49 protein-coding genes (1 of these 49 running past the window's edge) are annotated in these 57,671 nt (G+C 46.0%); 25 read left to right on the forward strand and 24 right to left on the reverse strand.

From position 1 onward, the window contains the following. Positions 1–34 precede the first annotated feature (34 nt). The 3 genes from IS446_RS11310 to IS446_RS11320 form a co-directional block, all read right to left on the reverse strand. Entirely contained in the window at positions 35–919 is an 885-nt protein-coding gene (locus IS446_RS11310; RefSeq protein WP_317192146.1) for an IS3 family transposase, read from the reverse strand. Then, positions 916–1,272: a transposase gene (locus tag IS446_RS11315; protein WP_203057171.1), complete on the reverse strand. Its 357-nt coding sequence runs from the start codon at positions 1,270–1,272 to the stop codon at positions 916–918. The genes IS446_RS11310 and IS446_RS11315 overlap by 4 nt, the downstream gene beginning before the upstream one ends. Positions 1,273–1,639: 367 nt before the next feature. Further along, positions 1,640–2,140, reverse strand: a complete 501-nt coding sequence (locus IS446_RS11320) for a nicotinate-nucleotide adenylyltransferase (protein WP_203060780.1) — start codon at positions 2,138–2,140, stop codon at positions 1,640–1,642. A 260-nt stretch (positions 2,141–2,400) separates the two neighbouring features. Between IS446_RS11320 and IS446_RS11325 the strand changes: the two genes are divergently transcribed. The 15 genes from IS446_RS11325 to IS446_RS11395 all read left to right on the forward strand — a co-directional run bounded on the left by IS446_RS11325 (position 2,401) and on the right by IS446_RS11395 (position 21,325). After that, positions 2,401–2,820, forward strand: coding sequence for a PaaI family thioesterase (locus IS446_RS11325; protein ID WP_203060782.1), 420 nt, complete (start codon positions 2,401–2,403; stop codon positions 2,818–2,820). 5 nt (positions 2,821–2,825) lie between these two features. Then, positions 2,826–3,881, forward strand: a complete 1,056-nt coding sequence (locus tag IS446_RS11330; protein WP_203060784.1) for a chorismate-binding protein — start codon at positions 2,826–2,828, stop codon at positions 3,879–3,881. Between the two features lie 464 nt (positions 3,882–4,345). After that, a complete protein-coding gene (gene menD, locus IS446_RS11335; RefSeq protein ID WP_203060786.1) occupies positions 4,346–6,127 on the forward strand; it encodes a 2-succinyl-5-enolpyruvyl-6-hydroxy-3-cyclohexene-1-carboxylate synthase in 1,782 nt (593 codons plus the stop codon). A 203-nt stretch (positions 6,128–6,330) separates the two neighbouring features. Then, the gene (locus tag IS446_RS11340; RefSeq protein ID WP_203060788.1) at positions 6,331–7,161 is read left to right on the forward strand and encodes a CvfB family protein; all 831 of its coding nucleotides are present in this window, start codon (positions 6,331–6,333) and stop codon (positions 7,159–7,161) included. Positions 7,162–7,215: 54 nt separating this feature from the next. Continuing rightward, positions 7,216–8,067: a 1,4-dihydroxy-2-naphthoyl-CoA synthase gene (locus IS446_RS11345; protein WP_203060790.1), complete on the forward strand. Its 852-nt coding sequence runs from the start codon at positions 7,216–7,218 to the stop codon at positions 8,065–8,067. A 25-nt stretch (positions 8,068–8,092) separates the two neighbouring features. Beyond that, a complete protein-coding gene (locus IS446_RS11350; RefSeq protein WP_203060792.1) occupies positions 8,093–8,710 on the forward strand; it encodes a hypothetical protein in 618 nt (205 codons plus the stop codon). Then, complete coding sequence (menA, locus tag IS446_RS11355; protein ID WP_203060794.1) at positions 8,703–9,617, forward strand: 1,4-dihydroxy-2-naphthoate octaprenyltransferase; 915 nt, start codon at positions 8,703–8,705, stop codon at positions 9,615–9,617. The genes IS446_RS11350 and menA overlap by 8 nt, the downstream gene beginning before the upstream one ends. A 27-nt stretch (positions 9,618–9,644) precedes the next feature. Continuing rightward, complete coding sequence (locus IS446_RS11360) at positions 9,645–10,391, forward strand: LytR/AlgR family response regulator transcription factor (protein WP_203060796.1); 747 nt, start codon at positions 9,645–9,647, stop codon at positions 10,389–10,391. Between the two features lie 417 nt (positions 10,392–10,808). Next, the gene (locus IS446_RS11365; RefSeq protein WP_203060798.1) at positions 10,809–10,958 is read left to right on the forward strand and encodes a hypothetical protein; all 150 of its coding nucleotides are present in this window, start codon (positions 10,809–10,811) and stop codon (positions 10,956–10,958) included. Between the two features lie 2,247 nt (positions 10,959–13,205). Then, positions 13,206–15,167: a sensor histidine kinase gene (locus IS446_RS11370; protein WP_203060800.1), complete on the forward strand. Its 1,962-nt coding sequence runs from the start codon at positions 13,206–13,208 to the stop codon at positions 15,165–15,167. A gap of 44 nt (positions 15,168–15,211) precedes the next feature. After that, a complete protein-coding gene (locus tag IS446_RS11375; RefSeq protein WP_203060802.1) occupies positions 15,212–15,889 on the forward strand; it encodes a metal-dependent hydrolase in 678 nt (225 codons plus the stop codon). Next, positions 15,890–16,942, forward strand: coding sequence for an o-succinylbenzoate synthase (locus IS446_RS11380; protein ID WP_203060804.1), 1,053 nt, complete (start codon positions 15,890–15,892; stop codon positions 16,940–16,942). A 169-nt stretch (positions 16,943–17,111) separates the two neighbouring features. Further along, the gene (locus IS446_RS11385) at positions 17,112–18,035 is read left to right on the forward strand and encodes a CPBP family intramembrane glutamic endopeptidase (protein WP_203060806.1); all 924 of its coding nucleotides are present in this window, start codon (positions 17,112–17,114) and stop codon (positions 18,033–18,035) included. Positions 18,036–18,085: 50 nt separating this feature from the next. Beyond that, complete coding sequence (locus tag IS446_RS11390; RefSeq protein WP_203060808.1) at positions 18,086–19,195, forward strand: AMP-binding protein; 1,110 nt, start codon at positions 18,086–18,088, stop codon at positions 19,193–19,195. Between the two features lie 789 nt (positions 19,196–19,984). Next, complete coding sequence (locus IS446_RS11395; protein ID WP_203060809.1) at positions 19,985–21,325, forward strand: M24 family metallopeptidase; 1,341 nt, start codon at positions 19,985–19,987, stop codon at positions 21,323–21,325. A gap of 695 nt (positions 21,326–22,020) precedes the next feature. Here IS446_RS11395 and IS446_RS11400 read toward each other — a convergent pair. From IS446_RS11400 to IS446_RS11405, 3 genes are all read right to left on the reverse strand, one after another. Next, a complete protein-coding gene (locus tag IS446_RS11400; RefSeq protein WP_235996485.1) occupies positions 22,021–23,094 on the reverse strand; it encodes an IS256 family transposase in 1,074 nt (357 codons plus the stop codon). A 20-nt stretch (positions 23,095–23,114) separates the two neighbouring features. After that, positions 23,115–23,237 carry a hypothetical protein gene (locus IS446_RS15525; RefSeq protein ID WP_262896247.1) on the reverse strand — a complete coding sequence of 41 codons (123 nt, stop codon included), beginning with the start codon at positions 23,235–23,237 and terminating at the stop codon, positions 23,115–23,117. A 245-nt stretch (positions 23,238–23,482) separates the two neighbouring features. Then, positions 23,483–25,111, reverse strand: a complete 1,629-nt coding sequence (locus IS446_RS11405; protein WP_203060811.1) for an acyl-CoA carboxylase subunit beta — start codon at positions 25,109–25,111, stop codon at positions 23,483–23,485. A 206-nt stretch (positions 25,112–25,317) separates the two neighbouring features. Between IS446_RS11405 and IS446_RS11410 the strand changes: the two genes are divergently transcribed. Then, the gene (locus tag IS446_RS11410) at positions 25,318–25,494 is read left to right on the forward strand and encodes a CAL67264 family membrane protein (protein WP_203060813.1); all 177 of its coding nucleotides are present in this window, start codon (positions 25,318–25,320) and stop codon (positions 25,492–25,494) included. A 30-nt stretch (positions 25,495–25,524) separates the two neighbouring features. Beyond that, positions 25,525–27,219 (forward strand): energy-dependent translational throttle protein EttA, encoded by a 1,695-nt coding sequence (gene ettA / locus IS446_RS11415; protein ID WP_203060815.1) that lies wholly within the window; start codon positions 25,525–25,527, stop codon positions 27,217–27,219. 553 nt (positions 27,220–27,772) lie between these two features. Here ettA and IS446_RS11420 read toward each other — a convergent pair. The 3 genes from IS446_RS11420 to IS446_RS11430 all read right to left on the reverse strand — a co-directional run bounded on the left by IS446_RS11420 (position 27,773) and on the right by IS446_RS11430 (position 30,007). Then, positions 27,773–28,513 carry an MBL fold metallo-hydrolase gene (locus IS446_RS11420; RefSeq protein ID WP_203060817.1) on the reverse strand — a complete coding sequence of 247 codons (741 nt, stop codon included), beginning with the start codon at positions 28,511–28,513 and terminating at the stop codon, positions 27,773–27,775. A gap of 88 nt (positions 28,514–28,601) precedes the next feature. Further along, positions 28,602–28,751, reverse strand: a complete 150-nt coding sequence (locus tag IS446_RS11425; RefSeq protein ID WP_203060819.1) for a hypothetical protein — start codon at positions 28,749–28,751, stop codon at positions 28,602–28,604. A gap of 281 nt (positions 28,752–29,032) precedes the next feature. Next, the gene (locus IS446_RS11430) at positions 29,033–30,007 is read right to left on the reverse strand and encodes a formimidoylglutamase (RefSeq protein WP_235996486.1); all 975 of its coding nucleotides are present in this window, start codon (positions 30,005–30,007) and stop codon (positions 29,033–29,035) included. A 167-nt stretch (positions 30,008–30,174) separates the two neighbouring features. On the opposite strand from IS446_RS11430, the gene IS446_RS11435 reads away from it, so the two are divergent. Next, positions 30,175–31,083: a hypothetical protein gene (locus IS446_RS11435; RefSeq protein WP_203060823.1), complete on the forward strand. Its 909-nt coding sequence runs from the start codon at positions 30,175–30,177 to the stop codon at positions 31,081–31,083. Positions 31,084–31,425: 342 nt separating this feature from the next. On the opposite strand, the gene IS446_RS11440 is transcribed toward IS446_RS11435, so the two are convergent. The 9 genes from IS446_RS11440 to IS446_RS11480 all read right to left on the reverse strand — a co-directional run bounded on the left by IS446_RS11440 (position 31,426) and on the right by IS446_RS11480 (position 41,420). Continuing rightward, positions 31,426–32,283 carry a pirin family protein gene (locus tag IS446_RS11440; RefSeq protein ID WP_203060825.1) on the reverse strand — a complete coding sequence of 286 codons (858 nt, stop codon included), beginning with the start codon at positions 32,281–32,283 and terminating at the stop codon, positions 31,426–31,428. Positions 32,284–32,535: 252 nt separating this feature from the next. Further along, positions 32,536–33,366 carry a shikimate dehydrogenase family protein gene (locus tag IS446_RS11445; protein WP_203060827.1) on the reverse strand — a complete coding sequence of 277 codons (831 nt, stop codon included), beginning with the start codon at positions 33,364–33,366 and terminating at the stop codon, positions 32,536–32,538. A gap of 253 nt (positions 33,367–33,619) precedes the next feature. Beyond that, positions 33,620–34,525 (reverse strand): tRNA (adenosine(37)-N6)-dimethylallyltransferase MiaA, encoded by a 906-nt coding sequence (miaA, locus tag IS446_RS11450; protein ID WP_203060829.1) that lies wholly within the window; start codon positions 34,523–34,525, stop codon positions 33,620–33,622. Then, entirely contained in the window at positions 34,518–35,357 is an 840-nt protein-coding gene (locus tag IS446_RS11455) for an ion transporter (RefSeq protein ID WP_203060831.1), read from the reverse strand. The genes miaA and IS446_RS11455 overlap by 8 nt, the downstream gene beginning before the upstream one ends. Continuing rightward, positions 35,344–37,347, reverse strand: a complete 2,004-nt coding sequence (locus tag IS446_RS11460) for a DUF3857 domain-containing protein (RefSeq protein ID WP_203060833.1) — start codon at positions 37,345–37,347, stop codon at positions 35,344–35,346. Before IS446_RS11460 ends, IS446_RS11455 begins: the two co-directional genes overlap by 14 nt. A 70-nt stretch (positions 37,348–37,417) precedes the next feature. Further along, a complete protein-coding gene (locus IS446_RS11465) occupies positions 37,418–38,779 on the reverse strand; it encodes an exonuclease domain-containing protein (protein WP_203060835.1) in 1,362 nt (453 codons plus the stop codon). 10 nt (positions 38,780–38,789) lie between these two features. Continuing rightward, positions 38,790–39,467 carry a YggS family pyridoxal phosphate-dependent enzyme gene (locus tag IS446_RS11470; RefSeq protein ID WP_203060837.1) on the reverse strand — a complete coding sequence of 226 codons (678 nt, stop codon included), beginning with the start codon at positions 39,465–39,467 and terminating at the stop codon, positions 38,790–38,792. 56 nt (positions 39,468–39,523) lie between these two features. Next, positions 39,524–40,411, reverse strand: coding sequence for a 3-hydroxyacyl-CoA dehydrogenase family protein (locus tag IS446_RS11475; protein ID WP_203060839.1), 888 nt, complete (start codon positions 40,409–40,411; stop codon positions 39,524–39,526). Between the two features lie 37 nt (positions 40,412–40,448). Beyond that, positions 40,449–41,420 carry a Gfo/Idh/MocA family protein gene (locus tag IS446_RS11480; protein WP_203060841.1) on the reverse strand — a complete coding sequence of 324 codons (972 nt, stop codon included), beginning with the start codon at positions 41,418–41,420 and terminating at the stop codon, positions 40,449–40,451. Positions 41,421–41,567: 147 nt separating this feature from the next. Between IS446_RS11480 and IS446_RS11485 the strand changes: the two genes are divergently transcribed. After that, positions 41,568–42,209, forward strand: coding sequence for a protein-L-isoaspartate(D-aspartate) O-methyltransferase (locus IS446_RS11485; RefSeq protein ID WP_203060843.1), 642 nt, complete (start codon positions 41,568–41,570; stop codon positions 42,207–42,209). A gap of 21 nt (positions 42,210–42,230) precedes the next feature. Here the strand turns inward: IS446_RS11485 and smpB are convergent, their stop codons facing one another. Beyond that, positions 42,231–42,689: an SsrA-binding protein SmpB gene (smpB, locus tag IS446_RS11490; RefSeq protein ID WP_203060845.1), complete on the reverse strand. Its 459-nt coding sequence runs from the start codon at positions 42,687–42,689 to the stop codon at positions 42,231–42,233. Positions 42,690–42,807: 118 nt separating this feature from the next. On the opposite strand from smpB, the gene IS446_RS11495 reads away from it, so the two are divergent. Beyond that, positions 42,808–43,548: a DUF6503 family protein gene (locus IS446_RS11495; protein WP_203060848.1), complete on the forward strand. Its 741-nt coding sequence runs from the start codon at positions 42,808–42,810 to the stop codon at positions 43,546–43,548. On the opposite strand, the gene IS446_RS11500 is transcribed toward IS446_RS11495, so the two are convergent. Beyond that, the gene (locus tag IS446_RS11500; RefSeq protein WP_203060850.1) at positions 43,517–44,074 is read right to left on the reverse strand and encodes a SixA phosphatase family protein; all 558 of its coding nucleotides are present in this window, start codon (positions 44,072–44,074) and stop codon (positions 43,517–43,519) included. The genes IS446_RS11495 and IS446_RS11500 overlap by 32 nt on opposite strands. A gap of 238 nt (positions 44,075–44,312) precedes the next feature. Between IS446_RS11500 and IS446_RS11505 the strand changes: the two genes are divergently transcribed. Beyond that, positions 44,313–46,463, forward strand: coding sequence for a T9SS type B sorting domain-containing protein (locus IS446_RS11505; RefSeq protein WP_203060852.1), 2,151 nt, complete (start codon positions 44,313–44,315; stop codon positions 46,461–46,463). Positions 46,464–46,481: 18 nt separating this feature from the next. Further along, positions 46,482–48,173, forward strand: a complete 1,692-nt coding sequence (locus IS446_RS11510) for a PorP/SprF family type IX secretion system membrane protein (protein ID WP_203060854.1) — start codon at positions 46,482–46,484, stop codon at positions 48,171–48,173. A gap of 55 nt (positions 48,174–48,228) precedes the next feature. Here IS446_RS11510 and hutI read toward each other — a convergent pair whose 3' ends face one another. Further along, positions 48,229–49,473, reverse strand: a complete 1,245-nt coding sequence (gene hutI / locus IS446_RS11515; RefSeq protein ID WP_203060856.1) for an imidazolonepropionase — start codon at positions 49,471–49,473, stop codon at positions 48,229–48,231. Positions 49,474–49,556: 83 nt separating this feature from the next. Here hutI and pta point away from each other — a divergent pair, with 83 nt between their 5' ends. Beyond that, positions 49,557–51,650, forward strand: a complete 2,094-nt coding sequence (gene pta, locus IS446_RS11520) for a phosphate acetyltransferase (protein WP_203060858.1) — start codon at positions 49,557–49,559, stop codon at positions 51,648–51,650. Positions 51,651–51,680: 30 nt separating this feature from the next. Continuing rightward, entirely contained in the window at positions 51,681–52,868 is a 1,188-nt protein-coding gene (locus IS446_RS11525) for an acetate/propionate family kinase (RefSeq protein WP_203060860.1), read from the forward strand. Between the two features lie 192 nt (positions 52,869–53,060). Here the strand turns inward: IS446_RS11525 and IS446_RS11530 are convergent, their stop codons facing one another. Together IS446_RS11530 and fumC are read right to left on the reverse strand one after the other, a co-directional pair. Further along, a complete protein-coding gene (locus IS446_RS11530; RefSeq protein WP_203060862.1) occupies positions 53,061–53,375 on the reverse strand; it encodes a hypothetical protein in 315 nt (104 codons plus the stop codon). A gap of 76 nt (positions 53,376–53,451) precedes the next feature. Further along, positions 53,452–54,852, reverse strand: a complete 1,401-nt coding sequence (fumC, locus tag IS446_RS11535) for a class II fumarate hydratase (RefSeq protein ID WP_203060864.1) — start codon at positions 54,850–54,852, stop codon at positions 53,452–53,454. A 265-nt stretch (positions 54,853–55,117) separates the two neighbouring features. Between fumC and IS446_RS11540 the strand changes: the two genes are divergently transcribed. Next, complete coding sequence (locus IS446_RS11540; RefSeq protein WP_203060866.1) at positions 55,118–55,291, forward strand: hypothetical protein; 174 nt, start codon at positions 55,118–55,120, stop codon at positions 55,289–55,291. 109 nt (positions 55,292–55,400) lie between these two features. Here the strand turns inward: IS446_RS11540 and IS446_RS11545 are convergent, their stop codons facing one another. Further along, positions 55,401–57,671, reverse strand: partial view of a TonB-dependent receptor domain-containing protein gene (locus IS446_RS11545; protein ID WP_203060868.1) — the 3' portion only. It continues 231 nt past the right edge of the window; the window shows 2,271 of its 2,502 coding nt (coding positions 232–2,502); its start codon lies off the right edge, out of view; it ends in the stop codon at positions 55,401–55,403.

The following is a 57,671-nucleotide window of genomic DNA, read 5'->3' on the forward strand; positions in this document are numbered from 1 at the left end:
TGAGCATGCCTGAATAAGGTTGCCCTATTTCGGGTTAATATTTTATCTCTAATGTTTCCCTTTGCTTTACAGATAAGCTTTTAAGGTGTTTTTCAAATTCCATAGGTTTCATGTTTTTTAATGAACCATGGGGGCGCTCATAATTGTAAAGATAGATCCATTTATCCATTAATGAACGTGCCTGGGTTAAACTGATATTGATGTTATCAAAGTTGATGTACTCGTTCTTTAAGACACCATTTAAAGATTCTGCATGAGCATTCTCCCAGGCTTTTCCTCCCATACTCGGATTAATCTTAAAGATGTCATATAGCCTTCTCATTTCCTTACTTCCATACTGTGAGCCTCGATCAGAATGAAAAACAAGTTGCTTTCGCTCGTTTTCACTTAAACCTTTTAAAGCATCTTTCAAGCTGGGAAGCACCGTTTCTTCCGTCTCCATGGTCTTGGACAAGGACCAGCCTTTGATCACTTTTGAATACACATCCTGGATCAATGTCAGATAGTAAAACTGTTTATATCCTACCGGGATATAAGTGATATCGCTTACCCAGAGCTGATGTCTGTCGTTCAGCATCTTTCCCGATAACAGATTTTCATATCGATATCCTCCAGCATAGGTCGTACGGCGATAACTGCGTTTTCTGGGCACCCTGAAGCCTTCATTAAGCAACAATGCTTCCACACGATCTCTACCCATTCCCTTGGGGCGGATCTCATCGTAGAGCTTTCTACAGCCCATTTTAGTGTGATCCTTTCGAAGCTCCGAAGCCATTGCTATGACATACCGTTTGGTAGCCTCCTGAGCTTTTGAACGGGCTAACCGCTTATAAAATGCCTGTTTGGTGATCCCTATCATAGCATACAGATCGTTCATCTTGTAGCTATGCGACGATTTGTCCTCACGAAAACGCGCTATGACCGTCGTTTGGACTTTTTTTCAATATCCACTCCTAGTTCAGAAGAGGCCACATCAACCACCTGCTCCAGGTAGTCGATCCGCATTTGTTTTTGCCCTAAAGCACGCTCCAACTCCGCTATGCGCTGCTGAAGCTCTTTGTTCTTTTGAGAAATACTCTTCTTTTCCACCACGACTCGGGTTTGATTTTTATAAAGATCGGAATATTTCCGTAACCATTTATAAATGGCCGCAGGGCTTACCTGATAAATCCTGGACACTTGACTTACGCCTACTTTTCCAGATTCAATTTGCTTGACCAGATCCAATTTCAGATCCAGATCAAAAGTCCTCTTAGTTGCTACTTTTTTCATCGTTTAAAAAGGTTGTGAAAAAAGGCAACCTATATCAGGCGGAGTCAGTAATAGGTGTAGAGGTGAAGAGGTAACAAGGGTAACAAGGGTAACAAGGGTAAAGCCCTTCTTCGCTAAAGCTACGAAGGGAAAAGTAGTAAAGGAAGATGCCTTTTTTCCCTATGGTGTAAAAGCAGTCATTTAAGGGACCGTTTTTCTTCCCCTCCCAGGGGAAGGTGGTCACGCCTTGGGCTTGAGCGGAAGAGGTTCTCGAAGTAATTTACAGTCCTGGAGGTAGTGATCTGGCCAAAAAAATCCCCGGAGCGGTGTCCGGGGGATTTCAATTAACAAGGCGGATGTTCATAAACCCCTGTTAGTAAAAATAAACTTACATAAAATTTCCGTCAGCGTCAACTTTTACTTTGAGAACCTGGTCACCATTCTTCAGGGTGATCTTATACCCCTTGTGGTTGACACCTTTTTTGTTGTGATAGGTTACCCTAAAAGAATTGTCGGCCATTATCCAGTTGGGGAAACGCTCTACAACGGCGTCTCGAACCGCATCAGGTAATTTTGTGTTGTCAAATCGTTCGATCGTACGAATAATGTTTCCTTCACCATCGTAGGCAGCTACGATCTTCCCTTCGGGAATGTAAAAGGATACGGTGTACGTTGCGTAAGAATCATCGTAAATATCAGAATGCATCAGGTCGTAATTGGCTACCTTTTGCTCCAGTAGTTTTACCGGAACAGCAGCTTCCTGGTTGTCTACTGCTGTAAGATATTTGTAATTCGCCGGAGTTACCACCACCTCAGACAGCTCTATGTCTTGCGCCATTAATGGTGCAGTGATGCCCAGAATCAAGAAAACTAGCAAGAACTTTTTCATTGTGGTACGTTTTATTGGTTAATACGTATAAAAGGTATCAAAATAAAGGGGTATAAACGCTGACCGTCATCACTAATCAATACTGTGTTAACGATTTATGATTTGTTTAATCGGGGCTTACTGTAATTTTTAAAGGAGATTTCGGTATTTGTTTTAGCGAAATATTCGCATGTATGATCATGACATCACTAAGAATTCTGCTAAGGGAAATCATCGTAACCCTATGATTTGTATTTTTACCTTCAAATAGCATATACCCTATGACCAAAGAAGCGCTCCTCGAGCAATGTAACAGCATCTGCAAAAATACCCTGATGGAAACCCTGGAGATCACCTATACCGATATAGGTGACGATTTTCTAACGGCACGTATGCCGGTATCGCCCAAAGTGCATCAGCCTGATGGCGTACTCCACGGTGGTGCTACCGTAGCCCTGGCCGAAAGTGTGGGTAGTGCCGCTTCTATTATTTTTCTCGATGCCGCTAAGGTCATGGTGCGAGGGGTGGAGATCGCTGCCAACCACGTGCGCTCCGTACGTTCCGGATACGTATATGCCACGGCCCGTTTTTTACATAAGGGGAGAACCACCCAATTATGGGATATTAAGGTAACCGATGAGGAAGGAAACCTGGTTTCTGCCTGTAAGCTAACGACCATCTCCCTGCCTAAAAAAGCCTAAGCCCCATGGATGTCGATGCGCTCTTACATATCCTTCACAGATCCCTGGAGGATGCCACTCCCTTTGTGGCGTTCTGTTATCCCGGGGAACGGGAGCTTCAGGTGTTTCAGCAGGATTCTGAAGAATTGATCACGTGGAAACAAGGGATGGAAAGCGGATTCGTATTTGCACCCTTTTCCGGAGATGCGCCTAAGGTGATCATTCCTCCCCATAGCATTTATAAGGTGGTACTATCGGAGGAAGGGGATAAGCAGAAGGGAAGTGCAGCCCCCGTGCCTCAGGAAGACCTTTTGGACAGAGCTAAACATATATCCCTCGTAGCCAGAGCGCTGGAGGAATTGACCTCTAAAACCATGGAAAAGGTGGTGCTCTCAAGGAAGATCAGTTTGGAAAGAAAGCAGAGCCATACCCTGGAGGTGTTCATGCGATTGCTGTATACCTATCCCGATGCTTTTCGTTATCTGTGGTATCATCCTCAAGTGGGCATGTGGATGGGCGCTACGCCTGAGACCTTATTACAGGTAAATGGTAGCACCCTGCATACCATGTCCCTTGCCGGTACACAACCCTTTAATGGAACCACTGAGGTTTCATGGGGGGCTAAGGAGCAGGAAGAGCAGGCTATGGTGACCCGTTCCATCTTGAAAAGCATTGATGCCTATACGGTCTCGTCCAAAGCCGGAACTACGACCACGGTAAAGGCCGGACGCTTATTGCATTTGCTTACCCCCATAACAGCCCAACTTCGCGAAGGGAGGATTCCATTAGACGATATCATTGCCGTATTGCATCCCACCCCGGCAGTATGCGGACTCCCGAAGGAAAGGGCCCGGGAGTTCATTCTGGATCATGAAGGATATGACCGCGGCTATTATACAGGCTACCTGGGGCCTGTGGACTATCGGGATGAAACACGACTTTTTGTGAATCTGCGCTGTATGGAGATCACCCCCGATCATTACCATATTTACGTTGGTGGAGGTATTACAGCCGACTCCAACCCGGAGGCCGAATGGGAGGAAACCGTAAATAAGAGTAAGACCATGATGGCGGTGCTTTAACCGGGGAGCCGGGAAGTAGGGAAGTAGGGAAGTAGGGAAGTAGGGAAGTAGGGAAGTAGGGAAGTAGGGAAATCGGGAAATGGGGAAATGGGGAAATGGGGAAATGGGGAAATGGATCTCAAGTTTATACCTCCGTTTATCCTACGGCTTGCGAATTCTTTAGGCGCTTGTTGGCATTGCTTCAGTCTTTGAGTAAATTTGTGGAGAAGGTAAAGAGGTAAAGCCCTCCTTCGCTGAAGCTCCGGAGGGTGAAGGGGTAAAGAGTAAAGAGTAAAGAGTAAAGAGTAAAGAGTAAAGACTGTTGTTATAGTTCTAATTCACCACTCACCATTTATAATCTATCATCTATAATTTATAATCAATAATTTATAATCAATAATTCACCATTCATAATTCACCACTCACCATTTATAATCTATCATCTATAATTTATAATCAATAATTCACCATTCATAATTTCCTAAATGATATACCCTGAAATTCCGCTTGCACAAACCATCGTTACGCTCTGTAAGGCCAAAGGGATCCGGCATATTGTGATCTCCCCGGGGAGTAGGAATGCACCGCTCACTATTGGCTTCACCTCCGACGACTATTTTTCTACCTACAGTATTGTCGATGAGCGCAGCGCTGCCTTTTTTGCCATGGGGATGGCCATGCAGCAAAAAGCGCCGGTGGCTGTGGTGTGTACTTCGGGTTCTGCATTACTTAATTATTATCCGGCGGTTTCTGAGGCGTTTTACAGTGATATCCCTTTGCTGGTGATCTCTGCCGACAGGCCTTCGTATCGTATCGATATTGGGGACGGACAAACCATTAGGCAGGACTATATCTTTGACCGACATATTCTTTATTCTGCCAATCTGAAACAAGACATCAGAAAAGATGCGAATCCGCTGCTACGGGACCAGGATACCCTTCCCACAGGCATGCATCAGGCTACAGACGATCTCGATCTCGAAAGACAGCAGGAGATACAGCGCTATAACGAAGCAGAGCTCAACAAGGCGTTGAATACGGCCCTTACCGGTCAGGGTCCTGTGCATATCAATGCACCTTTTGAGGAACCACTGTACAATAAAGTAAACACCCTGAGCGTAAGTCCGCAAGTGATCGAGGCCCAACCTAAAGCGCATACTTTTGAAGAAAACCTCAAAGCTCTGGCGGAGGTGTGGAATACTGCTAACCGAAAGATCGTTATGGTTGGGGTGTTGCCTCCGGGGTCGTTGGAACAGGAGCTCCTGAATAAACTCGTTGAGGATGATTCGGTCGTATTACTTACAGAAACAACAGCTAACCTGCATCATGACCGGGCATTTCCTTTTATCGATAAGCTCATCGCCCCCCTGGAGAAGCGCGAGGATAGCGCCTTGCTCTGGGAGAAATTACAACCTGAGGTACTGTTGACCTTTGGGGGGATGGTGGTCTCGAAAAAGGTGAAGGCGTTCTTACGAAAATATCAGCCCAAGCACCATTGGCATATCGATGCGAAAAAGGCCTACGATACGTACTTCTGCCTGAAGCACCATGTGCAAACTGATATATCCACATTTCTGAAGCAATTCCTGCCGCAGGTTCATACGGTGGCCAGTGATTACTTTCCGTTCTGGGAGGGTATTCGCGAAGATCGTACCGAAGGACATAAGGCGTATATGAAGCAAATGGTGTTCAGCGACTTTAAGGTTTATGAGCAGGTGCTCAAGCAGGTGCCTTCAGGATACAATCTGCAGCTTAGCAACAGTTCGACCATTCGCTATGCACAACTCTTCCGTCTCGTTCCATCCCTAAAGGTTTTCTGTAACCGCGGCACCAGCGGTATCGACGGAAGCACCAGTACAGCAGTTGGAGCAGCACTACATGATGCACATCCAACACTCATGGTAACCGGAGACCTGAGCTTTTTCTACGATTCGAACGCCCTGTGGAATAATTACCTGCGTAAGGACTTCCGTATTATCGTAGTGAACAATGGGGGAGGAGGGATCTTCCGCATTCTTCCCGGGGATAAGAACTCGGAACGTTTTTCCAAATACTTCGAAACTACCCATAACCTTAACGCTAAAGGGATCTGTGAGACTTTCGGACTCGAATATTACCACGCTTCTTCTGAAGATGAAGTAGCCGCACAACTCGCATATTTCTATAATCCGTCCAATGCCCCGAAACTTCTCGAGATCTTTACCCCGTCAACGGTGAATGATGAGGTGCTGCTGGGGTATTTCAGGTTTTTAGCCGATAAAGGGTAGACCGGTAGACAGGTAGACCGGTAGACAGGTAGGCCGGTAGACGGGTAATTGGTAAGGATAGATTTTAAATTCTCCACAACTAACAATTAAGAACTAACAACTAACAACTCCCTTCTCTCATAACCTCATAACCTCATAACCTCATAACCTCATAACCTCATAACCTCATAATATTATCCCCCTTTTTTAACTACTTTTGCCTTATGATAAAACTAGGAGATTACAATACCCTGAATATTCTGCGGCATACTTCGGTGGGCCTGTTTTTGGGTGATGAAGATGGTAATGAGATCCTCTTACCCAACAAATACGTTCCCGAGCATTACGAGATCGCCGATTCTATTAACGTATTCTGCTACCTCGATCACGAGGAGCGTCCGGTGGCTGTAACCATCAAACCCAAGATCACGATCAATAGTTTCGCCCTTCTCAAGGTGGCCGATGTTACCGAATACGGTGCATTTTTAGATTGGGGTATGGAAAAGCATCTCTTTGTGCCTTTTAAAGAGCAAGCCAGAAAGATGGAGCCGGGTAAGTGGTATATGGTCTATATGTACGAAGACCCTAAGACCGGACGCCTCGTTGCCAGCAGCAAGACCGATCGTTTTCTGGATAACAGCCAGATGACCCTCGAGCGTTTTGATGAGGTCGAACTCATGGTGTATCGCTATACCGACCTCGGTACCGAGATGATCGTTAACGGCAAATACAAGGGTCTCGTATATAAAGATGAGATCTATAAGAAACTACACCTGGGCGAACGTCTTACCGGGGTAGTGAAAAAGGTGAGAGACGATAAGAAGCTGGATATCTCCCTGGAGAAGATCGGATTCAAGAACCTCGAGCCTAGTGCCGAAAAGGTACTGGAGGTACTCGAGGAGCATCACGGTTTCCTCAACCTTCACGATAAAAGCGACCCGGAGCTCATCAAGGAAAAACTTGGGATGAGTAAAAAGAGCTATAAGAAAGCCATAGGGGTGCTCTATAAGCAAAAACGTATACGTATCGAAGAAGACGGGATCTACAGCCTGTAGGCTCCCTGTTCTTATTTGAAAGAATATTTTTAAATTGACAAACAAAATTTGACCATGAGCCAGATACCAACTCCGGAATGGAAAACTGTAAAAGAATACGAAGATATTACCTATAAGAAGAGCGGTGGGGTTGCCCGTATCGCTTTTAACCGTCCGAATGTGCGCAATGCCTTTCGCCCAAAGACCGTAGGGGAGCTTTTTGAAGCGTTTCTCGATGCGCGCGAAGACACCTCTATCGGCGTGGTGTTGCTTTCTGCTGAAGGCCCTTCGACCAAAGACGGTGTGTACTCTTTCTGTAGTGGAGGCGATCAGAATGCCCGCGGCCATCAGGGGTATGTAGACGATGATGGTATGCCAAGACTGAACATCCTCGAAGTGCAACGCCTGATGCGTTTTATGCCTAAGGTGGTTATTGCCGTAGTTCCTGGATGGGCTGTTGGTGGTGGTCACAGTCTTCACGTAACCTGCGATCTGACCCTCGCCAGTAAGGAGCACGCGATCTTTAAGCAAACCGATGCCGATGTTACCAGTTTCGACGGTGGTTATGGTTCGGCTTACCTCGCCAAGATGGTAGGGCAGAAGCGCGCCCGTGAGATCTTCTTCCTCGGTAGAAATTATTCGGCTCAGGAGGCCTATGAAATGGGAATGGTCAATGCCGTGGTACCACATGATGACCTGGAGCAAACAGCTTATGAGTGGGCGCAGGAGATCCTCGCGAAATCGCCAACATCTATCAAGATGCTTAAATTCGCCTTTAACCTTACCGACGATGGGATGGTAGGGCAACAGGTGTTTGCAGGTGAGGCTACACGACTTGCCTATATGACCGAGGAGGCCAAAGAAGGAAGAAATGCCTTCCTGGAGAAGCGCAAACCGGACTTTAAGCACATTAAGTGGATCCCGTAATTTTTTGTACCCCTAAGATCATACCATGCCCTTTGTTGAAGAGAAGCATTTAATTGATATTCATCGGCATTTGGAGGAGAAGGAGCTATCAGAGCAGCGACTAGCCGAGGAAGTAAAAAGACAACGCGAATTGAATAAAACATACAGGCAGCGTACCACACGCCTTGCCTGGTGTCTTGCACTGTTAATTCTTATCCTCGCTGCAAGTCTCAGCCTGTTTATAACCAAGCCGGGAGTTTTTTATAATGAAACGCATTTCCAGGCCGAGAACAAGGTGATCCTGGAGCAACAACAATGGGTGCAACTACAAGAAGCCCTGGATGGACGGTCTGAGGAAGTGAACCGATTGAAGCATACCTTGGAGTCTTTAGATTACCGCGCCCTGGACGATGAGGTGGTCTATACCGTGCAGGTAGCAGCACTGGTTAAAGAGAGGGTGCCCTTGGTGTCGGAAGAGCTCATGAACCTGAATATTTACAAGGATCTGCCCTATACCAAATACACCATGGGGAGGTTTACAGATGTTAAAGATGCCCGGCAACTGCGAAAGGCCTTGATCGATCTCGGATTTAAAAACGCCTTCGTGGTGTCTTACAAAAAAGATAAACGGCTTAAAATTATTGATCCCCTTGCTTATGAGTAACGTAAAGGCCTATATCGATGCCGCCCGCCTGCGTACATTGCCGTTATCGGTTTCGGGTATCATAGCCGGTACTGCTATGGCCACTGCCGAAGGTGCTTTTCGATGGCCTGTTTTTTTATGGGCGATCGTGACGACCATCGGACTGCAGGTGCTTTCTAATTTTGCCAATGATTACGGCGATGGTGTTAAGGGAACCGATAATGAGGAAAGGGTTGGGCCTCAACGCGCCTTACAAAGCGGAGCGATAAGTGCCCGCGCTATGAAACGAACGGTGGTGATCACTGCTTTGTTAACCCTTATAGCTGCCCTCATCCTTATTTATACATCCTTTGGTCAGGATCAGTTCTTCTACGCCTTGTTCTTTTTTGTGCTGGGGGTGGCGGCCGTAGCTGCTGCGATCAAATACACCGTTGGTTCGTCGGCCTATGGGTATCGCGGACTCGGAGATGTGTTCGTGTTCGTGTTCTTCGGACTCGTAAGTGTGGTGGGGAGTTATTTTCTGTATGAACAACGCCTGGCATGGGATGTTTGGTTACCCGCAGTGACCATCGGACTCCTAAGCGTTGGGGTGCTAAATCTCAATAATATTCGCGACCGGAAAAGTGACGAACGGTCTGGTAAGAATACCCTGGTGGTAAAGCTCGGTTCGAAGCGGGCAAGGAGGTATCATAATTTGCTGGTGATCGTTGCCATTCTGGCCTCACTCATATACCTAATCGTTAATTTTTCGAGCCCCTGGAACCTCCTTCTGACGTTTTCATACCTTCCGTTGGGGTTACACCTTAAGCGTTTCAATGGAATTAAGGAGGATGAGGCCGTAGATCCGGAGCTTAAGAAGTTGGCTGTAAGTACTTTCCTGTTTTCTTTGTTGTTTTTTATTAGTTTTAATATTTTTTTACTACTTTAAAAGCCCAAACTAACACACACAACTATCTTGGATCAACTCATCAAAATTCTGATTGTTGAAGACAATGTGATCATCGCAGATGATATGCAATCTATGCTCGAAGAGATCGGCTACAACATTGTCGCGAACGTTGTTGATTACGAAAGTGCCGTGGAAGCCCTGGAGAATAACGACGTTGACCTCGCCTTGCTTGATATTATGCTTGCAACGGAAAAGACCGGTATCGATATCGGTAAGTACATCAGAGAAAACAAGAACATTCCGTTTATTTTTGTGACCTCCAATTCGGACAAAGCTACCGTGGAGAATGCAAAATCGGTTAAGCCTAATGGTTACCTGGTAAAGCCTTTCGAGCAGCAAGACCTCTTTACTTCCATAGAGATCGCCTTATGTAATTTTAATGACCAGGCGGCAGCGGCCCCTGCAGCAGAAAAGGAAAAAGGAGGCGAGAGCAATACCATTTTGCGAAATTCGATCTTCGTGAAGAAGAATCAGCATTACCATCGTATAGCTTTTGACGATATTCATTACGTGAAAGCAGATAACGTATATCTGGAAGTGCATACAAAAGACAAGAGCTACCTGGTACGCTCTGCCATGAAAGATTATATCGAAAAATTGCCTTCTCATCAGTTCTTCAGAGCTCATAAATCGTATATCGTTAACCTGGAACACATCCAGGCCATCAATACCAGAGATATCGTGATCAATGGGGAAACCATTCCGATCTCAAAAGATTTTAGAGATTTCGTATTGTCAAATATGAACTCCTAAAAATAGTTTTTAATGTAAATTGAAAGAGAGCCTCGGTTATGCCGGGGCTTTTTTATGGATGAAGCCCTTCTTCGCTAAAGCTACGGAGCGTAAAGAGGTAAAGAGGTGAAGAGGTGAAGAGGTGAAGAGTTAACAGGGGTGACAAAGGTAACAAGTAACAGGTAATACGTAATACGTAATAAGGCTTACAGCCTACTACCTACTACCTACTGCTTATAGCCTACCAGTCTTGCGCGCTTCAAACAACAACAAACCTTCATTAAACCACAGAACCGGTATTGGTGGCAACATATGTTTTAGAGATAGGTTATCCTGATCTATATTAGCAGTGTTGAAAAAATACTACTGAACACAGCGCCCCAAAATATGTTTTCAGTAAACACATTCCCAGATCAACGCTAAGGCTTACCTACGCCAATGGATTTACGAAAAAAGAGTTTCAGTTTAGACTGGAGCTCTTTTTTATTTAATGGGAATGCTGCCAATGGGAGGGAAGACCTGTTCTCCCTGGTATGCCACGCCGATAGTGGGTTAGGGGATGATCCCGGTGCTCTGGTTTACCATTAGCCATATATGTTTTTAAAGGTGTATTTGAGGTCGTTAAGGGCTACTTTGTCGATCGCCACAGTATTCTTTGCCTTGACCACATGAACCAGCCGACTCTCAACATAAGTTTTCAATAGCGCATGTACTCTTTTAGATTAGCGCCGTTGTTAATTCAGAGCTGATATGACATCTTCGGATGCTTATTGGCAGATCCTGCCCGGATCAAATCTAATTTAGCCTTTGCTAAATTCCATGTTCAAATAAAAAGAGTTTCGGCCATGCCGGAACTTTTTTTGTTTTAAATATTCCCCACATCCCCACATCCCCACATCCCCACATCCCCACATCCCCATTTCCCCACATCCCCACATCCCCACATCCCCATTTTCTCATCTCCCCACCTCCCCATTTCCCCACATCCCCATTTCCCCACATCCCCACATCCCCACTTACATCACCAAAACAGTCCTTAACCACAAAACTTCATTCGGTGGCAACATATATTTGAACAGGAACCATTGTGTTGGTATATTAGCAATGTTATTAAATGATTACTGATACAGTGCCCCAAATAATGTTTCAGTAAAGCTTACTCAAATCATGCCCTACTTAACTTCTGCTTTATGCAGTTAAGAAAAAAAAGAGCCCCAAGCCCAAAGGGGCTTTTTTTTTGGCCGCACTATATTTGGCATGCAAGTGAAGCCGACGCTATCCAGGGTACTCTCAATGGGAATTTAGGATAGAGGCTCTTCATTAGATCTCCATTTCTCGCTTCTCCATTCCCTATTTCCATATTTCCCTATTTCCCTATTTCCCTATTTCCCTATTCACCATTCCCGCTCGCTTCTCACATCTCCCTTCCCGCATCCCTAGAACCCATTTTTATCTCTTCTCTTTATTCTTTTCTCTTTTCTCTTTTCATCTAACAACATGAAATCCAGCCTAAACCACAACAGTCCAATGTCTTACAACATATGTTTTAATTGATTGATTATCAGTTTTATATTAGTACTGTTGTTAATTTGAAACTGATATCAGCGCCCCAAAATTGTTATCAGTAAATCATTCCCGGATCTGCCGGAACATTTAACCTACATAATGGATTTACAAGAAAGAGCTTTAGCGTTGCTGGGGCTCTTTTTTTTTTGGTAAAGGGGTAAAGCCCTTCTTCGCTAAAGCTACGGAGTGTGAAAGGGTAAAGCACTCCTACGCTAAGCTTCGAAGGGTAAAGCTTCGTAACCCCGTAACTTCGTGACCCCGTAACCCCGTAACCCCGAAACTTCGTAACCCCGTAACCCCGTAACTTCGTAACCCCGTAACCCCGTAACCCCGTAACCCCGTAACCCCGTCACCCCGTAACCCCGTCACCCCGTAACCCCGTAACCCCGTAACCCCGTAACTTCGTAACCGTATAACCCCATAACCCCAACACCTCAAATCACTTAGGTAACCCTACAGTTAGTTTTTCAAACTGCAAACAACGTCGCTTTTGCTTTTGACAACGCTTCCGCTTATGCTCGCAACATAAAGTTTGGAGCAAGCCTAAGTGTCTATATATTAGCCCTGTTAACAATTTTAGTTATTGACACAGCGCCCCAAAGATTGTGATCATTAACAAACCCAAGTCGACCCGTTCGATAACCTACAGAAATGTTTTTTGAAAAAGATCGTCCCGGTGCCCCCCGGGACTTTTTTTTGCCCTTCTCCCATCCACTTACGCGCTTCCATATCATTAATGACAGCAGCCTGTTCGTAGCTATACGATAGGGGGGAGGTACACCCTCGGAAACAACCTTGATATTGCGCTTCTTGAAACTTATTTAGGTTTCACCACAAAATTCCGCACCTTCGCAACATAGATTTCTGAGACTTACCGATCTGACATATATTAGCAGTGTTGATATTTAAGAGTTGATCATCATATAACAATCTTGTTTCATAATGATGCTCCTGAACGAGTTTTAAGAAGCCCCTTAAAACTCGTTTTTTTTTGCCTGATCCCTACCTTGGCTACCTTCTTTATTTCATTCCAGATCAGCTCTTTCTCCCTTTTTTCAAGAAGCCCTCAGGCAGCCCTGCAAACAGCACCTTTCATCGGGTCTGTAATTCACCACAGCTTTGGTTCGTTATACAACAAAAGTTTATTCATCGAAATGGAAAGGATTAAGTTTACACTGCTGTAAAATTGCCCTATATTGGTACAGCGCACCCCAAACCCGGATCCTGAAGCTATTTGCCTCTGGAGCCTTTTTACTGAAGATTATAGCATTGAGGAACCTGACCTACCATACGACACCTTTTTTGCTCATCCTGGCCCTGATCTTAAGCATCGGACAGCCATCTGAGGCAAACGCACAATCCCAAGACGCCTATTCTGCTTTTATGGCCCTGGAGACTGCCGAGGAGCGTTTTGATCTATTCTTTACGAAGCAACAGAAATACACCGGTGTTTCTGCTTATCGCTGGAAAGAGAACATCGAGACGATCATTAAGCGTATCAATATTGCCGAAGACCCGATTTCCAGACCCTATTACGAAACCATGCTTTGCCAGATCTATGAGGATATTGGCAGTTACGAGAAAGGGGCTTATCTCGCCGATAAACTTTTGGCCGATGAGGCGAACCTGGATCTGAAAGTAAAACGGCAACTCCTTAAAGTGGCCGATCGTATCTATTCTGAAATGCAATTGTTCCAGAAACAATTGGAAGTACGTAAAGCCCAGGAACGACTTGGAGAGAAGGTGGAACTCTACACGGTTTATGCCGACCTTGGATTGTACAGACAGGCACTTATAGACTACGAGATACGCAACCCAAAACAGGAGGTTATGAAAGCCGGCGTGATCCGGTTGGCGAGGTATTACAAGGATCGAGCCGATTTTAAAAGGCTTGACGGACGCTTAACCCTTACCGCAGTCAAAGAATACGAAGAAGCCCTATCGCTTATTGAGGAGTATATCAATACCCAGGGGGTAAACGATCCTGAAGAATTTCAGGAGGCTCTTTTCTTAAGAGGACAGATCCTCGGTGGAATAGGCCGTTGCCTGCTGGTGCAAGGGAGGCATCTTGAAGCTATTCCTTACCTCGAGCAAGGGGTGAGTAGTGGCAAGCGTTTTGAAAAAGGAAAGTATCCCTATCATGCTGTTGGATACTGGACCGACCTGGCAGAAAGCTACCTCAAAGTAGATCGTCTTGAAATGTCGAAGCTCTATTTGGATAGTGTTGCTCAAGCCGGACCGCTGGCACCATCAACCAAGATACGTTACTACCATCTTAAGGCCGATCATTTCCTGGAGGCTGGAGATGTGAAGAATGCGGCCACGTACCTTGCGAAATACTCCAAGGGAAGCGATTCTTTAGAGAAATCGGTCATGGGTAAGCAATTGCTCGGACAGTTCGTGGCCTTCGATATCGACCAGCAAACCAAAAGGGTGCTTGAAAAGCAACGCATGGACCTGGAGCGCAATGAAAACGAGCTTATCGAACGGGATAAGATCATTTACCTGAGCATTGTCGCCTTGTTGTTTAGTCTACTTTGTGTTGTGGCCCTTATCGTAGCCTATATGAAGAGTGTTAAGAACAAGAGGCTTATCGAAGATCAGAAACAGATCATTGAATCTTCACTGGTAGAGAAAGATTCCCTGCTGAAAGAGATCCACCACCGCGTAAAGAACAACCTGCAGATGGTTTCGAGTTTGATGAGTCTTCAGTCCAAGAACACCCGTAGCCAAGCCGCTATTAATGCCCTTAAGGAAGGGCAGAGCAGGGTGCGTGCCATGGCGCTGATCCACCAGAAACTATATCAAAACGACGACCTGTCGGTGATCTGGATGCAGGAGTATATCGAATCGCTTATTGCCAGTATACAGTCGGTTTTCAAAAAAGAAGGCTATGATATCACTATTCATATCGATGCCGAAAAGACCGAGCTGGACGTAGATCGCGCGATACCTATCGGACTCATCCTCAATGAGCTGGTGTCTAACTCCTATAAATACGCCTTCGCTGAGAATAAAAAGGGTAATATCAACATCACCCTTCATAAGGATGGGGAGCATTACAAGTTCGAATACCGCGACGATGGTAAGGGACTTCCGGCTGACTTCGAGCAAACCTCTAAAGGCTCTATGGGCTTGCGTTTGATCAAGCGTCTGGCCAATCAGCTGCGTTCAGAACTGGCTATCGATACACAGGCTAAAGGAGCACACTTCTGGTTTAATTTTGGTTAAAAATTTTACTACTTTTAACCTGAACCAATTTAAATCACCTCTTTATGAAGATCACCTTCTACGGGCATGCTGCCCTGGGGATCGAGATCAACGGCACCTCGCTGGTTGTTGATCCGTTCATTACACCCAATGAAAAGAGCGCAGCAATAGATGTCGATGCCATAAAAGCCGATTATATTTTGCTCACCCATGCCCATCAGGATCATATCTTTGATGTAGAACGTATCGCAAAGAATACCGGAGCAGTAGTGGTTTCTAATTATGAGATCGCAACTTGGTACGGAAATAAAGGCCTGGAGGCGCACCCTATGAATCACGGTGGATCCTGGGAGTTTGATTTTGGTAAGATAAAATATGTAAATGCCATACATACCTCTTCTTTTCCTGATGGTAGCTATGGCGGACAGCCCGGCGGATTTGTTATCGAAGGGGAGCATCGTAATATCTATATAGCCGGAGACACCGCGCTGACCATGGATATGAAACTTATTCCGATGCAAACCAAACTCGATCTTGCGATATTGCCTATTGGCGATAACTTTACCATGGGGATCGATGATGCCATTATCGCCTCAGACTTTGTAGCATGTGATAAGGTGTTGGGATATCATTACGATACCTTCGGGTATATCGAGATCGACCACGAAAAGGCGAAACGAAAATTCTTCGAGAAGGGAAAAGACCTGATGTTGCTGGAGATAGGTGAAAGTATTGAATTGTAGATGAAAGCAAACTACTTTAGGTACGACCTGAACTTTAAACGACCCAGCGGGACTTCCCGGGGGATACTCACCACCAAAGAAACCTGGTTTATCACCCTCGAATCAGAAGGTAATAAAGGGATAGGCGAATGCGGAATTCTGCGTAGTCTTAGTATTGATGACAGGCCGGACTATGAAGGGAAACTAGCCTGGTTATGTGACAATATTCATTTGGATGAAGCGGAAATAAGAGCAGCGCTCAAAGCTTTTCCTTCCATCGTTTTCGGCTGGGAACAGGCTCTACGTTCACTTCGGTCTGATGATATGTTCACCCTTTTTCCTTCAGCCTTTACCCAAGGTGAACAGTCCATAAATATTAACGGCCTCATTTGGATGGGGGAAGAGGCTTTTATGGCGGAACAGATCGCAGCCAAGCTCGATCAGGGATTTGATTGCATAAAGATGAAGATCGGAGCTATAGACTTCGATAAAGAGGTTAAGCTCTTAAAAGGCATACGCGAGCGTTTCCCTGCAGATACCATCGAACTCAGGGTGGATGCCAATGGTGCCTTCAGTCCTGAAGAAGCATTGCAAAAGCTGGAAATTCTAAGTAAACTGGACCTTCATTCTATCGAACAGCCTATTAAGGCCGGACAGGGAGAAGCCATGGCGGCACTCTGCAAAAACACGCCCTTACCCATTGCGCTTGATGAAGAATTGATAGGGGTTTTTGATAAGGCAGATCGCCTGGAACTTCTCGAGAACATAAGACCGCAGTATATTATTTTGAAACCTAGTTTGATAGGCGGATATGCCGATACGACCCAATGGATCGACCTGGCCGGGGAGGTCAATGCCGGATGGTGGATCACCAGTGCCCTCGAAAGTAATATCGGCCTCAATGCCATAGCTCAGTATACGTTTATGCAACACAATCCGATGCCCCAGGGACTGGGAACCGGCGGCTTGTACACCAATAATGTGAAAGCTCCACTGAAGGTAGAAAAAGGACACCTGCATTATGAATCCCAACAGCCGTGGGACCTCAGTACCCTCGGATTAACGGATTTTTGATCATATTTGTTACTATGGTAAACCAGACAGAAATTCTAATCTATAACCCATCATCTATAATTTATAATCTATAATTTATCATTTAAAATCTATAATTCACCATTCACCATTCACCATTCACCATTCACCATTCACCATTCACCACTAACTACTAACTAATAACTAAACCATGTACATCGAACAAGCATATAAAGGCAAGCAGGAACTTTGGAAATACCTTATCATACCGGGATTGTTCTTTGGCTATATCGCCTTGAATTTTGCGCTCATGCTCCTGATGGGAGATACTGATACCGAGCAAATGATCGCCCAGATGATCGAAGAGAATGGAGAGATCAATTTCCTGATCATTATGTTACTGCCTTTTGCCGTTGCGCTGGGATTGCTTTTTTTATGGGTAAGGTTTATCCATTACCAATCCATTACCTCCTTAACCACTTCCAGGCCTAAAATTGATTGGAGCAGGATCTTTTTCGCCTTTTTTCTATGGGGTGGGATAACCACATTTTTCGTTTTTCTGGACTACAAGATGTCCCCGGAAAATTACGAGTGGAATTTTGACCTGGCGCGGTTTACCAAGCTCGCAGTGGTCGCGATACTTCTTATTCCGCTGCAAACCAGCTTTGAGGAGTATTTTTTCAGGGGATATCTCATGCAGGGCATCGGGGTCTACAGCGGTAATCGCTGGCTGCCCCTGGTGTTAACATCCCTTTTATTTGGGTTGTTACATATTGGAAATCCTGAGGTCGGAAAACTGGGATATGGCATAATGTTGTACTATATTGGTACAGGATTCTTTTTGGGTATTCTTACCCTTATGGATAAAGGTTTGGAATTGGCCTTAGGCTTTCATGCCGCAAACAATTTGTTTACCGCTCTTTTGGTTACTGCTAACTGGACCGCTTTTCAAACCCCTTCTGTGTTAAGAGATGTTTCTGAACCTTCTATGGGCTTTGATGTGCTTATTCCGATATTTGTAGTGTTCCCGATCCTTTTATGGATCTTCGGGAAGCGCTACAAGTGGACCAACTGGAAAGAACGAATTTCCGGCAAGGTTTTAAAAGAAGAACAGTGGAAGGAGGTTGTGAGCTGATTGCTTGGTTCAGAACCGTACTTTCCTAAACCTATATAATATTTTCACGTATGAGACCAACATATGACAAACTGCATTTGCGATTTAAGCTGAATGGACATTATTTCAGCAGAGAAGAATTGATGGAGGTGGCCTACAGTTTTGTAAAGGAGGGGAAACCCTATGAGAAGGTTATCGGGAATTTTTTAATGGATTGGCTGGATCATCACGATTACGTAGAGGTGAAGACTTCGGGATCTACCGCCAAACCCAAGCGCTTGAAAGTGAAAAAGCAATTCATGGTGAATTCTGCTTTGGCATCTGGTGATTTCTTCAGGATCGCTCCGGGAGATAAAGCCCTGCATTGCCTTCCTGCCGACTATATCGCAGGTAAGATGATGCTGGTGCGCGCAATGATGCTCGGTCTGGAAATAGATACGGTAGACCCTGAAGCGAATCCGCTGCGCAAGGCAGAAAAGGTATACGATTTTTGTGCGATGACCCCCATGCAGCTTCGGGCATCTCTTGGCGAATTAGATCATGTTAAGAACCTGATCGTAGGTGGAGCTCCTGTGAGCAGAGGACTTATTGCTGAGATCCAGGATCGCGATACCAGGGTATTTGAAACCTATGGAATGACCGAGACAGTAACGCATATCGCAGCCAGACCGCTTAATTATTTCCGCGATGTCAACGAGATCCAACAGTCGTTCTTTAGGGTATTGCCCGGGATCAAGGTGAGTACAGACGACCGTGGATGCCTTGTGATCGACGCACCGGAGATCACGGAAGAAACCATAGTGACCAACGATCTGGTCGATCTAAAAGAAGGAAACAGGTTCGAATGGCTTGGACGTATGGACAACCTGGTGAACTCCGGGGGGATCAAGCTTATTCCTGAACTTATTGAAGAAAAGTTCGCAAGTGTACTGAATAAACGATTCTTCCTCTGCGGAATGCCGGACGAAGTATTGGGAGATAAGCTGGTGATGCTTATTGAGGATAAACATCCGGAAGAAGAAGCCTACTGGGAAGCACTGAGATCGGTGAAAGGATTAGGCAAGTACGAGATGCCAAAACAGCTGTTCTTCGTTGATCATTTTGAAGAAACCGAGAATGGTAAGATCATCAGGCATAAAACCCTGGAGAAGATGAAAGAAGGTAAAGAGGTGAAGAGGTAAAGAGGTAAAGAGGTAAAGAGGTAAAGAAGTTAAAAATTAAAGGGGGAGTTGATTGATCAACGTCCCCTTTTTTTAGCTAAAGAGATCACTTTAGATTTATTGTACGTTTTCACTCTTCAGGCTATACGGTATACGCTTTACGCTATATGCTGTAGGCTTTACGCTTATAGCTTACAGCCTACTGCTTACAGCCTATTGCTTACAGCTTACTGCTAAAAGCTTACTGCCTACTGCCTACAGCCTACTGCCTACAGCTTACTGCTTACAGCTCACTGCCTACAGCCTACTGCTTACAGCTTACTGCCTACAGCTTACTGCTTACTGCTTACAGCCTACTGCCTACAGCCTACTGCCTACAGCTTACTGCCTACAGCTTACTGCTTACAGCCTTAAGCCTGCCTTTTCACCGTTTCACCGTCTCACAGAGCCAAGAACCAAGAATAAAGAATTAGGACAACCACCCCGACCACGACTGCAGTCGAGGCCACCCCTCCTTATCAAGGAGGGGGTAATGTCGGTATTCAAGAAAGCCTTTACAAATAGCTTCCTCTATAGCTAAATAGTATCACGTCTCCTTCCACTTCCAGGGGAAGGTGGCTGCGCTTTAGCGCAGACGGATGGGGTTGCATTAATCTGTGGGCATTATTTTGGAAACCACACCGCATTACCGCATAACTGTATAACCGCATCACCGCATAACTGTATAACCGCGTCACAGAAACTTCCTTTTCTCCTCATTCACTTTTGATTTTGTCATTATTGAAGTATTTTTCTGAAAAAATCGAAAGAATGATACGTGTCCTTATTACTTTATTGCTGTTCACCAGTTTTGTTATGCGATCCCAGCAAATTCTCCCAGAACGGGAGAGGGCCAGGGTGGTCGATGAGATCCTTGGTGATCGCCTGAATAACCTGTTACCCCAACTTATGGACCGCGCCGATATCGATATGTGGCTTGTGATCTCCCGGGAATACAATGAAGATCCGGTTATACGCACCATGCTTCCTGCTACCTGGCTCAATGCCCGAAGACGAACCATTTTACTTTTTTACCGCAATAAGGTCAAGAATACTATAGAGAAGCTGGCGGTAGCCCGTTATGATTTTGGTGAGCATATTAAAGGCGCATGGGATAAGGAAGCGCAACCGGATCAATGGAAAAGGTTGGTGGAACTTATAGAAGAGCGTGATCCGAAAAAGATCGCCTTGAACTACTCTGAACATTTTAATATCGCCGACGGATTGGTACATACCGATCTTGAAGAGTTTAAGAGCTATCTGCCCAAACGGTTGGCGTCGCGGCTTGTTTCGGCCGAGCCTTTGGCGGTAAGCTGGATCGAAACCCGTACGCCTCGCGAGATGGTGATCTATGAACAGCTCGTTGAGATCACACACGGGATCATTGCTGAAGCGTTCTCTGAAAAAGTGATCACTCCCGGTATCACTACCACAGGAGAAGTAGAGTGGTGGATGAGAGATAAGGTAACCGCACTGGGACTGGAAACGTGGTTTCATCCAACGGTCGATGTACAGCGTAGCAGTGAGGAATTGGTGGGTCATTTGTATTCCTTTTCCGGACGCCCGGAGAATGAGGTGATCCGTCCCGGAGACCTTTTGCATTGTGATTTCGGGATCACCTATTTGCGATTGAATACCGATTGCCAGGAATTGGCCTATGTGTTGAAACCGGGAGAAACAGGAGCTCCGGAATTCCTCAGGAACGCCCTCAAAGATGGGAATCGTGTGCAGGATATCTTAACGGAGCATTTTGAGACCGGTAAAAGTGGTAATGAGATCCTTAAGGCATCTCTTGAAGCCGGAAGGGCAGAAGGGCTAAGGCCTGCGATCTACACGCACCCTCTTGGAAGTTACGGGCATTCGGCAGGGCCAACCATAGGGATGTGGGACAGCCAGGGCGGTGTTCCCGGCGATGGCGACTATCTGCTTTATCCCAACACGGTATATGCTATAGAATTGAATACCACCGTTACCCTTCCTGAATGGAAAAGAGATATACGGATCATGCTGGAAGAAGCCGGATTCTGGGGAGAAAATGGATTTCGATATGTGAAAGGCAGACAAACAGATCTGTTGCTTATTCCGAGGGTGAAGAGCCATCTGGGAGAGTAGTGGAGATTATAGATTGTGAATTATAAATTATGAATGGAAAATAGAGAATGGTTAGTTTTGAATGGTGAATTGCGAGGGATTAAATTGTGGAATTTATGCCCATTTCAAGATCCTATAACAAAAAAAAAGTTTCGGTTGGGGCCGAAACCTTTTTTTTGAACATGCATAAATCAACTGTTAAGTAGGGTTGATCTGGGTAGGGTTTTACTGAATACAATTATGGGGCGCTGTATCAGTAACAAATTAACAACACTGCTAATATATGACTGATTTTCAGCGTTATAAAACTTATGTTGTGATTGAGAAGGTAATTGTGGTTTGCGTTGGTTTTTATGTGGTTAGCGGGTAGACGGGTAGACGGGTAAACGGGTAGACGGGTAAACGGGTAGACGGGTAAACGGGTAGACGGGTAGACGGGTAGACGGGTAGACGGGTAGACGGGTAAACGGGTAAACGGGTAGACGGGTACAAGGATAAACCTTAGAATACAGGTAAACGGGTAGGCTGGTGTGTAGGTAGATGGGGCATAGAATATGTCACCTCGAGTGATTGCGAAGCAATTGTATCGAGAGGTAGACAGGTAAACAGGTACAAGGGTACAAGGGTAAACCGGTAGACGGGTAAATAAGGAAGCAGAGGTATATAATAGCTTTGAGTAATACGGTAGTGTTCAGTTAAGTGTGTCATTTTTATTTTTACTCTAACGCTAATCTTTCTCCGTGAGTCATAGCAAGGATACTTATAACCTTTGTCCAACTTCTGGGTCTGGACCATTTCTTAGCGGTTCGAACACTTACCAAATATAATAATTTATATAGGGCTCTTTCTGAAGGAAGTGATCCCTTGGTTTTAGTTGCCTTCCTGATCTGTCGGTTGAAGCCTTCTATGGAGTTGGTCGTATACATGATCTTTCTGATCTCCGGATGATAATTAAAGAAAGTAGAAAGGCCTTCCCAGTTGTTTTTCCAGGAACGCACCATGGCAGGGTGTTTCTTTGACCACTTGGATTCAAAGGCTTCTAAAGCTGATTCTCCTTGCTCTAAGGTATTGGCTTTGTAGATCGTTTTCATATCACGAACCACTTCTCTGGAGTCTTGATAAGGCACGTAACGCATTGCATTACGTATCTGATGAACAATACAAAGTTGTACGTCAGTTTTAGGAAAGACCGTCTCTATCGCTTCTTTAAAGCCTTTGAGATTATCGATACTTGCCACCAGGATATCTTCTACTCCTCGGGCTTGCAGGTCGCTTAAAACACTCAGCCAGAACGAAGCACTTTCCGTCTCAGAGAGGTAGATACCCAACAGATCCTTCTCACCCTCGACATTCATTCCTAAAACCAGATAAGCAGCCATACTTTTGATCTGACCATCCTGTTTTACTTTATAGAACAGTGCATCCAGCCAAACAAAGGGATAAACACGATCCAGTGGCCTGCTTCGCCACTCTTCGATCTCAGGCCAGACACGATCGGTAATGGCTGTAAGCTGGGCTGCAGAAAGCTCCATATCGTACATCTCCTTAATATGAGAGGTGATATCTCGGTAGCTCATTCCCATGGAATACAAGCTCAGGATCTTGTTCTCTAAAGCCGGTCCAAGACTTCGCTGACGTTTGGGTAAGATCTCCGGATCATAGCTGCCTTCGCGATCTCTTGGGGTATCAATAGGGACATCGCCAAAACTAGTCTTGACCTTCTTCTGACCCTTACCATTACGACGGTTGGGACGACTCTCCTTCAAGTGAGCATCCATCTCACCTTCCATAGAGGCTTCCAGTAACTTCTTCAGTAAAGGCGTAAAGGCACCGTCAGCACCTTCCAGGTCTTTTTAAGCTGATCAAGAGCGTTTTCAAACAGCTCTTCAAGCTCGCTTTTGGGGTTGGTTTTCTTCTTTGACATGGTGTACATAAGATATTGTTTTAATTAATACTTATGACACACTTTTCTGAACAGACTCAGTAATACAGCATACCTCATGAAATACTATTTGAACAATTCCTTACTGAAAACTGAGAACTTATAACTGCGCACTACAATCCTTAACCAATAACCCGTAACCCGTGCCCCGTAACCCGTAACCCGTAACCCGTAACCCGTAGCTCGTAACCCGTAACCCGTAACCTTATTACTTGTTAGCTATCACCTATCACCTGTTACGTCTGTATCACCCCCAAATTAAAATCCTTTTCAATAGGGGCGTGGTTGGCAGCTTCGATCCCCATGCTGATCCATTTTCGGGTTTCCAGCGGGTCGATAATAGCGTCTGTCCACAGACGTGCCGCCGCATAATACGGCGATACCTGTTCGTCGTATCGTGATTTGATCCTATCGAAAAGTTCTTTCTCTTTCTCTTTTGTGATCTCTTCGCCTTTCTTCTTCAGTGAAGCCGTTTCGATCTGCAGCAATACCTTGGCTGCCTGGGCACCTCCCATTACGGCGAGCTCGGCACTGGGCCATGCAAAAATGAGACGCGGATCGTATGCCTTACCGCACATGGCGTAGTTTCCGGCACCATAGGAGTTTCCTACGACTACGGTAAACTTTGGTACGACCGAATTACTCACGGCATTTACCATTTTCGCACCGTCCTTAATAATGCCACCGTGTTCCGATTTACTTCCTACCATGAACCCGGTAACATCCTGAAGAAAGACCAGCGGAATTTTCTTCTGGTTGCAGTTAGCAATAAAGCGCGTCGCCTTATCTGCAGAGTCAGAATAGATCACCCCACCAAACTGCATTTCTCCTTTTTTGGTTCTTACCACCTTACGCTGGTTGGCCACGATACCAACAGCCCAACCGTTAATGCGGGCATATCCTGTAATAATGGTTTGTCCGTACCCTTCCTTATATGCTTCAAATTCGGAGTTGTCTACCAATCGGTTAATGATCTCCATCATATCGTATTGATCGCCTCTTGACTTAGGTAGTATGCCATAAAGCTCTTTAGGGTCGGATTTGGGTTTTGCAGGTGTTTTACGGTTAAATCCTGCCTTGTCAAAATCTCCGATCTTATCCATGATATTACGGATCTTTTGAAGGGCATCCTTATCATCGGCCGCCTTATAGTCGGTTACACCGCTGATCTCGCTGTGGGTCGTGGCGCCACCCAGGGTTTCATTGTCAATGGTTTCTCCGATGGCCGCTTTCACGAGGTAGCTTCCGGCCAGGAATATACTCCCGGTCTTGTCTACGATAAGCGCTTCATCGCTCATAATGGGCAGGTAGGCCCCTCCGGCCACACAGCTTCCCATTACAGCAGCGATCTGGGTGATCCCCATACTGCTCATGATCGCATTGTTTCTGAATATACGTCCGAAATGTTCTTTATCCGGAAAGATCTCATCCTGCATGGGGAGGTATACTCCTGCGCTGTCTACCAGGTAAATAATAGGCAGTTTATTTTCTATGGCGATCTCCTGGGCTCTGAGGTTCTTTTTTCCTGTAATAGGAAACCAGGCTCCTGCCTTAACCGTAGCGTCGTTAGCCACGACCACACACTGTTTTCCGCTTACATAACCAATAACCACGACCACTCCTCCAGATGGACATCCGCCGTGCTCGGCGTACATATCCTCCCCGGCAAAGGCACCGATCTCAATATGTTCGGTCTTTTTGTCCAGAAGGAACTCGATACGTTCGCGGGCGGTAAGTTTTCCCTGGTCGTGAAGCTTGGCAATGCGTTTTTCGCCACCGCCTTTACGCACTTTAGCAAGTCGTCTCTTTAGCTCGGAGAGCAGGAGTTTATTATGGTCCTCGTTCTTATTGAAGTTGATGTCCATTATGCTGTATTTGTTATTGGAAATTCCCTAAAGAAAGGAGGGAAGTGCGCTTTTAGCGAGGTCCCGGTCCTATATGGAATAGGATACCGCGAAAAGCAGTGCTAAAATACAAAATCAATAGAGAATTAATTCCGTATAATTTTCCTTAATTTTAACGATATTTGCCCACCTCACTAACCAATATAACGAAACGAAGAAGTATGAGTATGAACAAAAACACAGTTTTGGCCTGGGCCACCTGGATCATGATCATTGTAGGGTTGGGACTAATAGCGCTTGGTGCCTTTCGCTACCAGGAAGTTGCAGGATACGGATTTGCAGCTGTAGGCCTCGGATTTTTTGCTATTGCCTGGGTATTCAATGCCCTTAAAGGCCGTGTATAGCACTTTAAAATTTAAAATTACCATTGCCATATGTCAGACGATAAGAAAGTAATTTTTTCCATGTCGGGTGTCTCCAAGACGTACTCGAGCACGAATAAACAGGTATTAAAAGATATCTACCTCAGTTTCTTTTACGGGGCCAAGATCGGGATCCTCGGACTTAATGGTTCCGGGAAATCGACCTTATTAAAGATCATTGCCGGGATCGATAAGAACTTCCAGGGTGATGTGGTCTTTGCGCCCGGGTATTCTGTAGGATACCTTGAACAGGAGCCACAGCTCGATGAGGAAAAGACCGTATTGGAGATCGTAAAAGAAGGGGTGGCCGAGACCGTTGCTATCCTGGATGAGTACAATAAGATCAACGATATGTTCGGACTTCCTGAGGTGTATGAAGATGCCGACAAGATGCAGAAGCTTATGGACAGGCAGGCGGAACTCCAGGATAAGATCGACGCTTCTAATGCATGGGAGCTCGACAATAAACTGGAGGTGGCGATGGATGCCCTGAGAACCCCGGAACCCGATACGCCGATCAAGGTGTTGTCTGGAGGGGAGCGCAGAAGGGTGGCCCTTTGCCGTTTGCTGTTAAAGCAACCCGACGTACTGCTGTTGGACGAGCCTACCAACCACCTGGATGCCGAGTCGGTATTATGGTTAGAGCAGCACTTACAACAATACAAAGGAACGGTGATCGCTGTAACCCACGACCGTTATTTTCTGGATAATGTGGCAGGATGGATCCTCGAATTAGACAGGGGAGAAGGTATTCCATGGAAGGGGAACTACTCTTCATGGCTGGATCAGAAAGCCAAGCGCCTGGCTCAGGAGCAAAAGCAGGCCTCTAAGCGACAAAAGACCCTGGAGCGAGAGCTGGAATGGGTGCGAATGGCACCAAAAGGACGTCAGGCTAAGCAAAAGGCGCGTTTGAACAACTACGACAAACTCCTTAATGAAGATCAGAAGCAGTTGGATGAAAAGCTGGAGATCTACATTCCTAATGGTCCGCGTCTCGGTACCAACGTGATCGAGGCCAAAGGAGTGGCCAAGGCATTTGGCGACAAGCTCCTTTATGAGGACCTGAACTTTACGCTGCCACAGGCAGGTATTGTTGGGGTTATCGGACCAAACGGTGCAGGTAAGACTACGATCTTTCGTATGATCATGGGTGAAGAACAACCCGATAAGGGGGAGTTCAAGGTTGGAGAAACCGTTAAGATCGCCTATGTAGATCAGTCGCATAAGGATATTGATCCTGAGAAAAGCATCTGGGAAAACTTCTCAGATGAGCAGGAACTTATCATGATGGGAGGAAGACAGGTGAATTCACGAGCCTACCTAAGCCGCTTCAATTTCTCGGGTAGTGAGCAGAACAAAAAGGTATCTGCCCTTTCCGGTGGGGAGCGTAACCGACTTCACCTGGCGATGACACTGAAGGAAGAAGGCAACGTACTCCTGCTCGATGAGCCTACCAACGACCTCGATGTGAATACGCTGAGGGCTTTGGAAGAAGGTCTGGAGAACTTTGCGGGATGTGCCGTGGTGATCTCTCACGACCGTTGGTTCCTCGACAGGATCTGTACGCATATCCTCGCTTTCGAAGGCGATTCACAGGTGTACTTCTTTGAAGGAAGCTTCTCTGATTACGAAGAGAATAAGAAAAAACGCCTTGGAGAAGATGTAACTCCGAAACGTATCAAATACAAAAAGCTCATCAGGGATTAAGAGGATTCCTGAAGCAAGTTATAAAACAAAAGAAAAGCGGATGTCCAATGGGATGTCCGCTTTTTTTGTTAAAGGGATTTACAAGGGTGACAAGAGTAACAGAGGTAACAAGGAGAAAGCCCTTCGTAGCTTTAGCGAAGAAAGGTAAAAGAGTAAAGATGCTGTTGTATCAGCCATTAGCACTGCTCATATTATTGAAATCGGATCCAATTAATAATTAGAGGGGTAATGCGGCAAGTTATTTCGTGTTTTGAGTTTGAGTTAAGGATGTTCTTATAATTGCATAACTGCATAACTGCATAACTGCATAACTGCATAACTGCATAACTGCACAACTGCACAACTGCATAACTGCATAACCTCCAATAATGAAGATGCAGAGGAGGTCATGCAATTAAGAGGTGTGAAAGGCGAATCACGGGTCAGCAGGAGATTTGAGTTAGCTTTGATGTGTCTTTAGTAATTCAGCGATTTTGCAATTCAGCAATTTTCCAAAACTTCGTACCTCCGTACCTGCGTACCTCCGTACCTCCGTACCTGCGTACCCGTCAACCTATTCCGGATACCAGTTTCTTAATCTTACCTCGGTGACTTCGTTGTTGGCTTCTACGAGTGATTTAAACTTTTCGGTATCGCTCATGTCTGGTCTTCCGCGGTAGTGGTACGGATACACTACTGCGGGTTTGAATTCGTTCACTGCATCTGCTGCCTGTTCCACGGTCATGGTATAAGGCATGTTCATGCAAACAAAGGCAATATCGATATTTCGTAGTGCCCGCATTTCAGGTGTATCTTCGGTATCACCGCTAATGTAGATGCGTTGATCGCCAAGGGTAAGAATATAGCCATTCCCACGCCCTTTAGGGTGGCGGGAGTCTTCGGTTTCCGGCAGGTTATACATAGGGATGGCTTCGATCCCAATATCGTCGATGACCGTATCCTCTCCGTTATTCATGATCATGATCTCCCGAAACTGATTTCCCTCCAGCTTATCATAAACGGCTTGAGGCGCTATCAATAGCCCTTGCTCAGTAGCAATGCCATCCAGTGTTTCCTGGTGGAGGTGATCCCCGTGGATATCTGTGATCAGCACCATATCGGGCTTAGGAAAATTTTGGTAGAGTTCGGCTCCCCCATAGGGGTCTAGATAAATGGTCTTACCGTTGAATTGCAAAACCAGGGATCCGTGAAGTACCGGATCGATCTGAACCTTGTTAATAGTATCCTGAGCATGGAGGTCAGGATAAGTAGCTAAAAAGAAAAATCCCAGAATGGCGTAACCTAAAGAACGCATAACTTTTTGTTTTAAAGTTAGCAAAATCTTAGCTACTACCACTTTGGGAAGTTATAGGGTAGGGTTTTTGTGCAGATACAACAGCCGTTTATCGTCTTGAACGAAGGCGGTTGTTCTCCTCTTTTAATTTCAAATTGCGGTAAAGTGCTACAACGAGTAGTGCCAAACAGATCACAAAACCGGTGGTGATCACTGAGGTAAGTCTTGCAAGATGTACGTTGTCTACAAACGTGTTCATAGTATAAGTATTTAGGTTAAGCTTAAAAGGGGCTTCGGGTATAAAAGTACTAAAAATCAACATGACAACCGCTCTTAAGTGGTTGACATATATGTTTTTACGTATGATTTATATAGCGTTTTATCGAATAATTACAAAAAATTCTTCTTGGGGCGTAAGAAAGAACTTCATTTTGTCTTCATTCTACAAAACCGGAGCTACCCCATTATTGCGAGGTCAAATCTACGATTAATTTCTTTTTTGACAATTGATGATCAAGGATTTGATCTTGGTGCAGCTCATTATTTTCTTATAAAGTCACTTATGAGATAGGCCATAGCCTTCCCGGTAAGCGCCATTTCTTTAGGGTTTTGAATATCTGGGGCAGCCTCACAAATATGGAGGTAGGCAGCGTTTTTAGACCTGGAGGCTTGGAATACCATATGTCTCACCATTTCCAAGGATAGTCCGGAAGGTGTTCTGGCACTACTCGGCATATAGGCAATGGCATCCATATCGACCTCGATCCCGAACTTACCACCTTTAACGAAGGAAATAGATTCATTGACCTCAAAATCGACTCCCTTATCTTTCCTCACGAACAATTCTTCGAAGGTATTGAAGGCGATCCTGGGTTCCTTGCTCATTTTGGCAAAGAGCTTTTTGGAGGTATAGTTCTCATGCAATCCGAAAATGAAGTACTTATTCAGGAAGCCTTCAGAAAGCGCCCATGAGAATCCGTTTCCGCTATGTCTTGACTCCCGTTTACGCAGATCGGTATGGGCGTCGATGTTGAGGGCATTGATCTTGCTTCCGGTAGCAAGGGAGGTCCCTTTGAGTATTCCGTAAGCATTATTATGTCCGCCACCAATTACGATGGGTTTTTTACCCGAGGCTACGATCTTTCGAATGATGTCGGTTACGTCTTTATCGATGGCTTCAGTGAGTTTTCTGCATTGAGCAACGAAGGCATCCCCGGAGTGTCCCTCGAGCTGTGCATAGGCCTTCGTAAAATCAAGATGCCCCAGCACCAAGACCTTTGAAGCCTTGATCATACTGTTGTGTTGTACATTGAGTATGGCTTTTATGGCCACTTCCCAAGCGTAACGCGTCCCCGGAATTCCGTGATTGCCTTGTACGCCAATATCTTCAGATAGTCCCAACAGCACATATTTGGCTTCGGAGGCTAATAATTGCTCCTCCAGATCGTCTTCAGGGTTAAGATAGGAGACCTTCTCCCCGAATTTCTGTTCTCCGGGACGAATACTCGTTAGCAAATGAATTTTTTTTAGGGTGTAAACCTTTAGTTCTGAAGTCATTGCGTAAAAATTATTCTGAAATCTGTACGAAAATAATCTAAAATAAAATTTTGCACGTATATATTACGATATTTAAGTGATCAAAGTTAAACTATTAACGCCCCATATTAATTAAAAACAACATTATGACCGACACAAAGAACAATAACGGATTAAAAGTGATCGCAGGATTACTTGCTGCCGCGTTGCTTGCCACTGTTTTTTACACAGTAAGTCTTTACAACGACAAGAAGGAGACTACAGCTAAGCTTACGGAGGAAAAGAGCCTGGTTATTGAAGATCTTAACAACCTGAAGTCTGATTACGACAGGGTGATCTCTGAAAGTGAGATGACCAACGAGCAATTGGTTGAGGCCAGAAATAAGATCTCTGCTTATATCGATTCTGTGAAATCTATGAAGGCCGATATCAGTTCCCTTTCAAGATACCGTCGTCAGGTTCGTCAGCTTACCAAAGAGCGTGAGTACCTGTTGGCTCAGAACGACTCTTTGAGATCGTCTAACGCCCTTCTTGCTATGGAGGTAGACAGCACTAAAGTTGCTCTTGAAGAGCAGTCTATGTTCACCGACTCGCTTTTAGTTCAGAATACACAACTTGCAAAGGTTGTTGAGACCGGGTCTGCACTTGGACTAAGTAAGTTCACTGTAGAGGCCGTTAAAGAGCGTAACAGCGGAAAACTTGTAACCGTAACCAACAACCGTCGTGCAGACAAGATCAAGATCTGCTATACGGTACTTGCTAACCGTATCGCTAAGCCGGGAGCTAAGCAATTCTACATCCAGGTGTCTGATCCAAGCGGACAGATCCTCGGAGAGCGTGCTGTTGCCGCTACTCAGGGTGAAGAAGAAGGTGAAGAAGCTGCAAGCATCACTTACAGCAAAGCTTCAAGCTTCTACTATGAGAATACCGATCTTGATGTTTGTGACTTCATCAGCAAGCCTGCAGATGCAGACTTCCCAGAAGGGAGCTACAACGTAGTGGTATTCGACGAAAAACTAAGAGAACTCGGATCTGCTCAGTTCACACTGAAGTAATCCACTCTTTATATACACGCAAGAAAAAGCCGGTTCTTTTAAGGACCGGCTTTTTTTATTTAAAAGGTAACAGGTAACAGGTAACAGGTAACAGGTAACAGGTAACAGGTAACAGGTAACAGGTAACAGGTAACAGGTAACAGGTAAAGAGGTGAAGGGGTAAAGGGGTAAAGCCCTTCTTTGCTAAAGCTACCAAGGGTAAGAAGGTAAAGAGAAAGGGTGGAAAGTTTAATTTCACTACTCACTACTCACTACTCACTACTCACTACTCACTACTCACTACTCACTACTCACTACTCACTACTCACTACTCACTACTCACTACTCACTACTCACTACTCACTACTCACCATTTCCCCATTTCCCCATTTTCCCTTCACGGAAGTCCTGGTAAGCCTGGGCGATCTCTTCTTCGGTATTCATCACAAAGGGTCCGTGGGCTACCATGGGCTCATTAAGAGGTTTGGCATGGCCTAAGATGATCATGCTTTGCTGGTGCGCTTTGATGTGAAGGGAGGTCTCTTTCCGGTCGAATTCTACGAGATGATACTCGTGTACCTCGTAATGGTTAACATCAACATGGCCATTGATCACGTAGAAAAAAATGTTTCGGTCTTCGGAAATATCCAGGGTTAATGTACTTCCTGCTTCCATGTTCAGGGTGCTTAGAAATACATCTGTTAGGGTGTCCACACTCCCTTTGTATGCTCCGTGGGTGCCTGCTATCAGGTCCATTTCAACCCCCGAAGCGACATCTATCTTAACCATTTGGTTTGCTTGAACCCCCTGGTAAAAAGGTTGGGTCATTTTGTGCTTCGCCGGCAGATTGATCCACAGCTGAAGGATCTCCAGATCTCCACCCTCTTTCAGAAAGGTATCCGACGACAACTCAGCATGTATGAGTCCGCTACCGGCCGTCATCCACTGAATGCCTCCGGCCCCGATCACACTTTTAGATCCTTCAGAATCTTGATGAGCGATATCTCCGGAAACGATAAAGGTTACGGTCTCTATTCCCCGGTGCGGATGTGGCCCAAATGGGAGTCCGTTGTTATTAGGCGGATAGGTTTGCGGACCGTGATGATTGAGGAATATGAACGGGTCGATCTGCTGCAATGTGCGTGTTGGCAGGGGAGATCGCGTGATCAGGTCGCCCATGGGGCGGTTTTCGGAAGGATATATTGCTGTGATCTTTTTCATGTTTTTCTTTCAAAGATAGGGGAAGTGGGGGAATAGGGAAGTGGGGGAATAGGGAAGTGGGGGAATAGGGAAGTGGGGAAGTGGGGAAGTGGGGAAGTAGGGAGTAGGGAGTAGGTAGGTAGGTAGGTAGGTAGGTAGGTAGGTAGGTAGGTAGGTAGGTAGGTAGGTAGGTAGGTAGGTAGACGGGTAGGTGGGTATGTGGGGAAGTAGGGAAGTAGGGAAGTAGGGAAGTAGGGAAGTAACCCTATCCCCTCACAATACCCATGCGTGTGTTATATCATTTTCTGTAACACCAGTGCCATCGGCTTTTCGAACAGATTCCAGAAGCAGGCTGTATTGCTTGATCAATTGTCCACGGTACATGGCAGAACCGGGGATGAATTCCATATTGTTTTCTGTACAATAATGTTGCAGGTAATTTGTTTTTCCGTCCTTTTCGGGCATGTTGTGGCAGAATACCATCTTACAGCCATCAAGCAGTCCTTTTAATCCTTCAGCCTCCAGGAAATTGGCCGTCCCGGAAACGGGAGTTGCGTCAACCACCAGGTCAAACGGACCTTCAGGTTCCCGGATATGGTCGATACCGAGATCTATGCGCTTTTGGAGTACTTTTTCAGGATTTCTTCCTCTGAAAGCCACTTCCAGTCCCAGTTCCTTCAATACATGCCATGCCACGCCGGAAACCCCACCATTGCCGTAGATCACAGCAGTCCTGATATCTTTTTCAGAGGCTTTCATACCTTTTATTAGTGCCTCCTTGAGTCCGAAGGCATCGGTATTGTATCCGAAAAGCTTACCCTTTCGGTTAACGACCGTATTTACGGCCAGCGTTTTTTGCGCCAAAGGATCTACCTCATCAAGAAACGGAATAATACTCGTTTTGAGTCCGTTTTGAGCGGTTACCGCACCGCCCAGGGCAAAGGGAGCTCTCAGGATCCCACTGTAGACCTCAGGTGTAATGACGTGTTTTATGGTGAAATACATGCTGTTCAGGCCTAATGCCTGAAGCGCAGTATTGTGCTTGTCTATCGAAGAGGCACTGCCTGAGGTAGAATAGATGAAGGTGGTTTCGAGGGTGAGCATCGCGGTGGAGGTTATAAGGTTACAAAGTTACAAGGTTAAAAGGTTATGAGGAGGGAAATTCCGGATCCCAAAGACTCAATTTCCAAAACTAATAACTAAAAACTGATAACTAAAAACTGATAACTGAAAACTGAGAACTGCGAACCGAGAACCGAGAACTGAAAACTCAAATCCCCATTCCCCATTCCCCATCCAAAACCCAAAATCTAATCTATCATCTATCATCTATCATCTATAATCTATAATCCATCATCTATAATCCATCATTGATCGACTGGAAAATAACCTCCGGATCGGTATCGTGGTCAAACCAAAGTATCGATTCGTCCTTCCGGTACCATGTAAGCTGACGTTTGGCGAACCTCCGGGTATTTCTTTTGATCAATGCTACGGCTTCTTCCAGGGTGATCTTCCCATCAAAATGATCGAACAGTTCTTTATATCCCACTGTTTGCAGGGCATTGAGTGCCTTGTGCGGATATAATGCTCTGGCTTCCTCGAGGAGTCCGCCTTCCATCATTTTATCGACCCTGAGGTTAATGCGGCTATAGATCATTTCACGATCGGCGGTGAGACCGACCTTTATCGTTTTAAAAGGGCGTACCGGTTTCGGTTTAGCCAGGAAGGATGAATACGGTTTTCCGGTACCTATGCAGATCTCCAAAGCCCTTATTAGTCTGTGCGGATTGTGAATGTCGATCTTTTTAAAGTGTTCCGGATCGAGCTCCATAAGCTTGTGCTGCAAGCTGGAGATCCCTTCCTCTTCAAGGACTTTGTTGAGCTGTTCCCTGACCTGTGCATCTACCTCCGGAAATTCATCCATTCCGTTTATCACCGCATCAGCATAGAGTCCGCTACCCCCGGCCATGATCACCACATCGTGGGCTTTAAAAAGCGTATCGAGGGTCTCCAGGGTATCCCGCTCAAAATCTCCAACGCTGTAAGGGGTGTGTATGCTGATATGCTGAATAAAGTGATGCTTTGCAGCAGCGAGCTCATCAGGTTCCGGCACAGCAGTTCCTATGCGCATTTCTTTAAAGAATTGTCTGGAATCGCTGGAAATGATCTCTGTATCCCACCTTTGGGCCAGGGCAATAGCCAGGGCGGTCTTCCCAATGGCCGTAGGGCCTACCACGGTAATGAGGTGTTTATTACTCATTGAGCAAAGATCCACATTTATGACAAAAATGTGAATGTTCCAGATGGTTTTCTTCCAGGCAGTGCGGACATACCTGGGTGTTGCTGTGTACTTTTTTATCCAGGGATGCCTGTCGCGTGAATTCGGAGGTTACGATCCCTGTAGGCACGGCAATAATACCGTAACCCAGGATCATGATCACCGCCGCGATCACCTGCCCCAGATCCGATTGTGGCGCTATATCGCCATACCCCACAGTGGTCAGGGTCACGATGGTCCAGTAAATGCTTTTGGGAATGCTGGTAAATCCGGCATCTGCTCCTTCGATCAGGTACATCAGGGTCCCGAGGATCACCGAGAGGATCAGTACCGTATAGATAAATACCGCGATCTTAACCTTACTCGCCTGCAGGGCCCTGCCCAGCTGGGAGGCTTCCCCGAGGTAACGCATGAGCTTCAGGATCCTGAACACCCGTAGCAGGCGGAGTGCCCTGATGGCCAGGAAAACTTGTGTTCCCGCGAAAAAATAGGACAGGTAAAGCGGGATCGTAGCCAAAAGGTCTATGATCCCGTAAAAGCTGAAAATATACTTTGAAGGATTCTTGATGCTTATGATCCTTGCTATGTACTCAAGGGTAAAGAGAATGGTTACGAACCACTCTGCAGCAAATAAGTAATCGTGGTATTTAGCATCAAAAGAAGTGATGCTCTCTAACATGACCAGGATCACGCTAAAGATGATCACAAAGAACAAGATGATATCAAAGGTTTTTCCCGCAGGGGTATCTGCCTCGTAGATGATCTCGTGAAGCTTAAATTTCCAGTAAGACAATTGTCTTTTACTTCCCGGCATTTTCTGACACGTCTTTTAGTTGTCTTCTTAAAGTTATGGGTTTCTGGGTTTGCAGGCTTACAAATTCGTTGAAAAATTCTTTCAGTGCTTTATAATGAGCAGGTGCGATCAACGGATTGTAAATGTCCAGGTGCAATTTAACCGTGAGTCTTTGACCTAATTCTTCTACAGTGTATTTGAGGCTTCCGCTCTTTCCGGCAAGCTTGATCGTGCGATCTTCAGGCTTGTTTTCCAGCTCATAGGTATCTCCCATATCGATCATGATCACGTAGTAGATCGAAAACGGATTCGCAAAATCTACGGGATAGGTGCGGTGCTCCAATTTAAACGGATTCGTATTGTAAGAGTGCAGAATGAACGGGTTGATCAACAGACGGTCTGAGTCTCCATTTCTGTTGAGTTCGAGCTCATAGGTGGTTACCAATCCCGTCTCAGGATCCTTCAGCCCCTTATTCTCGAAGCTTATCAGGGTAAAATCGCCTCTCTTTTCAAGGTCGTTGGCCAGTTCGTTCTCAAAATCTTCTTCGCTCATGTGTGCGAGACGATCGCGTTGCTCAAGGGCGTAATATCCGGTAGCGATCTCCCTTACCTGGGCTGTAGCCTCCTCGATATCGATCTCTGCCTGAAAGGCTCTTTTGCTGTAGGCTTGATATTGAAGTAAAGGAAACCAATAACTCCCGTTTTTAAAGTCCATTACCCGTCCGTTTTGATTCAGCAATTTTTCGCGTATCATTCCAAAGGGCATGTTCTTATTTACGGCATCCAGTAAATAGCTTTCCTTACCGATATCGAGCTTTACCACCATGGCGTTAAAATCGGATATTACAGGGATATTTTCTGAAGGAAATCCGTTGGCTCTGGTCGAAGCCAGCATGGGATAGGCTTTAAATCCGCCGGCCTTCAGGGCGTTTAACAGGGCCATATTGATGGCGGTACTGCTACCGCTGCGGTCTTGCCAGGTGTCTTTTACGCTGAACTCGCGGAACAAATGATCTTTCTCGTTCCAATGGAGGTGCTCCTTAACAAAGTTGTAAATGGCTAATGCTTTCGCTTTGTTGGGTGTGCCTGTAATTAGTTCTGCCGGGAGGTTGTTTTTGAACCAACCGTCTTTTTCGCTTTCCCGGCCAATGTCCTCAGCTTTGAGTTCGCGGTCTACCGTTTTCCAACTTTTGGTGTAGTGCTCTTTCATTCCTGAAAAATCCTGGAAAGTGGTCATTTCAAACCTCAAAGCAGAGAGATAGTTGTACTTGGAGGTCATGTATCGCTCTTCGGTAAACGCAGGTATATTTTTCATGATATAGGTGTTTTCCGAGCAATCGGCAGTACCCTGACCGGCAAAATGAAAGCATTCCCTCTTAAGGCTGCTCCCATGGGAGGTAAGCTTAAGGGGACCTACTAATTTAATGTTATAGGTGTAGTTCCCCGGGATACTGGTATTGTATTCGCTATACAGTTTCGGAATGTCTTCCTGAAATTCCCAGGTTTGAAAATTGTAGAAAAATGGAGACTTTACAAGGTATTTGTAGTCGATCACACAACCTTCCTGTACATTGGGTAGGGTAAAGGAGGCCAGGGAGATATCTTCACGCACATCTTCATAAAAGATATCCTTTTTGCGTATGCCTCCGGTGGTACGGTCCGGATTTACAACCACGGCTTCGGCCTTTTTAAGGATCTCCTTTCTCCCCTTATCCGATAAGGAGCGGTGTAAAGGGATCTGTACCGTAGCATGGTCAAACCCATTGGCATTGAATATTTTGATACGCACAGTGTGTTCAAAGAACAAGGCAGGTCTCCCTCTTGAATCCTTTCTGATCTTTGCATCGCCTTTTTCGTAGAGGATCAGGGCATTGGCCGTGGTATCGGCTTCATACTTTTGTAATTGAAGATCGGCTGTGTTGATCTTTCCAAAAGAAAAGGACTGTTGGGCCTGTAATAAGGGCGTGCAGAGGCATACTGCCAGAAGCAGTATAAAATGTTTTGGGATCATGATGATGGTAGTTGGTAATGGTTAATGTTGGTGCTTGTTGGTGATGGTTATAGATTATTGCGGTTGGGTGTTAAAAAAGGATCTTTTGAATGTTCTTATGACGTCTCAGATAGCGTTCTACAATATGTCTGGATTGTTTGTTGTGGGTAAGCGGACTTACCAGGTTGCGGATCACCTCGGGGGAGTGGAGTTGGTGATTCAGGTTCACAAAGGCATATCCGGTAATTTTGCCGTTCTCTACAAGCAGTGCACTCTTCTCATCAACCGCCCGGCCTTTTCCGGTAATGATCAGGTCGCGGTCTGCGGTAGTAAAATTGTTGATCGCTTCCAGGGTTCTCGCATTATAAGATGCGGCATCTTCCTCGTTCATACAGGCGCCATAACACGTCTTATCGTCATATGCCGAGCAGTGTGCTCTCGCCTCACTGAGTCCGTTGACCTTCAGGCAAAGGTTATGCGTCTTACATAATGCGGCGAGGAAGGCATAGGCTTCGGGATAGGTGCTAAAACTGGTCACGTAATCGTTTTGTCCGTGATACGGCTCTATCCTCAGGCTTATATACCCTTTATCGGTTTTTTGTTCGGTGAGTACATATTTAAAGGCCTTGACCTTTTTACGGCGGTTGAATTTGGGTTTGTTGGTTTGCAGTTCCTCCTCTTCCTTCAGCGCTGCGATCAACTCTGTTCCGGTTTCTTCGTAGGTAACGGCCCTGACCGCCTTTTGGAGGTTCCTGGACCTTTTAGAAGCGGAGGTGAAGCGCTTGTTCACGCTTTTCTTAAGGTTATTGCTACGCTCGATAAAGATCACTTCCCCCTTGTTGTCGTGCATATAATACAATCCGGTTACCGAGGGCATTTCTTCTACGATATCCAGGAGTCGCTGACTCAATATTCCGGTACTGGCTGTGCGAACGGTGCTTTTCAGGATCTCTTTATGGGTGTCTTTATTCAGTAGCACCTTAAAGAGTTTTAGTGTAGCAACGGCATCACCATTGGCGCGGTGCCTGTCGCTTACAGGTATCCCCAGGGACCGTACCAGTTTTCCGAGGCTGTACGAGGGTTGCTCGGGCATGAGGGTCTGGGAGAGCTCTACGGTACAAAGGGAGCGGCGTTGGTAGTCGTAACCAAGGCGGCGGAACTCGGTTTGCAGGATACGGTAATCGAACTGGGCATTATGGGCAACGAGGATACAGTCTTCGGTGATCTCTACAATGCGTTTAGCCACCTCGTGAAACTTCGGAGCGGTTTTGAGCATGTTGTTGTTGATACCGGTGAGTTTGACCACAAAGGGCTGGATCTCTTTTTCGGGATTGACAAGGCTAATGAACTGATCGGTCACCTCATGTCCGTCATAGCGGTAGATAGCGATCTCTGTTATGCCTTCTTCGTTATACTTCCCGCCTGTGGTCTCTATATCCAGAATTGCGTACAATACCTTGCTTTTATTTGAATTTACAGCTTCGTTCTCCGAAAATGCTGCTTCCTATTCTAACCATGGTGCTGCCGCATGATATAGCTAGGTCGTAATCGCCGCTCATTCCCATAGAGAGGATCTCCATGTCGAGTTGAGGCCATTGTTCCGGGCGTTCTTTCAGGGCATCGAACCGCGATTTAAGATAGGTAAATTCTTCGGTAATTACATTGTGGTTTTCCGTAAAGGTGGCCATTCCCATGAGTCCCTTGATCTTTACGTTCTCCATGAGCCTGAATTCTTCTGAGGTGAGCAGGGCTTCCAACTCTTCATCGTCCAGGCCGAACTTGGTACTTTCCTTGGCAATATGCATCTGCAATAAGCAATCGATCACCCTGTCGTGTTTTTTTGCTTGCTTGTTGATCTCCTTGAGCAATCTCAGGCTGTCTACCCCGTGTACGAGATGTACGAAGGGCGCCATGTATTTTACCTTATTGCGCTGAAGGTGCCCGATCATATGCCATCTGATATCTTTGGGCAGGTCCTCGTGCTTTTGTGTCATTTCCTGCACCTTATTTTCTCCGAAGTCACGGTGACCACTCTCGTAAGCCTCCATGATGTCTTCATTGGGTTTGGTTTTGGAAACTGCGACCAGGGTAACGTGTTCGGGTAGTGCAGCTTTAATCTTTTTCAGGTTTTCCTCGATCATTGCGTTGCTGTATTTTAATGAAGCCTTCCCTGGGGGGGAAGGCTTTTATAGGGTGCTTATGCGAATTGGGCCGCAGGTTTTTCGGCTTTTCGCGATGCTGAATAATCATAGAATCCTTCGCCCGATTTAACACCGAGCTTACCGGCCATGACCATATTTACCAGGAGCGGACAAGGCGCGTATTTCGGATTTTTGAATCCGTCGTATAATACGTTCATGATCGACAAACAAACATCTAGCCCGATGAAGTCGGCCAACTGTAAAGGCCCCATTGGGTGCGCCATTCCCAGTTTCATTACGGTATCGATCTCTTTGACACCTGCTACGCCGTTATACAGGGTTTCTACCGCCTCATTGATCATAGGCATCAGGATCCTGTTGGCAACAAATCCGGGGTAGTCATTGGCTTCTACCGGCACCTTGGCCAGCTTCTCAGAGAGCTCCATAATGCGGGTGGTCACTTCATCCGAAGTATTGTATCCGCGAATTACTTCTACCAGTTTCATGATAGGCACCGGATTCATAAAGTGCATTCCGATCACCTTATCCGGGCGTTTGGTTGCCGTAGCTATCTTGGTAATGGAGATGGAAGAGGTGTTGGTAGCCAGGATGGCATCGGCCTTACAGGCGGCATCGAGCTGTTCAAAGATCTTTAATTTGAGGTCTTCACGCTCGGTAGCTGCTTCCACTACCAGGTCGGCATCCTTAACACCTTCTTCAATAGAGGTAAAGGTGGTAATAGCGTTCAGGGTGTCTTGCTTTTTAGCCTCTTCGATACTCCCTTTAGCGACCATACGGTCCAGGTTCTTTTCAATGGTCTTCAGTCCTTTTTCAAGGGATTGTTCTGAGATATCGATCAGGTTTACGTCATAACCGAACTGGGCAAAGGTATGTGCAATTCCGTTGCCCATGGTTCCCGCACCAATAACTGCGATATGCTTCATGGGTGTCAATTGATTTTAGTGATTGTTGATTTTTGTTTTATGCGTTCTTTTCTACCAGGCGAACGATCTCCATGGCTACCCTCAGCGCTTCGGTTCCCTGTTCGAGGGTAACCGGTGGGGTTGTGTTGTTGTTGATGGCCGCAGCAAAAGATTCTAATTCGTCCAGGATGGCGTTGTTTTGCTCCACATCAGGATTCTCAAAATAGATCTGCTTTTTGACCCCTTCGGCATTTTGAAGGATCATGGCATACTCATCCGGGTTTTCAGGAGCATCTTTCATCTTCACCACTTCTACCTTTTTCTCGAGGAAGTCTACAGAGATATAGGCGTCTTTCTGGAAGAATCGCGATTTACGCATGTTCTTCAGGGAGATCCTGCTCGCTGTGAGGTTGGCTACACATCCGTTCTCGAACTCGAGACGGGCATTAACGATATCTGAAGAGCTGGAGATCACATCGACACCACTGGCCACGATGTTCTTCACCTTAGAACGAACCACGCTCAGAATTATATCGATGTCGTGTATCATCAGGTCGAGGACCACAGGTACATCGGTACCTCGCGGATTAAACTCTGCCAGTCGGTGCGTTTCGATGAACATCGGACTCTCGATCTTGTCTGCAACCGACATAAAGGCCGGGTTAAATCGCTCTACGTGACCTACCTGTCCTTTTACACCTTTTTCCGCTGCCAGATCGATGATACTTCGCGCTTCTTCTACGGTCTTGGTAATGGGCTTTTCAAGGAATATGTGCTTGCCCTGTTCGATGGCCTTGATGGCACAATCGTAGTGGGAAAGCGTAGGAGTTACGATGTCTACAACGTCTACAGCAGCAATAAGGGCATCGATGGAGTTAAAATAGGTATATCCGAATTCTTCTGATACTTTTTTGGCATTGGCCTCATCGGGGTCGTAGAATCCCACCAGATCGTATTGCGCAGATGCCTGAAGTAGTTTTAAGTGTATTTTTCCAAGGTGACCTGCACCCAGAACGCCTGCTTTTAGCATATAAATGTGTTTTCAACAAAAATAAACTTCTGCGGGCATTCTATCAACCGAGGGATCATAAATTTTGGCCTTACCCGGAGGGAATATCCCTTGAGAAATGGAGAATATTACTATTTTTACGGCCCACTCCATTAAATTGAACCACTTTTGAAAGATAGCCTGAAACATCAGGGCATGCGTAACAAGCTGGCCCTTACCGTTGAAGCAAAGGGAATAAAGGATAAGAAGGTGCTTAAGGCCATTAAGTCCATTCCCCGCCACCTGTTCATGGACAGTAGTTTTGAAGACCATGCCTATCAGGATAAGGCGTTTCCTATTGCTGCAGAGCAAACCATTTCTCAGCCTTATACGGTGGCATTTCAATCGGAACTCCTGGAGATCAAAACCGGCGATAAGATCCTGGAGATCGGAACAGGAAGTGGATATCAAACAGCGGTGCTTCTTGAAATGGGTGCCCAGGTCTATAGTATAGAACGGCAGCATGAGCTTTTTAAGAAAACAAGCCGCTTTCTTCCAAAGCTGGGATATAAGCCCAAAAGGCTCATCTTTGGCGATGGCTATAAAGGACTGGAAGAGGAGGCTCCCTTCGATGGTATCATCGTAACGGCAGGCGCACCTTTTGTACCAACGCCCTTACTCGCTCAGTTAAAAATTGGTGGGAAACTGGTGATCCCGGTAGGGGATGAAACGCAGATCATGACGCGCTTTGTACGTAAGTCGGCCACCGAATTCGAAAAGACCGAATACGGGGATTTCCGCTTTGTGCCTATGCTGGAGGATAAAAACTAAAGTTTTACTTCAATTGAAGTATCAATTGAAGCTCTTCTTGATGCGGTCCAGTTGTCGCTTAGAATCGCGATCGCGTATGGTATCCCTTTTATCGTGAAGCTTTTTACCCTTGGCCAGGGCGATCTCCATTTTAGCCAATCCGCGGTCGTTCACAAAAACACGCAAAGGAACAATGGTAAGTCCGGTAGTTTTTACCTGTTTGTGCCACTTTCGTAATTCCTGTTTGTTGAGCAGGAGTTTGCGTTCGCTCTTAGGCTGGTGGTTAAAATGGGTAGCGTGACTGTATTCTTGTATGGTCATATTGATCACGAAGAGCTCACCACGGTCGTTAAATTCACAAAAGCTTTCGGCTATAGAAGCCTTTCCCTGACGTATCGACTTGATCTCAGAACCCGTGAGCACGATCCCTGCAATATAGGTGTCGAGGATCTCGTATTCGAAACGGGCACGCTTGTTCTTTATGTTGATGTTGTTTTTCATAGAGGTGTCCAAATTTAAGAACTATTCGTGAGAAACCCCTTTTTATATGCGCTACCTTTTATTTACACCCTAAATGCTATATTTGCGCCTAACCTCAACTGATAAATTCGTACCGGTCATGAAAAATATGGGCTTCCTCTTACTCCTTTCGATCATTGTTCTTTCCTGCGCTCCCAAAGCCGAAGATATTGTGGCTAAGGCCATTGAAAACGCCGGTGGTCATGCTATAAATGGCCGGGAGATCGAATTTGATTTCAGGGACAAGCATTACCGCTCTGTGCATAAGGACGGACGATTTTTGCTCGAAAGAAGCTATGACAAGGATTCTGCAATGATCCGGGATGTATTGACCAACGACCATTTTGAGCGATTTGTGAACGATAGCCTCGTGCAGGTACCCGATAGTATGGCGGTGCGCTACTCGAATTCTGTGAACTCGGTGCATTACTTCGCTTACCTGCCTTACGGACTCGACGGGGCGGCGGTGAACAAGGAGTTGCTCGCTGAAGTAAATGTAAAAGGGAAATCTTATTACAAGGTCAAGGTGTCGTTCGACCAGGAAGGTGGAGGTACAGACTTCGAAGATGTCTTTATCTACTGGATCTCAAAAGATCACGCCAAGGTCGATTACCTCGCCTATGAATACCATACCAATGGTGGTGGTATGCGTTTTCGTGAGGCCTATAACCGAAGAACTATAGGAGGGATCGATTTTGTGGATTACCGCAATTATAAACCTTCTTCTCTTGAATATCCCATCACCGTGACCGATAGCCTGTTCGAAGCAGGTGCCCTGGAGCTACTTTCGGTGATCGCCCTTGAAAATGTTATGGTGTCTCCATGCGGGGAGTGTAACTAGGCTCCAGGTACAACACACTACTGTTTTTAACGCTTCCGTATTGTACGATATAGAGATTGCCATTATTCGAATCGTCTATGTCGGTATACGTCCCTTCTCCCATGAGCTGATTGGCCAGGGCAGGAGTGGTATTGCTATGCCCAACAATGAGGATGTGTTTCCCGGGGTATTGAGCGGCCCAGTGCTTTAGATCGGTGGTATCGGGTTCGTAGCGCAGCACCTCAAGGTCCTTAGCCTGTGCTGTAGGTAGCGCTGTTTGGTAGGTGCGGTTGTAGTTGGTGCTGTACACGGCGGCTAAAGGGATCTCCCGAAATACTTCTTTCCAGTATGTTGCCCTTTGAAGCCCCTCAGGGGTGAGTTCAGGATCTCTGTTCCCTGCATCCGACCGGTCTTTCTCTGCGTGCCTTATAAGATAGAATACGGTTGCAGGGGTTTCTGCTGCCTTTTTTTTGGTGGTTACTTGAAATTCGGTACACCCTGAAAGCAGGAATCCGATAAAAAACATACTTAAAAGTGTGGTTCTCATAAAATTTATTTTACCGTTTCAAGATAGGACTTTTTTATGCATACTCGCCTGTTTATCGTCATTTTAGCCGTATATCTCGAATTGTTTTTCCTACAAACTACATTTCTTAAAAAGTGCATTTCATCGAAAAAAGTGCACAGATAATCGATGCTAATGAAATTTACTGCTATATTCACTTTAGAAAATGTAGGAAAATATCACCGCCCCTGATCCTTTCCTGCAGGTTAAAACCTTTGACATGATGAACAAAAATAGCCTGCTTACATGTTGCATTTTATTATTTGCCTTGGCATGGGTAAATGCACAAACGTTAAAACAACCGCAGTTGCGATTTTCATATGCCTGCGTGAGCGATTCGTATTCCACATTTAATGTTGGATTTTCATTTTCTGAAAAGTCATTCGAGTCGTCTAATGTATTCTATATCGAATTGTCTGATGCTTATGGTGATTTTGGAAGTCCCCGAACGCTTGCAGAAATAGGTGATAAGAATAATGCCTTTGAGTTCGATGTTCCCCTGGACCTTCCTAAGGATCTGGCCGGCTCGGGCTACCGCGTGAGAATTCGCGCTACTGCCCCTGCCATGGTCAGTCCGTTATCTGATCCCTTTGAGGCGTATTACGTGCCGCAAGCCGATCTGGTACTCAATAATTATGAGGCCTCGAGTCTTTGTGCTTCGTCAGTTACCCTTCTCGAACTTAATGTTGATGTGGCTGCCACCTATCTATGGTATAAGGATGGGGTGGTATTTGCTGAGACAGACGAGCCTTTTCTTGAAGTAGATGTCGCCGGACAATATTATGTAGAGCCCTTTTATGGCGCTTGCTCGGGCTCGAACTTTTCCAATATCGTAACCGTTGAAGCTTTGGATGCCTTTTCGGTGAACCTGGTTTCCGGTACCGATGTAACGGTATGTGATGGAGCAGAGGTTGTGTTGCAGGGCGAACCTTCTGATGAAATGCTCAGTTACCAGTGGTTTCATGACGATGTGCCGGTTGATGGCGGTCATGATATTACGCTGCGTTTTACCGCTTCTGCTGAAACCTATGGAAACTACACCCTTGAGGCCATCAACCTGTTTGGTTGTGAGGCCCGCTCGCAAGTGGTGGCGGTAAAACCTGCTGAAGCCATACATATCAATGCAATATCTGCTGCAGAATCTGTGATCCTTGGGGATGCCGTTGCACAACTTACTGTAGAAGTGAATACCCCGGGTTTGGAAGTTGTATGGTATCGTGACGGGAACGAGGTAAGTCGTGGTATTGATATGCTTTCTCATCAGGCTGCTGCGCCCGGAGCATACTATGCCGAAGTGACTACTGAAGGTGGGTGTGTACAAACAGCGACTTCAACCGTATTTCACGTCTATGAGCCTGAATCTTTTACCATGCAAGTATCAACAGATAGCCATTATGCGCCTTGTGAAGTAGCACAGGCCGGGATTGAGCTCGCTCAATTAACCGGTATTCTGTCTAACGGCGATCTGTTGGATATTACACCTTCGCTATATGAAAGTTTCGAATTCCGCTGGTTAAGAGATGGCACAGACACCGGCGCTTCCGGTCCTGCTTACACGGTAAACGACCATACAGGAAGTGGGGCTTATGTCCTTGAGTTAACCTATAAGGGATCGGTGTATACTTCGGAGACGCTCGATCTGTTCGTTGGATTGCCTCAGGCAGAGATCATCCAGGAAAGTGTGCTCACCTGTGATGAGCCGGCCTTGCTTACCACAACAGCCCTGGAGGATGTGATCTATAACTGGTACCTCGATGGTGCCATGGTGGCCTCCGGACTGGAAGCAGAATACGATGCCGATCTACCCGGAACCTATACGTTGGAGATGGAATATATGGGATGTGTGAAGGAAGTGCCCGGAGTTGTGGTGACTTCTGAAGCAGCATCTCTGGTGCATATCTATCCGGGTGATCGTATAGCCTTGGTGCCGGGGGCCGATGTACAACTTATCGCCGATGGTGCCGACAGCTATCTCTGGAAAGATGCAAGCGGACAAATACTTGGTGAAACAGACCGGGTAACGGTGTCTGACGAGGGCACGTATACCCTGCATGCCACCAAAGGGTCGTGCGAAGTAGAAAAGTTGGTCGAGGTTTATTATGATCTTGCTTCAGCCATTCCAAATGTGGTAACCCCGAATAGCGATAATGTGAACGACCATTGGGTTTTGCCACAAAAGCTTCTGGACGACCCTTCGCTGGAAGTTATCATTTGTGATTCTTACGGGAACCCGGTGCTTCAAACCAATAATTACGACAATAGCTGGCCGGCATCTGCTTCAAGGTCGGTATTAAGGGAACCTAATTATTACTACATCCTCAACAGGGGAGGTAAGAGTATACAAAAAGGGGTGATCACCCTGGTGAGATAGATCATTTAATTCTCAGTTATGAAAAAAGTACAGATCATATTAGCGCTGTTGGTGTGCAGTTTTGCCATAAGTCTACATGCACAAACCGAGAACACCAGTACAGTACTGGACTGGCGCCAACATAACCTGAACAAATACAACCGCATGCTGGTAAATCCCGCCTACAGCATTGCCGGGGAAGAAAACAGGGCGATAAGCTTTTGGAGCAGGATACAGTGGACAGGTGTGAATAATTCGCCTCAGACCTTTTTGCTTAATTATTCGGGGAAGATCGGCCCCTCTTCGGGGGGCGGACTGGGGCTTTACCAGCAAAACCTGGGGCTGCTTACCGATTCCGGGATCCTGATGAACTATGCCTATGAGGTGACGTTAGGGTCACAGGCTGCCCTTACCCTGGGGATCAACTCTACTTTCTTTCGTCGCGGACTCAATAAGAACGCTGTGAACTCTGCCAGCCCGGATCCTACCGTACTCGAAAACCAGGATGATTTTTTATGGCTCTTCATGCCGGGACTTAACCTCCGCTTAGGAGGCTTCGACCTCGGATTCTATGCAGAAAACCTGTTTGACTATAACCTCAATGAGTCCAGAACCGTTACTGGATTCGAGAGTAAGATCTATTCGGGGCAACTTGCATTTACGCATACCTTTAAAAATGCCTATGGTGTTTTTGGAGGCGCTACCTTGCGTAACCTGGCCTATGTAAAGACCCTTCCGAATAACGAGACCCAGTACGGTGGGAGTTCGATGATCGATCTTTCGCGATTTGGATGGTTGCAAATGGGGTATAATAATGTCTACGGAATTAATGGTGCCGTGGGTGTTAAATTGGGTGACGGATTAAGCATCGGGGTGATCTACGAGCGGGGAACCAATTTGAGTGGTCAGAATTTCGGACCTACCTATGAGGCCATTGCCACTATCGAACTGGGAGGACGTAATACGGTGAAGCGATTTGTCGAAGTACCGGAGCCGAAACCACAGGTGATAACGAAAGCGGCGAATGAAGCGATTGCAAAAGCAGCGGATGAAGTACCTGCCGTTGAAACGCCCTCAGCTAATAAAGTGGTGCACTCCGGAAAGTATACCGTATATGGCGGTAAGGCTGTGCCCGAAATGAATGCTGAAACGAAAAAGGAGGAAGAAGCGACTTTAGCTGTCATTCAGTCGCCCCAAAAAGAGGCGATCTTAGACCGGGTTGTTCGCGATATGACCGAAGAAGAAGAGTTGCTCGCATGCAATACGTCAGAATATAATAAGGAAGAAGCACCTGCGGTTATCGTACCACAAAAGCGATCCTTACCTAGTACAGGTGGTCCGCGCGAAACACAGGAACGGGAAACGTTGGTTTTAAATGATAAGGCAACAGAATATATCGAAAAAGAAACAGCGCAGCTCAATAAGAAACCCGTAGTAACCCGAGAGGTCCTTGGCAAAGCAGAGGGGTATAAGACCATGCCTGCCGTACAGGGTATCGATAAGGGCTTCTATCTTGTCGTTAACGTGTTCTCCCAGGATCGCTATTTCAAAGAATTTACGTCCAACCTTCGGAATCGCGGATTCGAACCTCAATATTTCGTGAATCCCGATAATGACCTGTGGTATGTCTATCTGGCTTATGCCGACAATTACTACCAGGTGAAACAATTACAACGGTCTCATGTACAGGGTAAGTACAGGGACGATAAATGGGTGCTTTGGATCAAATGATGATGAGCGTACGACAACATGTAACCTGAAAAAGGACCCGACTTCGGGTCCTTTTTTATGACATCTTAAATGGTTCCCCGTTGAGATAAACGGCATCTATATTGTTATTCCCAAAATCATAAGGGAGGTAGGCGTAGGAGGGAACTTCTTTGGTGACCATGAAATTGGCCTTCTTGCCTTTGGTGATACTTCCGTGAGTGGCCGATAGTCCCATGGCATAGGCAGCATTTACGGTTGCAGCGTTAATAGCCTCTTCCGGGGTCATTTTCATTTTGATACAAGCCGTTGCCACTGCCAGGTTCATATTTCCGCTTGGTGCGGTACCCGGATTGTAATCGGTGGCCAAGGCTAAAGGTAAGCCGGCGTCTATAAGTTTTCGTGCCGGTGTGTAGGGTATGGAGATAAAGAACGAGCAAAGCGGCAATGCCACCGGCATGGTATTGCTTTGCTTCAGGGCTTCGATATCCTCATTTTCGATCACTTCGAGGTGGTCTACACTAAGGGCGCCATGTTTTACCGCGGCCGGAACACCCCCAATAATATGGAATTGGTTTACGTGCACTTTCGGGATCAGACCATAGGCTTTTGCTGCCACCAGCAGTCTTTCCATATCATGCACCGTAAAGTAGCCTTCTTCACAGAAGATATCGATATACTCGGCAAGTCCTTCTTTGGCCACGGCCGGTAAGATCTCGTCGATTACGAGGTCCATATAGCCTTCCCGGTTCTCTTTGTATTCGGCGGGTACCGCATGGGCTCCCAAAAACGTCGCTTTTACGGTAATGGGATAATGCTCTTTTAATCGTTTGATCACCCGTAACATCTTTAGTTCGGCCTCCATGGTGAGTCCGTAGCCACTTTTGATCTCAATAGCGCCGGTACCCTGGGCGATCACCTGCTGCAGTCGTTTTTCAGACTCGCGGTAAAGGGTTTCTTCTGAGGTTTGCTGCAAGCGCTGAGCTGAATTGAGGATACCCCCTCCTTTTTGGGCGATCTCTGCGTAGGTGAGTCCGTTGATCCGGTCTACGAACTCCTGTTCGCGATTTCCGGCGTACACCAGATGGGTATGACTGTCGATCCAGGTGGGTAAGACATAACTTCCCTCGAGGTCGACCACCTTTTGGGCGGCATCGGTATTGACGTAGCGCATTTCTCCAAAATCGGTAATGATCCCGTCTTCAACCAGTAAGAACGCATCTTCCAGACGCGGTAGAATTCGCATTTCTGATCCCTTGAGCATGGTGGTTTTGGCATCTCTAACCTGCAGGAGTCCCTTTATATTTATAAAAAGTGTTTTCATTGCGTTAAGCTTGCGATCAAAGGTATAAAAACATTTACCAAAGTCTTTTAAATGCAGTAAATTTGCGCTACAAAGCATTTTTTATGAACAAAGGGATATATATAGCTACACTTGAAGCAAATAGTGGTAAATCACTTATTTCTTTAGGGCTCATGAGAACCTTGCTCGGAAAGGCTACGAAAGTGGCCTATTTTCGTCCGATCATTGAGCACCTGCCGGAACAAAAGAAAGATAACCACCTTGAAACCGTATTAAGTTATTACGATCTTCCGATCACTTATGAAGAATCGTACGCCTTCACACGCTCGGAAGTGATCCAGATGCGTAATAAAGGTATGCGAGGAGATGTGATGGATGCGATCATCGATCGTTATAAGAAATTAGAAGCAGAATACGACATGGTTCTTATCGAAGGGTCTGACTTTTCGGGAGAAGGAAGCGTGTTCGAATTCGATATGAACGTATTAATTGCCAAGAACCTCGGGGTGCCCACGATCGTGGTAGCCAGTGGTGTTGGTAAAACCAAAGAAGATTTTCTGGCCAGTATGGAAATGGCCTATAAGTCGTTCCAGGAGAAAGATGTTGATGTTGTTGCGCTCATTGCCAACAAGATCCAGCCGGAGAACCTTTCTATGGTAGCTGAAGGCATGCAGGAGTTCCTGCCTGATGAGGTAAAAGCTTTTGCGATACCGTTGGTACCTACACTGGCGAATCCAACCATTAAAGAGATCATGGAAGCGCTTGATGGAAAGGTGATCGTTGGAGAAGAGTTCCTCGATAACCAGGTGGGAAGCTTTGGCGTTGGTGCCATGCAGCTTCGCAATTATCTGGATCACCTGAGTAACGATAGCCTGGTGATCACTCCCGGTGACCGCGCCGATGTGATCCTTGGAGCACTACAGGCCAATATCTCCAGTAACTATCCGCGTATTTCGGGGATCGTACTTACCGGTGGCCTCATTCCTGAGGATACGATCTTGAAGCTTATCGATGGTTTATCGCAGGTAGTACCTATCATTTCTGTAGAGCAAGGTACCTTCCATTCAACCAATATGATCGGGAACATCAGGGCGAACATTTACCCCGGTAGTTCTCAAAAGATCGAAACTTCGATCGACACCTTTATGAAGTATGTCGATTTCGATCCGGTGCTCGAACACCTGTATAACCTTAAGCCTAAAGGGATCACACCCAGAATGTTCCAGTACGATCTGATGAAGAAGGCTCAGAAAGAGAAGAAGCATATCGTTTTGCCGGAAGGCCTTGATGACCGTATCTTATTCTCGGCTTCGCGCCTGCTGGCCATGGATATCGTAGATATTACCCTTTTAGGTGATCCTGTGAAGATCAATGAAAAGATCGTAAATCTTGGTATACAGTTCGATCATAAGCAGCCACAGATCATAGATCCGGCACAGTCAGAATACTTTGATGATTACGTGAACACCTTCTACGAGCTGCGTAAGCATAAGAACGTGAACATGGATATCGCCAAAGATATGATGAGCGACGTTTCTTATTTCGGTACCATGATGATCTATAAAGGACATGCAGACGGAATGGTTTCCGGTGCGGTACATACCACCCAGCACACCATTCGTCCCGCATTGCAATTTATTAAGACCAAGCCCGGAGTAAGCGTGGTATCGTCGATCTTCTTTATGTGCCTTCCGGATAGGGTTTCGGTATTTGGCGATTGTGCTATTAATCCTAATCCCACAGCAGAGCAGCTCGCAGAGATCGCGATCTCTTCTGCAGACAGTGCGAAAGCCTTTGGTATCGATCCTAAGATCGCCATGCTTTCATACTCTTCGGGAACCTCTGGGAAAGGGGCCGATGTAGACATTGTTCGTGATGCTACTGAGATCGTAAAAGAAAAGCGTCCCGACCTTAAGGTGGAAGGGCCTATTCAATACGATGCGGCGGTAGACCTTACCGTTGGTAAGAGTAAGTTACCTGATTCTGAGGTGGCAGGACAAGCCAATGTGCTTATTTTCCCTGACCTGAATACAGGAAATAACACCTATAAAGCGGTGCAAAGAGAAACAGGAGCGCTGGCCATTGGTCCGATGCTTCAGGGTCTTAACAAGCCTGTGAACGACTTGAGTAGAGGATGTACGACAGACGATGTATTTAACACCGTGATCATTACCGCGATCCAGGCTCAGGGCCTATAATTAATTTTAATTTTTTTTGACAAAAAGGATATGAACGCCATTTTAGTAATTAATTCAGGAAGCTCGTCGATCAAGCTTCAATTGATAAAAATGCCGGGGGAGACCGTAGTGGCCTCAGGGCTTATCGAGCGTATCGGTCAGGAGAGCTCTGCACTTCACCTTACCACTAAAAAAGGGAAGATCTCTGAAGAGATATCGATACCTGACCATGAAGCCGGTCTAACAGAGTTCACTAAACTTCTCATGGATAAGGAGAATGGGGTGATCAAGGACGCTTCTGAGATCATTGCTGTTGGACACAGAGTAGTGCACGGGGGAATTAAATTTACCGATACTACGGTTGTTGATGAAGAGGTGAAGCAGGCGATCAGAGACTTGTTCGATCTGGCTCCTCTGCACAATCCGCCAAACCTCAAAGGGATCGAGGTAGCCGAGAAGATTTTCCCTAATGCCAAGCAGGTAGCAGTTTTTGATACCGCATTTCACCAAACCATCCCGACCAAGGCCAAGCGCTATGCCATCCCTGATGAGTTCTCTGATGAGCACCAATTACAAGTATTTGGTTTTCACGGGATCAGCCATAAGTACGTATCGCAAAAGACCTTTGAATTCCTCAAGAAACCAAAAGGGAAGATCATTACCGTGCACCTGGGTAATGGATGTAGTATCACCGCTGTGAAGGACGGGAAGAGCTTCGACCATTCCCTGGGGTTTGCGCCTGTTAATGGTTTGATCATGGGTACCCGTAGTGGCGATATCGATCACTCGGTGATCCTGTATATGATCGATAAGCTCGGTTATACCACAGAAGAGGTGAACGAGATCTTACATAAGAAGAGTGGAATGCAGGGATTAACCGGTTTTAGTGACCTTCGCGATATTGAAGCAGAAGCTGAAAAAGGGAATGAAAAATGCCAGTTGGCTCTTGAGATGAATGCCTATCGTATTAAGAAATACATCGGAGCCTATATCGCCGCTATGAATGGGGTTGATGCGATCGTATTTACCGCCGGTATTGGTGAGAACAGTGATGTGCTTCGCGAATTGGTGTGTCGTGATATGGAATATCTCGGAATTGAGCTCGAGGGCTATAAGAACGACATTCGTTCCAAAGAGCCTCGTGTGATCAGTAAAGAGGGTGCAAGGGTTTCTGTACTGGTAATTCCTACCAACGAAGAGCTGGAGATCGCCAAAGAGACCGCAGAACTGGTACTCTAAGTAAGACCAAATTCGGACCTTATGCAACGGGGTTGCTTAAGGATCGTATAAGGATATAAAAAAGCCCCCGGCCAAAATGGTTACGGGGGCTTGTTATTTGGGTGAACCTTTGCCTAAATCAGGATATAAGGCCACAAATAAGCCCCTGAACGTAAGTTCAGGGGCTTTGGTTTTGCAGTATCGAAACCGTTATCAGGAACGGCTACGTTCATTATTCTTTTTACGCGCTATGTTACGACTGCTTCGGTTCTGAGCCTGCTGCAGTCTTTTGCGCTCCCTTCGCGTTACCTTTCCATCACTTTTTGCACGAGCTTCCATGCGATTCACTTTTTTCTGTCCGGCAACCACACTTTTGGCTTCGGCTTTGGTGAGTTCCCCGCTTTTGACGCCTTCTATGGTACGTGCCTTTTGTATCTTCTGGCGTTGATCTACCTTAGGGGTGCTTTGTGCAAAACTACATACGGCTCCTGCAAAGAACAGGAAGGCAACAAGTGATCTGGTTTTCATAGTCATAGATTTTAGTGGTTTCTGTTACTATGACCAGATCACTGGAAAAAGGTTTAAAGGCGCTGTAGAAAAATTTTTATTTTTTCAGGCTTCCTACCATATCCTCCGGCTTCACCCAGGCATCAAACTCCTCCGCAGTGAGGTGTCCGAGTGCCAGTGCTGCTTCTTTTAGGGTAGTTCCTTCGGCATGCGCTTTATTCGCGATCTCTGCGGCCTTGTAATATCCGATCTTGGTATTCAGGGCGGTTACCAGCATAAGGGAGTTCTGTACCAGTTCGTCAATACGCTTTTGGTTAGGTTCGATACCTTCCACACAATTCTCCTTAAAGCTCACACAGGCATCACCAATTAACCTGGCCGATTGTAACAGGTTGGCCGCCATCAACGGCTTAAATACGTTAAGTTCGTAATGTCCCTGAGTTCCGCCTACGGTAATGGCAACGTCGTTACCCATTACCTGGGCGCAAACCATGGTCATGGCCTCACTCTGGGTAGGATTCACCTTCCCGGGCATAATTGAACTTCCGGGTTCATTGGCAGGGATAATGATCTCTCCGATCCCTGAACGCGGTCCTGATGCCATCATACGTATGTCGTTGGCGATCTTATTCAATGATACGGCGAGTTGCTTCAAAGCACCGTGGGTCTCTACGATAGCGTCGTGAGCAGCCAGGGCTTCAAATTTGTTCTCGGCGGTTTTAAAGGGCAGTTCGGTGAATTTCGCTATATATTGGGCTACCAGTTCGGAATAGCCTTCAGGGGTGTTGATCCCGGTACCTACGGCGGTACCTCCAAGAGCGAGTTCAGAAAGGTGATCAAGGGTGTTGTTCAGTGCTTTCAGACCGTGGTCCAGCTGAGACACATAACCTGAGAATTCCTGCCCAAGGGTTAGGGGCGTAGCATCCATAAGGTGGGTACGTCCGATCTTAACCACGTTCATAAAGGCATCTGCCTTGGCCCTGAGGGCATCTCTTAGTTGGGTTACTCCCGGAATGGTGGTTTCCACGATCATTTTGTAAGCCGCAATGTGCATACCGGTAGGGAAGGTGTCGTTAGACGACTGCGACTTGTTTACATCGTCATTGGGTTGCAGGGCCTTTTCGCCCTCTCCGATCGTTTTTCCCGCCAATTGGTGCCCTCTGTTAGCTACCACCTCATTGACATTCATATTACTTTGTGTACCCGATCCGGTTTGCCAGATCACTAAGGGAAATTGATCGTCGTGCTTGCCGTCGAGGATCTCATCACAAGCCTTGGCGATAAGGTCGCGCTTTTCTTCAGGAAGTACTCCCAGCTCACAGTTAGTGTATGCTGCCGCCTTTTTGAGGTAGGCAAATCCGTAAACCACTTCCAGGGGCATGCTGGCCGGAGCACCGATCTTAAAGTTATTACGAGAGCGTTCGGTCTGGGCTCCCCATAATTTATCTGCAGGAACCTTTACTTCGCCCATGGTGTCTTTTTCTATTCTGTATTCCATGTCTTATTTGTATTTATGTTACACAAATTTACATTTTTAAAGACTTTTCACCCGCCTTATCAAGGGGTATTTTACGCACCAGCAGGGTAGGGTGTAAGCCCTGTAGTATCAGAGGTTTATTTTCTGATCGTTGCTGTGTGGTATGATGTTTTAACCATACCAAAGGTGTTTTGCCGGGATCACGGGGGAAATATTTAGAAGAATTCCCTGTATAAGTAAAAAAAGCTAATTATATTTGACGCGAATTCAGAAAATTTCCGGAACTATGTTCGAATTTGATCAGTACCTTGGCTTTTTAGCCTTTTTATCTATCCTGACCATCGGGTTTTGGTTGATGATCTTCCTTTTAACCTTCGTGATCCCTTACTGGGTAGGAGGTTCGATCATTGAGTTGATCAAGGAAAAAAGAGCCGCTAAGAAAGCTGAGCGAGAAGAATAAAAAAAGGAAGCGTAATGCTTCCTTTTTTTGTACCCATAGGTTTCGTCTTTAGTACGCGACAAAAAAAAAGAGAGCACGGAGCTCTCTTTATTTTTTATATACGTTGAGATCAATATCCGCCTCCTTCGTCATCGTAGTCTCCGCCACCACGGTTTCTTTGCGCATCGCGTTTACTTTGGTTAAAACGGTATACGAAACCTACCTGCCATTGCCTTACACGCCATTGGGTTTCGCTGGTCGAGGTAACCCTTGGTGTTTCAGATACCGAACGACGGATCCCGGAATTAAACAGGTCGCTTACATTGAAGCTCACCGTGGCATTGTCGTTGAGAATATCTTTCGCAAAAGCCAGGTTCAAAATAAATAGCCCCTCTGTTCTTGATTGAGCATTTTCACTGGGGCCGCGGTAAAAGGCATTGGTTTGCCAGTCGATCTTACCGGGCAGGGTAACCTTGGCGTTCATACGAGCGAACCAGCTTAAATTAGAAGCTCCGAAGTCGGTGCCGTTGTATTCACCGGTTTTTACGAACCTAAATACGTTCGCACTGGAATTGATACGTACCCATCTTGCCGGATTCCATAATACTGCGGCTTCCGCTCCATAACGCTCTTCTGATGACAGGTTGATCGGAGTTCTTCTCAGGATCGGAATGTTGTCGGAGGTCACCTGTCCTGTTTCTTCTGTGATCCATTCAAAACTATCTGTTTCCCGCTGAAAATACACCGATGTGGTCAGGGTAAGCTTCTCCCATCGCTTCAGGTACCCCAGGTCGAAGGTGTTGGCATACGCAGGATTCAGTGCCGGATTTCCCTGGAAAATGTTGGTACGGCTGGATTGGGATGGGAACGGATTGATCTGCCAGCTACGCGGACGGTTAATTCGACGGTTATATCCAAGGGTGATGTTCTCATTCTCTTCGAATTCCCAAGTGAGATTGGCAGTAGGGAAGAGGCCGAGGAAATTCTTATCGAAATTCGGATCAAAAGGGAAGTCTACTTCTTCTTCGTTAAAATCCACACTACCTATTAGTCGCGTATTTTCCAGACGTAGCCCGGCAAGAAAGGAGAATTTTCCGAATTTATTTCCGTATTGGGTATAGAATGCATTGATGTTTTGCTCGAAATTAAACACATTGGTGAGTCCGAAATTGATCACCACCTCTCCGAAATCAGGTTGTGAGGGATCAAGCTGTAATCCCTGAAGGAGGTAATCGGTCTCCGAATTCTCAAATGAGCCACGGTATCCCGCCTCAAATCTGGCATTATCACCAATAGGTAGCACATAGTCGGCCTGTACCAGATAGTCATTTTGCTCCTGAACCTCGAACACATCGTCGTCCCTGATCACTAATTCCTGGGGAGCATAAATGCGCTCTTCGATTGGGGTGGTCACATCTTCCTTGTCTACAGAATACTGCAGGTCTACGGTGAGGTTGTGACCGTCTTCATTAAAGTTATGACGAAAGTTCAATGAGGTCTGATAACTGCGGTCCTCTTCATTCTCTTCTTCGGTACTCACCGTTTGGTCGAACGAACCATCGGCATAAAAGCGATCGTTCAAATTGGTGGTCAGGTCCAGTCCGTCGCTAAAGCGGGTGAAAAAACTGGCGGTTACAGACGTCTGGTCAGAAATAAAATACTCGGTTCCGATATTGAAGTTAAATCCGCTGCTGGTACGATCCCAGTCTCTTTCTTCAATGATACGGTCGAAATTACTACTCCCCGGGTTGTAAACGTTGTCGTTGAGTGCCCGGCCTGGAGAGTTTCTGTAGCGGTATCCGATCGTATTAAAGAAATTGAATTTTTTGGTACGGTAGTTCAGATTGGAGGTGGCCTGGAAACGCGCCGGATACCCCCCGTTTAATTGCACCGAACCATTAAATCCGAGGGTTTTATCCCTTTTCAGAACAATGTTCAATATCCCTGCAGTACCCTCAGCATCGTAACGTGCAGAAGGACTGGTGATCACTTCAATACGCTCAATAGCATCGGCAGGAAGTTGCTGCAGCGCATCGGTCGATCCGAATCCGGCCAAAGCCGAAGGGCGACCGTTGATAAGGATACGTACGTTCTCATTACCACGCAATGATATACCCCCTTCAATATCTACTGCTACAGAAGGCACGTTATTCAAGGCGTCAGATATCGTGGCTCCCGCGTTGGTAAGGTCTTTACCAACATTGTACACTTTCTTATCCAGCTTGATCTCTACGGTTGTACGTTCGGCTGTGATCTCTACGGCCTCCAGAGTAGCTACATCAAGGGCCAGGGTAATGGTACCAAGATCAACCTTGCCCCGCAATTCGCGGTTCTTTATTTCGTAGCTTTTATAGGAAATGAATTCCACACGAATATCGTATCTGCCGGATGGGGCTTCTAC

The sequence above is a fragment of the Robertkochia sediminum genome, from assembly GCF_016786255.1.
GTDB lineage: Bacteria > Bacteroidota > Bacteroidia > Flavobacteriales > Flavobacteriaceae > Robertkochia > Robertkochia sediminum.

What these genes read in the sequence shown, in the direction of transcription:
- IS446_RS11315 (WP_203057171.1), bottom strand. Translation starts at nt 1,272, where the DNA reads ATGAAAAAAGTAGCAACTAAGAGGACTTTTGATCTGGATCTGAAATTG.
- IS446_RS11320 (WP_203060780.1), bottom strand. Translation starts at nt 2,140, where the DNA reads ATGAAAAAGTTCTTGCTAGTTTTCTTGATTCTGGGCATCACTGCACCA.
- IS446_RS11325 (WP_203060782.1), top strand. Translation starts at nt 2,401, where the DNA reads ATGACCAAAGAAGCGCTCCTCGAGCAATGTAACAGCATCTGCAAAAAT.
- IS446_RS11330 (WP_203060784.1), top strand. Translation starts at nt 2,826, where the DNA reads ATGGATGTCGATGCGCTCTTACATATCCTTCACAGATCCCTGGAGGAT.
- menD (WP_203060786.1), top strand. Translation starts at nt 4,346, where the DNA reads ATGATATACCCTGAAATTCCGCTTGCACAAACCATCGTTACGCTCTGT.
- IS446_RS11340 (WP_203060788.1), top strand. Translation starts at nt 6,331, where the DNA reads ATGATAAAACTAGGAGATTACAATACCCTGAATATTCTGCGGCATACT.
- IS446_RS11345 (WP_203060790.1), top strand. Translation starts at nt 7,216, where the DNA reads ATGAGCCAGATACCAACTCCGGAATGGAAAACTGTAAAAGAATACGAA.
- IS446_RS11350 (WP_203060792.1), top strand. Translation starts at nt 8,093, where the DNA reads ATGCCCTTTGTTGAAGAGAAGCATTTAATTGATATTCATCGGCATTTG.
- menA (WP_203060794.1), top strand. Translation starts at nt 8,703, where the DNA reads ATGAGTAACGTAAAGGCCTATATCGATGCCGCCCGCCTGCGTACATTG.
- IS446_RS11365 (WP_203060798.1), top strand. Translation starts at nt 10,809, where the DNA reads ATGGATTTACGAAAAAAGAGTTTCAGTTTAGACTGGAGCTCTTTTTTA.
- IS446_RS11375 (WP_203060802.1), top strand. Translation starts at nt 15,212, where the DNA reads ATGAAGATCACCTTCTACGGGCATGCTGCCCTGGGGATCGAGATCAAC.
- IS446_RS11380 (WP_203060804.1), top strand. Translation starts at nt 15,890, where the DNA reads ATGAAAGCAAACTACTTTAGGTACGACCTGAACTTTAAACGACCCAGC.
- IS446_RS11385 (WP_203060806.1), top strand. Translation starts at nt 17,112, where the DNA reads ATGTACATCGAACAAGCATATAAAGGCAAGCAGGAACTTTGGAAATAC.
- IS446_RS11390 (WP_203060808.1), top strand. Translation starts at nt 18,086, where the DNA reads ATGAGACCAACATATGACAAACTGCATTTGCGATTTAAGCTGAATGGA.
- IS446_RS11395 (WP_203060809.1), top strand. Translation starts at nt 19,985, where the DNA reads ATGATACGTGTCCTTATTACTTTATTGCTGTTCACCAGTTTTGTTATG.
- IS446_RS11400 (WP_235996485.1), bottom strand. Translation starts at nt 23,094, where the DNA reads ATGGAAGGTGAGATGGATGCTCACTTGAAGGAGAGTCGTCCCAACCGT.
- IS446_RS15525 (WP_262896247.1), bottom strand. Translation starts at nt 23,237, where the DNA reads ATGTACACCATGTCAAAGAAGAAAACCAACCCCAAAAGCGAGCTTGAA.
- IS446_RS11405 (WP_203060811.1), bottom strand. Translation starts at nt 25,111, where the DNA reads ATGGACATCAACTTCAATAAGAACGAGGACCATAATAAACTCCTGCTC.
- IS446_RS11410 (WP_203060813.1), top strand. Translation starts at nt 25,318, where the DNA reads ATGAACAAAAACACAGTTTTGGCCTGGGCCACCTGGATCATGATCATT.
- ettA (WP_203060815.1), top strand. Translation starts at nt 25,525, where the DNA reads ATGTCAGACGATAAGAAAGTAATTTTTTCCATGTCGGGTGTCTCCAAG.
- IS446_RS11420 (WP_203060817.1), bottom strand. Translation starts at nt 28,513, where the DNA reads ATGCGTTCTTTAGGTTACGCCATTCTGGGATTTTTCTTTTTAGCTACT.
- IS446_RS11425 (WP_203060819.1), bottom strand. Translation starts at nt 28,751, where the DNA reads ATGAACACGTTTGTAGACAACGTACATCTTGCAAGACTTACCTCAGTG.
- IS446_RS11435 (WP_203060823.1), top strand. Translation starts at nt 30,175, where the DNA reads ATGACCGACACAAAGAACAATAACGGATTAAAAGTGATCGCAGGATTA.
- IS446_RS11440 (WP_203060825.1), bottom strand. Translation starts at nt 32,283, where the DNA reads ATGAAAAAGATCACAGCAATATATCCTTCCGAAAACCGCCCCATGGGC.
- IS446_RS11445 (WP_203060827.1), bottom strand. Translation starts at nt 33,366, where the DNA reads ATGCTCACCCTCGAAACCACCTTCATCTATTCTACCTCAGGCAGTGCC.
- miaA (WP_203060829.1), bottom strand. Translation starts at nt 34,525, where the DNA reads ATGAGTAATAAACACCTCATTACCGTGGTAGGCCCTACGGCCATTGGG.
- IS446_RS11455 (WP_203060831.1), bottom strand. Translation starts at nt 35,357, where the DNA reads ATGCCGGGAAGTAAAAGACAATTGTCTTACTGGAAATTTAAGCTTCAC.
- IS446_RS11460 (WP_203060833.1), bottom strand. Translation starts at nt 37,347, where the DNA reads ATGATCCCAAAACATTTTATACTGCTTCTGGCAGTATGCCTCTGCACG.
- IS446_RS11470 (WP_203060837.1), bottom strand. Translation starts at nt 39,467, where the DNA reads ATGATCGAGGAAAACCTGAAAAAGATTAAAGCTGCACTACCCGAACAC.
- IS446_RS11475 (WP_203060839.1), bottom strand. Translation starts at nt 40,411, where the DNA reads ATGAAGCATATCGCAGTTATTGGTGCGGGAACCATGGGCAACGGAATT.
- IS446_RS11480 (WP_203060841.1), bottom strand. Translation starts at nt 41,420, where the DNA reads ATGCTAAAAGCAGGCGTTCTGGGTGCAGGTCACCTTGGAAAAATACAC.
- smpB (WP_203060845.1), bottom strand. Translation starts at nt 42,689, where the DNA reads ATGAAAAACAACATCAACATAAAGAACAAGCGTGCCCGTTTCGAATAC.
- IS446_RS11495 (WP_203060848.1), top strand. Translation starts at nt 42,808, where the DNA reads ATGAAAAATATGGGCTTCCTCTTACTCCTTTCGATCATTGTTCTTTCC.
- IS446_RS11500 (WP_203060850.1), bottom strand. Translation starts at nt 44,074, where the DNA reads ATGAGAACCACACTTTTAAGTATGTTTTTTATCGGATTCCTGCTTTCA.
- IS446_RS11505 (WP_203060852.1), top strand. Translation starts at nt 44,313, where the DNA reads ATGATGAACAAAAATAGCCTGCTTACATGTTGCATTTTATTATTTGCC.
- IS446_RS11510 (WP_203060854.1), top strand. Translation starts at nt 46,482, where the DNA reads ATGAAAAAAGTACAGATCATATTAGCGCTGTTGGTGTGCAGTTTTGCC.
- hutI (WP_203060856.1), bottom strand. Translation starts at nt 49,473, where the DNA reads ATGAAAACACTTTTTATAAATATAAAGGGACTCCTGCAGGTTAGAGAT.
- pta (WP_203060858.1), top strand. Translation starts at nt 49,557, where the DNA reads ATGAACAAAGGGATATATATAGCTACACTTGAAGCAAATAGTGGTAAA.
- IS446_RS11525 (WP_203060860.1), top strand. Translation starts at nt 51,681, where the DNA reads ATGAACGCCATTTTAGTAATTAATTCAGGAAGCTCGTCGATCAAGCTT.
- IS446_RS11530 (WP_203060862.1), bottom strand. Translation starts at nt 53,375, where the DNA reads ATGAAAACCAGATCACTTGTTGCCTTCCTGTTCTTTGCAGGAGCCGTA.
- fumC (WP_203060864.1), bottom strand. Translation starts at nt 54,852, where the DNA reads ATGGAATACAGAATAGAAAAAGACACCATGGGCGAAGTAAAGGTTCCT.
- IS446_RS11540 (WP_203060866.1), top strand. Translation starts at nt 55,118, where the DNA reads ATGTTCGAATTTGATCAGTACCTTGGCTTTTTAGCCTTTTTATCTATC.